The sequence below is a fragment of the Streptomyces sp. NEAU-174 genome (assembly GCF_052665095.1).
Genome location: NZ_JBQTCE010000019.1, coordinates 111509 through 166992 on the forward strand (window position 1 = coordinate 111509; position 55484 = coordinate 166992).

A 55484-nucleotide genomic window follows, 5' to 3' on the forward strand; every position below is an offset into this window, starting at 1 on the left:
TTCAACAACGGGGCCATCGGCACGCGTCGGATCGGCCCCATGGACCAGGTGCGGGAACCGGACTTCGACGAGCAGTACAGCGTCAACCTCAAGGGCGTCTGGCTGGCCCTGGCCGCTCAGGTCGCCGCGATCAGGACGACCGCCGGCACGGGCGCCATCGTCAACACCTCGTCCGTCGGCGGCTGGAGGGGCAACCCGGTACTGCCCGCGTACAGCGCGATGAAGCGAGGTGTCCACAGCCTCACCGAGTCGGCCGCCGTCGCCTACGGCCCGGAAGGCATCCGCGTCAACGCCATCGCCCCCGGTACCACGCTGACCGAGATGATGCGCGGCTGGGAAACGGAATCACCAGGCGTCATCGACCAACTCAACGCCCGCACCCCACTGCGCCGCGCCGCCGAGCCCGAGGAAGTCGCCGAGACTGCCGCCTGGCTGCTGAGCGACCGCGCCTCCTACGTCACCGGAGTGGTCCTCCCCGTCGACGGCGGCATGCAGGCCTCGTGAGCCGAGGCAGCGGTCTGGCTTCCGCTCCCAGCGGGCGGCGACGCAGGCGTCGGCAGGACCTCTAGGGTGTGCGTCCCGAAGGTCCATCGATCGGCCCCGGAGGTGCCATGCCCCCGCAGATGAAGTTGCGTGCGATAACGCTCGATTGCCCTGACCCGCTGGCTTTGGCGGCGTTCTACCAGCAGGCCACGGGCCTCGAACCGCACCCGAAATCCGATGCCGACTTCGCCGGTCTCACCTGTGAGGACGGCCTCTTCATCGGCTTCCAACGGGTCGACGACTATCGCGCTCCCCGCTGGCCCGAACAGAGCGTTCCCCAGCAGTTCCACCTCGACTTCGCCGTTGACGACCTGGATGAGGCCGAGGCGCGACTGCTGGAGCTGGGCGCGAGCAAGCCGGATCACCAGCCAAATGACAGGTGGCGGGTCCTCACGGACCCGGCTGGGCACCCCTTCTGCCTGGTCAGGGGCTGATTGCGGCGTGCTCGATGACGGCGGCCTGGCTCTTTACCGCTGCGTCGCGCCAGCGCTTCCAATGAGTAGCGATCAGGTTGTGGCAAGGAACTCCATGGCCCGCTCATCCAGATCGGCCGCACAGCGCACACCGCGGGCGCGGAACCGAGCGAGCCCACTGCGCATCCGACTCACAGCCTTGCGGGTGCGGACGGACCGCACACCGTCCATGTGGTCCATCGCCCGGTTCCAGGTGGCACACGCCTGCTCGATGCTGCCGTTCTTGAGCTGCATCTCCGCGCTCGCCACCAGGTCGAGGGCGACGATTCGCGCATAGCCCGCCGGGCGGGATGCGGCGGCCCGCGCGTACTGCTCCGCTGCGTTCCGTCGATCGCCCAGCGTCTCGTAGACCTTCGCGTTGCGCGAGTAGACCGACGCGGCAGGCGGGCCCCAGGCGAGAGCCCAGAACGGCACCTCATCTCCACAGTCGGCGGCAAGGAGAGTACGCGCCCGCTCGGCCTCAACCACGGCCGCCTGCCTCTGCCGGGACTTGGCCAGGGTGTGGGCGTGCACGACCCGGAAGAGAGATTCGGTCTGCACGTCTACCTTGCCCTTGGCGCGGTTCAGCCCGGTCTCAGCAAGGGCCTGGCAGTGCTCGGGCCGGTGCAGCTTGAGCCCTTGCATGGCCATCGTGCGCATCACGAACCCATCGTGCCCGGGAACACCGGACTCGACGGCGAGCGCGTAGGACTGGAGGTAATAGCGCTGGGCGAGGCCCTGCTGTCCTGCGTCGTAGGACTTCCAGCCGAGCAGGTGCACACCGCGACTGGCGGCGGAGAGCATCTGCTGGCGGATCTCGTCGGTTCGAAAGCGGCTTCTGCACAGGTGGGCGACGTCATCGCGCAGGTACTGCACCAGGGCGCTGCGACCGTGCTGTCCGCCGTGGCGTTCGTCCATCTCGGAGAAGAGCCGGACCATGTCGCGGACCGCAGCAACTTCGACCATGCCGATGGTCTGACCGGCGCGGGCGGCGGCAGTGCGGTCGGCGATCTCTTGGACGTACGACAGGGGCAGGCCGGCGGCGGCGACCGAGTAAGCGGAGGTGCTGAGGAAACGGCGCCGGTTCAATTCGTGGCTCCACATCGGTAGCAGGGCGTCCAGCGGATCCTCGCCGAGGGATAGTCCGAGGCTTTCATCCCCCTCTTCATGTGGCACGAGCCCCAGATCGTGAAGGGTCAGCAGACGGCCGAGCCGGCGGGAGAGTGCCACAGCGAGATAGCGGCCGGTATCGCCCGCGGGGACGACACCGCTGATCCAATGCTCGATGGTGGACTTGTTGGTCCGTAACGCCGCCCCACACTCGGCGGCTACGGCGCGCACCTGCTTGGCCAGGGCCTCGTACGTCAGCCCGGACTCGGCGACCAGGTCCCTCAGCTGGTGATTCGGCGTGCGCTTGGTCATGAGTACCTGCCCCGTATACCCGATATACCGCTTTGCCTGCTGGACACCGTACCGCCGACGCCCCGGCCTGAGTTGACTGGTTGTCAGGGTCGGGAGGTCGGGAAGTTACGGCTCCCCGGCCCCGGCCGCGTGGCCAGGTACGACGTCCACAGCGCGCCCATTCCCGGGTGCGAGGGACGGAACACATGAAGGTAGGAATCATGAACACGCAGACCACCGCCCCCGTGTACACCGCTCCGGTCGTCCTGGACGCCGGTGACGTCGTCAAGGTGACGCTGGGCACGAACAACTTCGACACCGCCGACGACACCCAGTACAAGAACGCCTGATCCATCGGCTGCCTGGGGTCGGGCGAAGGTGCGCCGCAGCCCGGCCCCAGGCGGACTTGAACGGGTGTCGGGGCTTCGGTAGGACCGTGTTGGGGCACGGCCGCCAGCAGCCCGGCGCCCGTTCCGTTTCGACGTTTCGACCACCAAGAGCGATAGCGACGAGAGCGGGCTGCTGATGCGGTGGAGCACAGGATGGTACGGAGCGAGCCGACACGATTGGCTGCCGAGGAACAGAAAGCCCGTACCGGGCCTGGACGCGGCATGGACCGTGGGCTGGGCCACCGGCCAAGTACGGTCGGCAGGCTCCGGCCCGCTGGCACTGGCAGTCATCGGTGACTGCGGCGCCGACGACCAGCAGTTGCACCAGGCACTGACAACCGTGCGGGCAAGAAACTGGGCGGCGCTGACCCGCTGGCCCGGCTCGTATCTGACGATCGCACGCAGCGGCGAATCCCTGGCGGTATTCGGTGACCTGGCCTGCCAACACTCGGTGTATTGGCGGAGTGAAGGCACAGGAACGTGGTGGTCGACGTCAGCCGGGGCGCTGGCCGCCCTGGACGGGGCGCCGTTCGATCCGACCGCTCTCGCCGCTCACCTGGCTCTGGCACAGCCGGATGTCTTGGGGCGTCGGAGCCTGTTCCGCGCAGTGAGCCACGTGCCGACCGGACACCTGTTGCTGATCACTCCCGACGGGGCGAACACCATTCGCTATGAGCCGGTCGACTACCAGCCGATCAGCCTTCCAGACGCCGCGCCACGGGTACGGGCAGCCCTGAGCGAAGCGGTCGATACGCGCCTGGATGGCATGCGAGCGGTGAGCGCGGACCTGGCCGGGCTGGACTCCACAACGCTGGCATGCCTCGCTGCCCGGCGCGGGCCCGTCACCGCAGTGACCTTCGCCGATGCCCGGCTGAGAGATGACGATCTCTCTTACGCGGTGCGCACCGCTGCCGCGGTACCAGAGCTCACCCACCACGCAGTGCCCGGCCGCGACGAGACCGTGTATTACAGCGGTCTGGACGACCTGTCCGCGCTGCCCCTGACTGACACGCCCAACGCGTATGCGGTCACGGCCAGCATCAAGCGGGCCGTGCTGGAGGCGGTGGTCGAACGCCAGTCGACGACGGTGCACTTCACCGGAGCGGCCGGAGACGCCGTGCTGTCCGCGCCCTCCTCCTACCTGTCCGATCTGCTTCGAGACCGACAGCACCGACGGGCTCTCGTGCACGCGCACGCCCACGCCCGACTGCGGCACGTCTCCCCACTGACCGTGCTGCGGCGCGCCCGCCCGGCCGCGCACGTCGGCCTGGCCGGCGCCTGGCTGCAGACTGCCACCGAACTGCGCAACAATCCCCGTGAATGGATACCGCAGGCAGAACGCCCCGTCGCCTGGACACCTCTGCTGGCCACCGCTGACTGGATGAGCCGCGAGGTGCGCCACCAGCTCGCCGAGGCCCTCGACATCGCCGCCGGTGAGCTGCTGGAGGAACCCCGGCATCTGGCGGCGTGGACGGACCGGCAAGACCTGGCACGGCTAGGAGCAGATACGGTCGGTTTGCGTGAACTCGCCCGCGCTGACCTCGGTGCGGAGATCGCCGCCCCCTTTCTGGACAACGAAGTCATCCGGGCCTGCCTTGCTGTTCCCGCCGATCAGCGTGGCGCACCTGGCCGGTACAAGCCGCTGCTGGGCGAGGCATTCGCCCGCACCGGTCTGCTACCGGACTTCGTCCTGTTCCGTGCGACCAAGGGTGGCTTCAACGCGCTCGCCTATGCAGGACTCACCCAACACGCGTCGGTCCTCTCCCACCTGCTCGGGCCCTCCTCCCGCCTCTCTGCCGCCGGACTGATCAGCCAGCCTCCCGTGGAACGCGTGCTGCGGCGCGCCGCAGCCGGGCAGCCGACCGCCCAGGGCGCCCTGCACCTGGCCGTCAGCGCCGAGGTCTGGCTGCGGCAGATGGAGACCACGACCGCCGCCTCATGGTGGGAGGTGGTCGACCATGTGGCAGCTGCGTGAAGGAGCCCATGCGGTACTCGCCGACGAAGGCGGCGCAATCCTCGACGAGCGCACCGGCCGATGGACCCTTCTGACCGCCACAGCATCCGCCGCAGTCATGGTCTTGCTGGCCTCCACCACCGAGGACCAGGCCGCCGGGCAGTACGCCACCCGCTACGGCATCGACGCCGCTCGGGCAACCACCGACGTCCACGCCGTCGCTCACGCCCTCACCGCGCGGGGACTCGCCATCACCGAGCACGCACACCATCGCCGCTGGTGGGGGTGGCTGCGATGACGAGCATGGAGGCGTACTCCACCACCCGGGCCGGAACCTTCCCCGAAAGATGCGCCGCGGCCGCGGGCCTCGCGCTTGCTCTGGTGCTGCTGCGGCTGCCCTTCTGCTTCACCGTCCGCGCGGTCCGCTTGGCACGTCGGGTCGGCTGCCGACGGCTGACGGCCGCACAGGCCGACGCCCTGATCACGGCGGTCAGGCACGCCGGCCGCTTGTGGCCGGGGCGGGCGGCATGCATGGAGACATCGCTCGGCGCGGTCCTGGCCGCCGCGCTACTTGGCCGCCGACTCAACTGGTGCCTGGGCGTGCGGTTCTCCCCGCCACCGGTCGAGTACCACGCCTGGGCCGAGCTGCCCGGCCATGGGCCGGTCGGCGAGTACACCGAGGCGGGCTGGCACCACCACACCGCCCTGACGATCTGATCCCGGCACCGGCCGCTGGGCGTGTCCTACACCCGCCCGGACCGGTTCTCGCAAACGAGTCCCCCATCTCCTCGAAGGAGTGAACAGTGGCCACCATCGCCGACATCGCTGAAACCGTTCCCGAACGCCACTACACCCACCACGAAGGGCGCGGCGCCACCCCGCACCGCTCCAACCCGGTCGTCATCCACCGCGAGCTGACCACACTTGATGTCCACCCCGGCATGAACGTCGCCGAGTTCGGCACCGGCTCCGGCTACTCCGGCGCCCTACTCGCCCAGCTCGTCGGGCCCACCGGTCAGGTGACCAGCCTCGACATCGATCACTACCTGACCCGTTGGGCCAACCTCATCCACCACGAGCGGGGCCTGCGCAACGTCCGCTGCTACACCGCCGACGGTACGGCCGGCTTCCCGGCCCGAGCTCCCTACGACCGAATGGTGGCCTGGTGCACGCCGCCGCTGCTGCCCGAGACATGGGTGAACCAGATGGTCGACTGCGGGTTGATGGTGGCCCCGCTACCGATCGCAACGGTGCCGAACATGACGGTCGTCGCCAAGGTCCGTATCCGTAACGGCCGGCCGGACGTTGAGGCCATCTTCACGGGCGGATACATCGAGGCGACCGCCTCTCCAAAGGGGGATCTCGACCTGCCGGGACGGTGGGTGGACTGGGAGAACCGCGTACCCGCACCGTCCTGGATCTCCATCGCCTGGCGAGAGAAGGACAACTGGCGGAACAACGGTGCCCGCACCACCCTGCATCGGCTGCTGAAGGACGCGCACACCGAGCCGTACGACGGACCTGAAGTGGACTGGCCGTCCTGGCGCACCTTCGTCGCGGCCAAGGGCAACCCGTACGTGACCATGGCTGGCTTGAGCCCGGACCTGTGGGCACTGGGACACTCGACGCCGGCCACGGCAGCTGTCATTCAGCAGAACGGCGTGATCTTTGCTGACTGCCGTGACTCCCCATCTCTGACAGTGCTGCGCGACTGGCTCTCCGAATGGGAATCAGCAGGGCGCCCAGCCCCCGAGGCCCACACCCCGATCCTGGTCAGACGTGACGACGGGCAAGGTCCGACTGGCTGGGACCTACGGCTCATCGGCGCCTCCGGAATGCGCGCCGGTAACTCGGCTACTGCCTCTCTGGGACCGTCCGGACTCCATGTGGACTCCGGGCATGAGCCTGCCCCCCGATTCGACTGAATCAGGGGGCGGCGATACCGCCTCTCACCTGCGGTCAATCACGGTGGGCGCAGACGGGTTCGAACCGCCGACATCTGCCTTGTAAGTTCGGCTCGCGGTCCATCCGGCGCCTGTTTGGCGGCTACTGCCTGCGGTCGCCATGGCTGTGCTGAGTCGTCGTTGTCCGCTGACATCCGTGCTTGTTGATGTCAGGTGTGGATGTCAGCCTTCCCGCACTCCCCACCTCAACCCACCACCCTCCCCAGCTCCCATCCCGTCGCCGTCGTCCCACACACCGTGGAGCGGGCGTGGTTCAGGGGCGTCAAGGTGGAGCGCGCCACTGTACGAACGACCTTGACGCCCCTGGGCCACGTCTGCTCGGCTCTGCCTGGGACGACGGTGACGGGATGGGAGCTCCCGCGTACGCCACGATGGACCTGCGGGCGCAGACGGAGCCCCCGCCATCCCGGACCCCGAGCGCCCCCGCCGGAGGCATCGTCTCTGGCCTGAGGCTGGCCGATCAGGTCTCAACACTCGGCCCCCGGCCTCCCCGCCCGTGGGCGCGCGTCGGCGGACGGTGCGCGGCGCGGGCCGGAGGCAGGAGCAGAGCGCGACCGGGAGCCGGGAGCGCGCCCGGCGAAGCGGAGCGCAGCCGGGGGCCTTGATGAGGTAGAGAAACCTGTAACAGCTCGCCCTGGTGATGCGGTCTTGTCGATCTAGCCTTCGGCTGCTGGCATATCTGTGGGACAGCGCGCATAGGGGGCGGAGCGATCAATGAGCGATCTCACGGTGAATCCGTGGAAGCGACACGGCAAAGATCGGCTCTACGTCAACCTCCCGGACGGCACAGCAGTCGCATGGGCAGACCGAGCGACGAAGGTTGTGACGATCAAGGTACAGAAGTATCGGGATGAGGCGTTAGCCCTGCTCCGGCGACACCTTGGTGACGGGATCACGGTTGACTCCATACCTTCCAGTGCCCCAATAGCGAGTCCTGCGCTACCCGTTCGACAACCCGATCATTCGGCTCCGAGACGCCGCGTGGAACGGCCAGTCTCCCTGCCGCCCCTCTCCCCAGGTGAGGATCTGGCGAGGAACCGTCCCGGCGCCAGCCTCCTTGGGATGATTGCTGAGCGGGGCCCATCCACAGCCCAGCGGCTATGGGCGAAGGTCCTGCGGCAGTCCTCGGAGTGGGACAGCTGGTACACCGGGCTTGAGGGAGAGCGTCGGGTCGGTCGAGAGTTGGCACGCCTGTCCCCGCTCGGCTGGCGAGTTCTTCACGGCATCGAAAAGAGCAACGGCGGCGACATCGATCACTTACTGATCGGCCCCGGAGGTGTGTTCAACATCAACACCAAGGCTCACCGGGGCGCCTCGGTCTGGGTTGGCGACACCATGGCCAGAGTCAATGGTGGACAGCCACAGCCCTATGCCGCTGCAAGCAAGGCGGAAGCCCAGTACGTACGAGGGGTGCTGGGGCGGTATTGCGACTTCGCCGTGGCTGTGGAGCCGGTTCTAGTCTTCGTCGGTGTCGAGTCCTTGCGCCGTGCCGCCACGCAGTTCACCGTGCGGATCTATCAAGAGCGAGAGGTGTCGGCCCTTGGTCCTCTCACCGGCAAGCTCACCCCCGAACAGGTGGAACAGGTGTACGCCGTGGCCCGTCACCGCCGTGTCTGGCTCAAAGCCTGACCTTGGTCATCGAGCAGAAGGCGACTCGTGAATCCATGTCGGCACAGCCGCTCGTACGCCTCGATCACATCGTCTGGCACCTGCTGGCTGATCATGAGGCCCTGCCCTGGATAGATCAGCAGTCGCTGTAGCGCCCCCACCAACATGTCGATCACCAAACGGGCGTCACCGATGGAGTCAACGTACTCGTCCAGCGTCATCGGACTGGACGCACTGACGATCTCGACTTCGGGCCAGAGTTTGCGCGCTGTGGCGTACGACCGTCGTTCCTCATACGGCTTGCTGATCAGCAGTATGGAAGAGACGTCGGCGCTGGATTCTTCAAGCAGCGCCTTCGAGAACCGGATGTTCTCACCGGTGTTCCTTGCGTGAGGCTCCAGAAGCACGGCCGAGCTGGGGACCCCAAGCGCAAGCGCTCGCTCTCGGTAGTGGACTGCCTCCCCTCGCGGCATGCGCTCCCGAGTGGTCGGACTGGTGGCCCCCGTGAACACGAGGAGCGGAGCCATGCCGCGCTCGTACAGGCTCACGGCGGTATCGGCTACGCCAAGGTCATGGCTACCTAGGCCGATCGCGACCGAACAGGGCTTCGGAGCGTGATGCATCTGGTGGTAGTCCCAGACGAGCCGCGTGTCTTTCCATGCCTGGGCCGAGATCACTCGTCGTTTCCTTCACTTGGCACCGGGGGCTCCTTCATCGGTCTTCTGGGCTGTGGAGTCAGGCACCTTGAAGTCGTACTCCCAGGCGAACCGCGACGCGGAATGCACGCCAATGGCGAATTCGACCACGGTACCGTCAGCCGTATAGGTCGTTCGATGCAGCTCGACAACGGGTTCCCCCGGTGGCAACTGGAGCAGCTTCACCTCATCCGACGTGGGGACGCGGGCAAAGATCTCTTCCTTCATGTGGTCGATCTCGTACCCCGCGTCATACAGCACCCGGAAGCCGCCGCCCCGTCCGGCCGGGCCTGGACTCGGGTCCACCAATCGGGTGCCCTCGACGTGCTCCGGCCGGTAATAGCTGGTCAGCGTGTGCGTCGGCTGCTCGCCTTCCTTCACGAGCCGCGCCCGCGCGTACACTGGCGCCCCGATGGGCAAGCCGTGCGCGGCCGCCACTGCTGGTGATGCCTCAACGCGGCTGACGGTCTGGGTCTGCTCGCCACGGCGGTAGGCGCGCCCAGTGGCCACGCGGTCCGCGATAAATGCCACCTCGTCGCCATCGCGCCACTTGGCCTTGTCGTATCGAGCGATGCCGAGTCGCTTGAGCGGGGTTTGCTGGCGTACGACGGTGCCGTGACCTCGCGATGAAGTAACCAAGCCTTCGGCCTCAAGGGCTTTGTAGGCCGCGTGGACCGTGGACTTCGATCCTTCACCTGCCTCAACGAGCTCCCTGATGTGCGGGAGCTGCTGGCCCGGTGCGTACTCGCCGCTCCTGATTCGCTCGGCCAGCCTGTCTGCCAGCTCTCGCCATTTGGGTGCCATTTAGAACTCCTCTCGACAGACCCAGTCAAACATAGTCCCAGGACTGTTGACAGTCCTAGGACTGCGTGCCATCGTCTTACTTGTTCGGCCGCAGTCCTAGGACAGCGGCTGAGTGAGGGCCCTTCTTTGGGCTGTTCCGATGCTGCAAGACAGGGAGTATGAATGCCGTCCTTCAAGATCGACACTTCGACCGCTGTGGTGTTCGTCGCGACCGCGCCGACGCACAAGATGAAGAACAAGAAGACCGGTGAGATCGCCGTGGACAACCAGACGGGCGCGAAGATGATGACCGTGGGTCTGCTCATCTCCGACGAGGGTGAGGGGAACCTCTACCAGGTGTCCGTGCCCGAGACGGGCATCCCGGAGGGGTTGACCCCGGGTACGCCGGTGTCGGTGACCGACCTGCGGGCGCGGGACTGGGAGAACACCTTCAACGGTGAGACCCGTCACGGCATCGCGTTCCGCGCGGTCGCGATCACCCCGGGGGCCTGAGTCGTGTCGGACCTGGTGACGCTGCTGGAGATCGGCACCCCGCTGGCCGGGGCTGCTGGGGGTCTGGGGTACGCCCGTGCCAAGGCGCCGGCGGTCTACTGGTCGCTGGTGGGGATGCCGATCGTCCGCACGCGGTTCGCGTTCACCTACCGCACCACGATGGACGTGTGCGGCCTGACGGTCGCCCCGTCCCGGCTCCGCGCCTTCCTCTCCCGCACGGTCACTTGTAGCCGTGAGGCTCAGCCGGTGCCGCCGAAGGTCCGCCGGGTCCGCTCGACCTCGACCGGGTTGCGGGTGACGCTGCGACTGCCCGCCGGCATGGAACCGGCCGACATCGCCGCCGCCTCCAACCGGCTGCGCCACGCCTGGGGTGTCCACGCCGTGCACGTGGTGGAGGGCAAGCCCGGCACGGTGGAGCTGCGCATGACCGGCTACGACGTACTGCGTCGGGTGAAGATGCCGCGCCGGGTACCGCGTCGTCCGATGGTGATCCCGGTGGCGCGTCGGGAGGATGGGGCGGTGTTCTTCCGGGACTACCGGGCGATACCGAACGGGCTCATCCTCGGAGCGAACCAGTCGGGCAAGTCCATGCACCAGCGCAACCTGATCAAGGGACTCGCCGAACGCCCGGTCGCGCTGGTGGGGATCGACTGCAAACGCGGTGTCGAGCAAGCCCCGTACGCCCCGCGTCTGTCGGCGCTGGCCACGAACCCGGAGGAAGCATCGGGCCTGGTTGATGCCCTCGTGGGCGAGATGGAAGACCGCTTCGACCTGCTCAAGGAACACCAGGGCATCACCGCTGGCACCCCGGACGCGGAGATCACCTCCGACATCTGGGGACTCCCCGCGGACAAGCGCCCGGTCCCGATCGTGGTCCTGATTGATGAGGTGGCCGAGCTGTTCATGGTCGCCACGAGGAAGGACGAAGAGCGCCGGGATCGTATGGTCACTCAGTTGATTCGCATCGCTCAGCTCTGCCGGGCGGTCGGCATCTACCTGGAGATCTGCGGGCAGCGCTTCGGTTCCGAGCTGGGCAGGGGCGCCACCATGCTCCGCGCGCAGCTCACCGGCCGTGTGGTCCACCGTGTCAACGACAAGCAGACAGCAGAGATGGGCCTGGGCGACATCGCACCGGAAGCGGTGTCGGTCGCGACCACGATTCCGCCGGACCGCCCCGGCGTGGCCGTGGCCGGCGACACCTCCGGCGGCTGGTCCCGCATCCGCACCCCCGAGATCAGCATCAGTGAAGTCGCTGCCGTCTGCCGCCAGTTCGCGCACCTGACCCCGGATATCCCCGCGATCGCCGCCTGGCGCCCGGTAGCACCGGCCATCTCCGGCTCGACGGATACTCCGTCGCTGGTCAAGCCCAAGCCGGTCACCGAGTAATACCCCCTCGCACCACGGTCGGCGCGACCGCATCGCGTCAGGTCCCTACCACCGCCATGCCTGAAACACGGGAGTGATCGTCATGGCCGCACGGAAGACCACCACCGCCCGCCGCACCACCAAGAAGACCACGGCCCCGGCCAAGTGCTCCACCTGTAAGGGGTCCGGCGAGGTCGCCACTGAGGTCCGCGTCGGCCGTGGTCGCCGGAAGACCGGCCAGTACCAGACCGGGCTCTGCCCCGACTGCTTCGGCTCCGGCCTCGCCTCTTCGTCCTGAACACCGCGCCGGCGCCGGGCGGCTGCCCACCGCATTCCGCCCGGCCCTCGGCCCGACACCCGAAAGGAGGTGACCACCATGTTCCGCTCGCTCCGACTCGACCCGGTACTGATTCAAGCCCTCATCGCGGGCGCGCTGTCCTTCGCTCACCTGCATGACTTGGCCGAAGCGGCCGGACAGCACGGCTGGAAAGCCTGGGCCTACCCCGTCTCGGTTGACCTGCTGCTCGTCGCGGCATGGCGCCGGATGCGCGCCCTGCGGGCTGCTGGTGCCGACTCTGCCCGTGCTGCCTGGTGCTGGTTCATCATCGCGCTCGCCGCGTCGCTGGGGGCGAACATCGCCACCGCCGGACTGCTGGACATGAACCACATCCCGGCCGTGCTGCGCATCATCGTCGCCGGCTGGCCCGCGCTGGCCTTCCTCGGGGGCACCCTCCTGGCCCACACCCCCGCACCCGCCGGCACCCCGGCTCCCGATCCCGTCCCGGCGGTGTCGTCCGATCCGGAACCGGCCCCTGACATCACCGTGGATCGCACTCCGGAGCCCGCCCCCGAACTGCCCGCACCGGCCCCCAAGGCGCCCGCCGTGCAGGTGCCCCCGGCCCTGATCGAGCTCGCACGCAAGATCGCCGACACCCACCGCGCCACCACTGGCGCCCCGATCGACACCGACACCTTGCGCACCCGACTGAACGTCCCGGCCCAGATGGCCGAGGTCATCGCCGCCCAACTCACCTGAAAGGAAAACCCATCCGTGCGTCCGCACCGCTTCCGCGACGTGATCCGCGTCGGTCCTGTCCAGGTCGGCACCCACAACACCTACCGGGGCCAGGTCAAGCACACCGCCGCCTGCACCGCTCCCGGCTGCGGCTTCTCGGCCGACTACCCCGACCGCACCGCCGCCGAACTCGCCGCCCGCACCCACCGCTGCACCTGACCACAGAAAGGAGGTGACCCCCGATGCGGCACCCCGACGCACAGCTCAGGGCCGGGCACCGCCCCGCGCACCTGATCCCGCCCGGTGTCGACCCGCGCAACGTGGTTGTCGTCCAGGCCCCCGCCCGCTCCTACGCCGGGCCGATCCTGCTCACCATCACGATCACCAGCGGCATCGTCGTCGTCATCATCGTCGCCGCCATCACCTTCCAGATGGCCATGGCCGCCGCCGCTGCCGCCGTCCCCACCGTGGGCGGCGCCGGCGTCACGATCCGCCTCGCCAAGAAGGGCCGATAAGCCATGGGACTCCGCGATCTGCTCTCCAGCAAGAAGGAAGAGGCCCCGGCCAACCCCGCCATGGCCGAGCTGGGCCGGGAGTACGCCAACGCCAAACGGCACGGCGACCGCAAGACCGTGCGCCGGATCGCCCGGCAGTTCGCCGAGCAGTCCAACGGCGACACCGACGCCGCGTCCTTCGAGCACGGCAAGACCACGTATGAGGCCATCCCGCCGGGCTACTCCAAGCCCCGGCGCGGCCGCCGCCGCTAACCGGCCCCCGGGACGGCTCCGTCGCCAAACAGTCCCGTCCCGGGCGCCTCGCCACCTTCCAGATCCACCGGACCCGAAAGGGAATCACCATCATGCAGCACACCCATGCCCACACGCGCCCCTGCCCGGCCTGTGGCGGCTTCCCCGTCGTCGCCGTCACCGCCGGTGGTCGGCACCTCGACGGCTCCCGCGTCACCATCCGCGTCACCTGCCCCGGCTGCAAGGGCACCGGCACCGCCACCCCCGCCCGCACCACCCTCACCCGGGCCGGGAAGTGATCGCCGTGACTGACCTGACCCCCACCCCGAGCACCCCGGGCCTGCACGTCAGCAAGCCCTCACCGTCCGCCCCCGCCCAAGGGTCAGCCGTCTGCCATTGCGGCGCCACCGCCACCGCCACCGGCGATGCCCAGGTGCTCCGTCTGGTCCAGGGCTGGGAGGCCAACCACGGCCCCGCCCACAACAAGGGGGGCAACCAGTGAACGTCACTGCCCCCGCCGGCTCGCGGGTCCTGGATCTGTTCTCCTGCTCCGGCGGCACCGCCTTCCTGACCGCTCGGCAGGAGGTGTTCGTGTGACCGATGCCGCCACCATGGCGGGTCTGGACCCGGCCACCCTCAACGATCTGCTGAGGCTGGCCGGGTCCCCGGACCTCGACCGCATCCAAGACCAGATCCGTCGTACCGGGGGTTGCTCCGACCCGATCCACCTCGCCGGCTCCACCAAGACCCTCGACTCCACCACCGGCACGGTCCTACACCACTACAGCACCGACACCGAACCGGGGGGACGACTGCGCATCGCTTGCGGCAACCGCCGCGCATCCCGCTGCCCGGCCTGCGCCTGGACCTACGCCGGCGACACCTACCACCTCATCCGCGCCGGACTCGTCGGCGACCCCACCAAAGGCACCCCCGACACCATCCGCGACCACCCGCGGGTCTTCGCCACCCTCACCGCACCCAGCTTCGGCCCCGTCCACAACCGCCCCGGCAACCGGCCCTGCCGATGCGGCACCCACCACCCCGAAGACGCCCCCGAACTCGGCACCGCCATCGACCCCGGCACCTACGACTACACAGGCGCCGTGCTGTGGAACAACCACGCCTCCGACCTGTGGCGCTACTTCACCATCTACCTGCGCCGCGAGATCGCCAAGCGAGCCGGGCTCACCCAGAAAGCCGCCCGTGAGCAATCCCGGCTCTCCTTCGGCAAGGTTGCCGAATACCAAAAACGCGGCGCCGTCCACTTCCACGCCGTGATCCGATTCGACGGACCGGACGGGCCCGACACTCCGCCCCCGCACTGGGCCGGCATCGGCCTGCTCACCGACGCCATCCACGCAGCCGCCGCCCGCGTCGTCGTCGAGGTGCCCCCGGCCGGCGAGCATCCCGCCCGCATCCTGCGCTGGGGAACCCAACTCGACGTCCAGCCCATCGGCGCCTTCGGCAACGGTGAAGAGATCACCGAACAGGCCGTGGCCTCGTACGTGGCCAAGTACGCCACAAAAGCAGCCGAGACCACCGGAACCGTGGACCGCCGCGTCGGCAACAAGGAAGCCCTCATCCTGCTCGAGGTGCCCGACCACCCCCGCCGGCTGATCGAGGCATGCATGGACCTGCACAAGGTCTACCCGGACCGCAAGCTCCTCGACTGGGCCCACATGCTCGGCTTCCGGGGCCACTTCTCCACCAAATCCCGCCGCTACTCCACCACCCTCGGCGCACTCCGACAGGCCCGCGCCGACTACCGCGCTGCCCAAGAGCGCCGCGAACGCGGCTTGCCCGACCTCGACGACCACCCCGAGGCAACCACCCTCGTCGTCGCCCACTGGACCTACGCCGGCCACGGCCACACCCCCGGCGAAACCTGGCTCGCCGCCAACATCCGCCGCGACATCGCCGACGCCCGCGAAACCGCCCGCCAAGCCCTGTCAGACCTACAAGCCCAGGAGGGGGACACCGCATGACCGCCGACACCGAAGACCTGCTCACCGTGCCCGAAGTGATGATCCGCCTCCGGCTCGGCCGCTCCAAGGTCTACGACCTGATCCGCTCCCGCCGACTCCCCTCGATCACCATCGACCGGGCCCGGCGCATCCCCGCCAGCGCCGTACGCGGCTTCATCGCCAACAGGCTCGAGGAGGCTGCCTGATGGCCGCTCAGCGCAAGCGCAACCCCAACGGGGCCGGAACCATCACCAAGCGCAAAGACGGCCGCTACCAGGCCGCTGTGTACGTGCTCCAACCGGACGGCACCCGGGCACGCAAGTTCGCGTACGGCAAGACCTGGGCCGAATGCGACGCCAAGCGCCGTGTGTTGCTGGCCAAGGTAGACGGCGGCATCGCCGTGCCGACACGGTCAGCCAAGCTGAGTGAGTGGTTGCCGTACTGGCTGGAGCACATCATCAAGCCTCGCCGCTCTCGGACCACTTGGGCGAAGTATGAGACCCACGTGCGGCGCTACTTGGTGCCCCAGCTCGGGAAGAAGAGCCTGGAGCGGCTGAGCGTGCGGGACGTACGGACAGCCCTGAAGACGATCGCTGCCGCGTCCTCGTCGGCCACCGCCAAGGAGTCGCACAAGGTGCTGCGGTCGGCGTTGTCGGCAGCGTGTCGCGAAGAGCTGATCACGCGCAACGTGGTGACGCTAGTTGAGGCGCCGAAGGTGGACCCCTACGAGGGTCAGTTGTGGACGCTGGAAGAGACGCTTGCGTTCATCCTCACCGCACGCCGTGACCCGCTCTACGCGGCCTTCATGCTGGCCATCGGACTCGGGCTACGGCGCGGGGAACTCGTCGGCCTGCGGTGGCAGGACATCGACTTCGACGGCCGGACACTCACCGTGCGCAAGCAGCGTCAGCGGGTCCGGGGCGAGAACTACGAGGCCGACACCAAGAACCGCCGCAAGAGGACGCTCCCCCTGCCCGTGCTGTGCATCGCGCCGCTTCGGTGGCAGCGCATGCGGCAGCACGCCATGCGGGTCAAGGCAGGGGCCGACTGGCACGGGACGGACCTCGTGTTCACCACCCGGACGGGACGCTCCATCGAGGGCAGCAACGTTCTTCGGTCGTTCCACCGGCTGAGTGCCAAGGCGGGTGTGCCCCGCATCCGGGTGCACGACGCTCGCCACGGTGCCGCTACCCTGCTCGCGACGGGCAACGTGCATCCCCGCGTCGCCATGGAGATCCTGGGCCACAGCAAGATCAGTGTCACGATGGATGTCTACACCCACGTGCCGGACGCGCTGAAGCGGGAAGCGATCGCCCACATGGATCGGATGCTCGGCCGCCGCCGACGTTGATGTCATCTGCGGATGTCAAAGACCCCCAACCGGGATCGGCTGGGGGTCTTTTCGCTGGTGGGCGCAGACGGGTTCGAACCGCCGACATCTGCCTTGTAAGGGCAGCGCTCTACCGCTGAGCTATGCGCCCCAGGGGAGCTGTCAGCCTACAGGGTTTCCGGGGTGGTGCCGCAATTGTGGGGAAGGGGCCGCGGAGGGGGTGGGCTCGGGTGGAGAAGTCCGCAGATCGCGAACCGAACCGAGCGCTGTGCTCGTCAGTGTCGGGTGGGAGAATGACATTCGGACCGGGCGATCCATCGGGAGCGGGCAGTGGCGGCGTCATCAGCAGAGTCTGCGCGTCCAGCGCGCCGTCCGCGTCGTCCGGCCGACCGTGTTGCCCCGGTCGTCGCTTTTGCCCGGCTCGTCAGTGTGCGTCGGTCGCGGCCGTCGCGGCCGTCGCGTGGTCCCTCCGTGCTCGGGCTGGTGTTGCTGCCCGTGCCGTTGCTGGTCGCGGTGGGGTCGTTGTCGTTCGCCGGTGGGGGTGGGGGGCGGCGGTGGTTCGGGGGGCGGGGGGAGAGTCAGCGGGCGGAGGCGCAGGCGGCGAAGGATGCCGCGGCGGCGGCGTTCTATGAGCTGGACACCGCGCAGCGGGATCTGCGGATCTCCATCGAGACGATCACCGCCGTGGACGATTCGCCCGCCGCGCGCCGGACGGCGGCCGACTTCTCGGCGCTGGCGGGGCGGATCGACCAGGTCAGCCAGGACTACATCACGGCGGTGGACGCCCATGATCTGGACCGGGACGATCTGGACGCGGCGGCGGCCTCCCGGGCCCGCGCCGAGCTGACCAGGGCGAAGGACGCGCTGGAGCGCACGAAGGCGGATCTGGACCGGTTCGGGCAGGGGCTGGGGGCGCTGCTCGAGCAGGCCGAGACCCGGCTGGCGCGGCTCGCGCCGGCGGTGGAGCGGGCGCGGCAGGCGCTGCTCGCGGCGAGTAACGCGCTGGACGCGGTGCGTGCGTCGGGGCTGCGGGCGGACGATCTGGCGGCCCGGCTGGCGGCGCTGTCGCCCGAGCTGACCAAGCTCAACCAGGGGGCCGGACAGCACGGTGTGCAGGAGACCCTGCGGCGCGCCGACGATGTGCTGCGCAGGGCCGAGGCGGTGCGCGGGGAGGCCGAGCGGCTGCCGGAGCGGGCCGCGGAGATCGACAAGCGGCTGGTGTCGCTGCGCACCCGCGCCCAGGCGATCACCACCCGGGCCGCCGGGGTCGAGCCCGTCCTCAGCGAACTGCGCCGCCGCTACACCGCGGCCTGCTGGCAGGATCTCCAGCCCGTCCCCGCGCAGGCGGCGCGGGATGTGGCGCAGGCCGAGGAGAAGCTCAAGGAGGCGCAGTCGGCGCGCGAGGAGCAGCGCTGGCCGGATGCCACCGCGCTGCTGGCCACCGTACGGGCGCTGCTGAACAGTACGGACGAGGCCGTCTCGGCGGCCGGGGACCGGCTGCGGCGGCTGGACGAGGTGTCGTACGACCAGCAGAAGGAGATCGAGCGCACCCGGTTCGCGATCCGCGACGCGCAGCGGCTGGCCATGGCCGGGCGCAGCACCCCCGATCCGCGCCACGCGCGCCCGCTGGACGACGCCGTGGAGCGCCTCGACCGGGCCATCGCGGGTCTCGAGGGGCGGCATCCGGACTGGTGGCACTTCCTCTCCGAGACCGAGGCCGTACGGCAGACCGTCGGCCGGGTCGTCCAGGAGATCCGGGACGAGCGGGGCGGGGGGCATTGAGCCCGCCCAGGGTTCAGGGGTTCCGGGGTTCCGGGGTTCCGGGGTTCAGGAGTACTGGGGTACTGGGGTTCCGGGTTCGTTCGCAGGGTTCCGGGGTTCCGGGGTTCGTTCGCAGGGTTCAGGGGTTCCGGGTTCGTTCGGGGGGCTGACCTGCGGTTCGGTGGTTATGCTCCTGCCATGCCTCGCTATGAGTACCGCTGCCGCGCCTGCGGCACCACCTTCGAGCTGAACCGGCCCATGGCCGAGTCCTCCGCTCCCGCGGCCTGCCCGGACGGGCACGGCGACACGGTGAAGCTGCTGTCCACCGTGGCCGTCACCGGTGCCGCGTCCTCGTCGTCCTCCGCTTCCCCGGCCCGGCCCCCGTCCGGCGGTGGCGGTGGCGGCTGCTGCGGGGGCGGCTGCTGCGGTTGAGCCCTGGGGGGCCGGGGCGGATCCTGGAGATGCGTACCCGTGCCGCGCCTCCGGTTGTGCGCATGCACGTCGTGCACGCCGCCGCGCGCCGGTGACGTGGCGGTCCACGGGTACGGCCCCGACCGCCAAGAGCGCGCGGCCGAGGTCCGGCGCCAGCAGCAAGGAGGCCGGAGATGGCTACGGGCCGCCCCTCCCCCATCGGTCCTCATCCCGCCGGAGTCGCACGGCACTTCCCGGAGCGGATCGGCGCGCACACCACGCTCGATGAGGCTCTGCCCGTCGATCACCGGCTCAGCAAGGTCTATCGCGTCGGCGCCGGGCTCATGGGGCTGGTGCTCGTGGCCTTCGGCATCCTGGGCCTGATCCACCGGGTCGGCTTCTTCGACACCGGCAGCAACACGGTCGCCGGGCTCAACACCAACGGCACGCTGAGCGTGCTCTCCATCGTCATCGGGCTGCTGCTGTTCTTCGGCATGCTCATCGGCGGCAACTTCGCCTCGTCGCTCAACATGGTGCTCGGGCTGCTCTTCCTGCTGAGCGGGTTCGTCAATCTGGCGCTGCTGGAGACCCCGTACAACTTCCTGGCGTTCCGGATGCAGAACGTGCTGTTCAGCTTTGTGGTGGGGCTGCTGCTGATGTGGTTCGGGATGTACGGACGGGTCAGCGGCGGGCTGCCGCACGACAATCCGTACTGGGTGACCCGCCATCCCGAGCAGGCCGAGCGCGAGGCCGCCCACGCGCGGGAGCTGGTCGCGGCGCGGGAGCGCGCCGCCGAACGGGGCGGTACGGCCGTCCCGCCCGGCGCCCCGCTCACGCCCGAGGTCCCGGCGGCCCCGGGCACCCCGGGTGGGCCGGGAGCCCCCGGTGGGCCGGGTGGGGCCGGCGGTGGGCCGGGTGGGGCCGGCGGTGGGCCGGGTGGGGCCGGCGGTGGGCCGGGTGGGGCCGGCGGTGGGCCGCTTGAACGGTCCGGTCAGCCGCCCGGCAAGTGGGGCAAGCTGGATCAGCCCGGGGGCGGGGAGCAAGCCCGGCCCGCCGAGCGGGCCACGCCCGCCGGTCGCCCCAAGCCCACTGGGCGCTGGGCCCGGGTCCGGCGGCGGATCCGCGACCGGCGCGACCGGCGGCTCAGCTGACCCGGCGCGCGAGCGTCAGACCGTCGGCGACGGTGAGCATGACCGCCTCCATCCGGGCGTCCGCCGCCACATGGTCGTTGAACGCCTGGATCGCGGCGCCCCCGGGCGACGGCGCCGCCTCCATGACCTGCGCGTGGTAGAAGACGTTGTCCGCGACGATCAGACCGCCCGGGTTCATCCGCGGGACCAGCTCCTCCCAGTACGGGATGTAGTTCTGCTTGTCCGCGTCGAGGTAGGCGAGATCGATATGGGGCTCGGCGGGCATCGCGCGCAGCGTGTCCAGCGCGGGCGCGATCCGCAGGTCGATACGGTCCTCGACGCCCGCCTTGGCCCACGCCTTCCGCCCGTACGCCGTCCACTCCTCCGACACATCGCAGGCGATCAGCCGGCCGTCGGCGGGCAGCGCCTGGGCCATGGCCAGCGCGGAGAAGCCGGTGAAGGTGCCGACCTCCACGATGTGGCGGGCGCCGATCAGCCGGACCAGGAAGGCCAGCAGCGGGGCCTGCTCCTCGGCGGACTGCATCCCGGCGTGGCCGGGGAGGTTGCGGTGGGTGACCTCGACGAGCTCGCGCAGGACCGGGTCGAGCGGCGGGTTGTGCCGCAGGACGTAGTCGTACAGCTCGGCCGTGATCGGTGTGCTCTTGCTCTCGGCCATCGCGGCCTCCCTTTCGGCTCCTCGGCTCTTCGGCTCTTCAGCTCTTCGGCTCCCCGACCGGTTCCGGTCCGGTCCGGTCTGGTCCGTCGCATTCCGTTCGGCTTCAGCTTTCCAGACGGCGTACGACCGTCGCGATCGCGGAGTGGCTGCCGCTGGTCGGGGCCCGCCGATATCGGCCGGACCGAGCGCTGGTCCGGGCGTCACGGCACCGAGGCGGTCTGCTTCGGCCGCCCGGCGCCGATCTTCCGCGGCATGATCTCGGTTCCGGCCGGTATCGGGCCGACTGGTCAGTCCCGGCCAGCTGATCAGTCCCGGCCGACCGATCAGTCCCGGCCGCGGGAGACAGCGCGGATGATCTGGCTGCGGGCACGCGCCCAGGTAACGGAGGAGCGCTCGCCCAGGGCGCGGACGATGGCCTCGCCCGCCGCGACGCCCTTCTCCTCGACCACGGTCAGCTGGGGTGCCGACCAGCCGATGTCGGCCAGTTCGCCATGGCCGGGACGCCAGGCACGGTCGGCCGCGAGCAGCAGATCGGTGTCGAGCAGCGAATCGCCCGCGGCGAGCACCTCGTCGGCTCCGGTGCGGCTCTTGATCTCGGCCACGGCCGCGCTCTTGGTGAGCGGCTTGGGCACGGCGTAGATCTTGCGGCCCTGGAGGGAGACCGTCCAGCCGCGCGGGTCGGCCCACTGGGTGAGCTCCTTGACGTACCCCTCGGGCAGCAGTTCCCGCCTCACCACGAGATAGGCGAACAGCTCCTCGGCCACCCGCTCCTTGAGCAGCCAGGCGGGGTCGGCGGTGGCGCTGAGGTGGGCGCGCACCTCTTCAAGGGGGGCGCATCCGTCGTCGAGAGCGCCGCGCACCCGCTGGTGCCAGTCGGCGTCGGGCTCGCCGTTGACCAGCAGCTGGCCGCCGTTGGCGCAGATCGCGAAGCGGGAGGCGGGGCCGGGGAGGCGGATGCGGCGGTACTGCTCGACGGTACGGGTGGTCGTGGGGACGAAGACGGAGGTGCGGACCAGCTCGGCGAGCAGCCCGGCGGCGGTCTCGGTCAGGTACGACAGCGGCTTGCCCTCGTACGTCTCTACGCACAGCAGCCGCGGGGCCTCGGCGTCCGGCATCTCGAGGCCGAGCGCGGCCGCGGAGTAGATCAGGGTGCGGTCGAGGTCGCTTGCCACCAGAACGCTCATCGTGCCGCCACCGTTCTCTCGTGTCTGCCGGCGGCCTTGCCCGCCGTGTTCGCCGTGTTCGCGGTGTTCGCCTTGTCGGCCGTCTCGTCGGCCGTCGTGCCGGCAGCCGTGCCGACCGTCCTTCCGTCGGCCCCGGTGGCGCCCCGGGTGTAGCGCGGGTGGATCAGCCCGACGCAGGTGTACGGGAGGTCGTCGGCCTCCTCGACCGGCACTCCGCGCTGCTCGGCGAGCAGCCGCACATGGTCCAGGTCAGCGCCCGCGCCGCGCTGGGCGAGGATCTTCCACGGGACGCGACGCAGCAGCACCCGGGTGGTCTCGCCGACGCCCGGCTTGACCAGGTTGACGTCGTGGATGCCGTACTCCTGGCTGATCCGCTCGACCGCGGCCCAGCCCTCCCAGGTGGGGGTGCGGTCGGTGGCCGCGAGCCGCCCGGCGTCGGCCAGGGCGTCCTCGGCGACCTCGGCGAAGCGGGCCGAGACGGTGTCCAGGAAGTGCTCGGAGACGTCCGCGCCGGCGAGTTCGCGGTAGTACTTCGCGCCGTGGAAGTCGTTCGGGCCGACGAGGTCGGCGCGGAGCACGGTGCGCGATATCAGCCCGGAGACGGTCGAGTTGAGGCACGCGGAGGGGACGAGGAAGTCGTCCCGGGTGCCGTAGGTGTCCACACAGCGGCCGGGGTCGGCGAGGACCGCGATCCGCGGGTCGAAGTCCGGGTACGGGGCGAGGGCGTCCGACAGCTCGCGGGTGATGGCGCCCTTACCGGTCCAGCCGTCGACGAAGACGACGTCGGAGGGGTCGTGGTGGTCCGCCAGCCAGCGCAGCGCGGCGGTGTCGATGCCGCGGCCGCGCACGATGGAGATCGCGTAGTGCGGGAGGTCCAGCCCGTGGGTGTGGCGCGCCCAGCGGCGCATCAGCACGCCGACGGGGGTGCCGGCACGGGCGAGCGAGACGAGGACGGGGCGCGGGGAGCGCTCGGCCAGCACGGTCTCGGTGACCGCGCCGACCGCGCGGGCGATCCGGGCGGCGGAGGTGTCGAGGGCGGCCCGGAACAGCTCCTGGTAGCGCTCGTTCGGCTGGTACTCCACGGGCAGCGACTCGGCGTAGTGCGCGCCCCCGCTCTGGATCGCCTCCTCCCGCTCCTCGGTGGGCGCCTCAAGGGTGACGTGGGAGAAGTCCTGGAGCAGCCAGCCCACCTCTTCGGGGGCGTAGGACGAGAAGTCCGGCCCGCGCAGGGGCTCGTAGGACGGTTGGTGCATGGGCGGTGCCTGTCGTTCGGGGACGGTGCGGGTGGTGCGGGGGGTGGGTGGGGTCTGGGGGCGGTAGGACGGCACCACGGCCAGCACCAGCCGGTCCGTGTGCGCGCTCAAACCGGCGAGCAGCCCGTCGGGGGCATGCAGCGCGGGCGTGTCGGCGGCCGAGTCGACGACGGCGAGGATGGCGTCGAAGCGGCGGGCGGGGTCGGCGCCGGGCGCCACGTTGTACGCGTAGCGGGGGCCGGGGCCGTCGGCGGGGTCGTCGTGCGCGGGGAAGGTCAGCCGGGTCCTGATGGCGTACCCGGGGTCGTCGACGGCCAGCACGGGCGAGCGGGTGGTCGTCGAATACCGCACCTCGACGCCGTCGAGGGCCTCGTCCAGCGCCTCCGCGATCCGCAGCGGCGCGTACATCAGCTCCTCGAACCCGAGGACGAGGACGCGACGGAGGGGGCGGGGTGGGGTGGGGGCGCCACCGACGCGGGGACCGCCTGGGGCGCGGCCGGGCCCGGCCGCGTCGCCCCCCTACCCCCCCCGGGCAGAAGCGGCCCGGCATTGGGCTGCCGCCAGGTCGTCAGCAGGCGCGGCCGGTACGTCCGGCGAGGCCGGTGCGTCTGGCCCGCCCAGGGCGCCGCCCGGCCCGTCCGGGGCGTCGCCTGGCGCCCCCGGGGCACCGCCCGGCCCGCCCGGGGTGGGCGCGGCCCGGCGCGGGGTCGCCGCCGGGTCGTCGGCAGGCGCGGCCGGGGCGTCCGGCGAGGCCGGTACGTCTGGCGCGGCTGGTGCAGCTGCTGCGGCCAGGTGGTCCGGGTCCGGCGCGGTGTGTCCCGCGGGCGCCGCCGTCGCGGCATCGTCCGGTGCGGTACCGGTCGGCGCGGTACCGGCGGATGCGGTACCGGCGGGTGCGGTACCAGCCGACGCGGCATCGGCCAGCACGGTATCGGTCGGTGCCGCAGAGGTGTCCGGTGTTTCCCTCAGCGCCGCCGCGAGGCGGGTTGCCATGGCGGGGAGGGCCGCTTCCAGGCAGGCGCGGTGGGTGGGGGTGAAGCCGTGGCGGCCGCCGTCCGGGAGCCCTTCGGGCCAGCCGAGGTCCACGCGGGTGGGCGCCGGGCCCGCCGGGGGCCCCGCAGGGGCGGTCGCGCCCTCACGGGTCCCGGCGGCCGCCTCGTGCGCGGCCACCAGCGCCGCGCCGCGCTCCAGGACGTCGTCGGGCAGGTGCACCGCTCCGGCCGCGGCGGCGACCAGGTCGACGCGGGCGCCGAGGTCCGCCGCGAAGGCGTCCAGGCGGGCGCGGTCCTCCGGCGAGCGCATGTCCACCAGGGCCACCACCACATAGTGGTCGCGGGGGAAGCGGCGGTGGAGGGCGGCGATGGTGTTGAGGACCGTACGGCCGGTGGAGAACTCGTCGTCCACGAGGACCAGCGGGCCCGTCGAAGCCAGGAACCCGGGGTCCTCGGGGAGCAGCAGATGGGAGGTGGCGTGGCTGTGCTCCTCCTCGAAGCCGCCCACCGTGGCGACGCCCGGGACCGGGCGGCGGGTGGAGTGGAGGTAGGGGGCGAGGGCGAGCCCGTCGGCCACGCTGTGGCCAAGGCCGGTGGCGGTCTCCGCGTACCCGAGCACCACCGCGCGCGCCGCCGCCTCGTCGCCCAGCAGCTCGCGTACCCGGCGGCCGAGCCGTACGCCCGCGCCGTGGACGGTGGCGGGGCGCTGCGGAACGTGCTTGCCGAGCACGTTGGAGACCAGCAGATGCGCCCGCTTGGGGTTGCGCCGCAGGGCCAGCCCCAGCAGCTCACGCAGCTCCGCGCCACCGTGAGCGTTCCCACCGCCGTCGCCGTTCGGTCCGCCGTCGCCGCTCCGACCGCCATCGCCGCTCCGACCGCCGTCGCCGTCCCCGCCGCCGTGGGCATTCCGGCCGCCGTCGCCGTTCGGTCCGCCGCCGCTCCGGCCGCTGTCGTCGTCCCGCCCACCATCGGCGTACGGTCCGCCGCCGCCGTCCCGACCGCCGTCGCCGTCCCGACCGCCGTGGGCATTCCCGCCGCCGTCGCCGTACAGGCCACTGTCACCGTTCCGGCCACCGTCCGCGCCCTGGCGGCCCCGGCCGCCCACGGCGCCAAGGCCATCGCCGTCCCCGCCCCCGGTCCCGGCTGCCCCGGCCCCGTCCCCGGCCCCACCCCCGGCCAGCCGTACTCCCAGCCGGTCCGCGACCCACTGTCCCGACCACACGTTGTCCACGCTCACGCCGCCCTGCGCCTCGTTTCCATCGTCCCTCGTCCCTCGTCCCCGGCCCGGGCTGACCCGGGCCGACCCGACCCGGCCCGGCCCGCGCCGGCCCTCGTCGGCCCTCGCCGGCCCGGTTCGCTCTACGGCCGTAGGCTCGCCGCCAGCAGCTCCACGAAGCTCACATCCTCCCGGGCCACCCCGAAGACCTCCGCGCGTCGCAGGGTCCGCTCGGCCCAGGCCCGGTGCGGCTTCACCTCGTTCATTTTGTTGGTGTACGAGGAGCGCAGCACACCGCCCCCGCAGCGCTGCGGCTCGAGGATGTCCACCGCGTCGCTGAACTCCTCGTGGCTGACCACGGAGAGCGCGTGCACCGGGGCCACATGGCTGGGGTGGATGCAGGTCTTGCCCTGGAGGCCGTTGGCCCGGTCCAGCTCGATCTCGCGCAGCAGCCCGTCCATGTGGTGCTCGATCAGCGCGGTGCGCAGCGACTCGGCGCGGCCGCTGCTGAAGGGGCTGATCCGCAGCTGCGGCTTGAACATCCGCTCATGCGGTTTGAAGTACTCCCACACCGGCCCGGTGATCGTGAAGCCCGTGCCATCCGCCCGGCCCAGCATGTTCACCACGTCCGCGATCACGGACGCGACCAGTTGGACGTCGTAGGCGGTCATGTCCGGCGCCCTGCGCAGCCCGTACGCCGAGCACAGATCGGTGACCCCGAGGCGCAGCGCCAGCACCCGCTCCCGGTACTTGTCGACAATCCGGCTGATGCCGCTGAGGCTGTCGGTGCGCGTTTCGCGGTGCATCAGCTCGGGCGATTCGAGGACCGGCATCGCGAACAGCCGCCGTCCGCCCAACTCCTCGGCCACCTGGGCGGTTTCGGCCGACATCAGCGCCTCGAGGAAGGCCCGGCCACGCTCCTCGGTGAATTTCGGCAGTACGAATCCGGACAGCAGCCGCACGCCCGCACCGAGCCGGGAGACGAGATCGACGATCTGCTCGGGGGTGCGGACCCGGATGAAGAGCAGCGGCAGCGAGATTCCCGGGCCGCGCCCGGACAGCTCCGCGAGCTGCCGTACGAGGTTCTCCTCCGCGCCCGCCACCTCGGCGTCGTCGATGGAGTCCTCCAGGCACAGCACCATGGAGACCACGCCACGACCTGCCTGTTTGACGATGTCGTCGGCCAGCCGGGGCCGGGTCGCCGGGCAGTACAGGGTGGCGCCGAGGGCGACGGCCAGCGTCCGGGCGGGCGAGTCCACGCTGAATTCACCGGGCTCCCGGTGGAAGAGGCTGGCGCGCACCTCGACGGGCAGATGTTCGAAATGCCGCATACAACTCCCCGCACTGCCGGTACGCCGCCTCGGTCACGCTGACCCACGGTTGGCCGATAATCGTACGTGCGGCCATGGGTCAAAAGTTCCCCAAGGGCGTGAAAATCACGTAACCCATGTGCGTCCGCGTGGTGTCCGGCATGCCCGCCCTGCCGCCCCGTACCACCCCCGTACCGCCGCCCGCCGCGTACCCTGCGTTGTCCCCGCACCCACCGGGAGGGCAGGATTGCCGCCATGACGCAGGCGATGCTGAAGGGATCGAACATCCCGCTGGAGGCCACGGCCATACGCGCGGTGCTGCGCTGGACCCCCGGCACGGACGTACCCGACGTGGACGCCTCGGCGCTGCTGCTGGGGCCGGACGACCGGGTGCGCACGGACGAGGACTTCGTCTTCTACAACCAGCCGCAGCACCCCTCGGGTCTGGTCCGGCATCTGCCCAAGACGCCGAACCAGGACGCGCTGACGGACACCATCGAGGCCGAGCTGATCGGGCTGGAGCCGGAGGTCCGCCGGGTGGTGATCGCCGCGTCCGCCGACGGCGGCACCTTCGGGCAGGTGAGGGATCTGAGCCTGCTGCTGTACGACGCCTCGCCCGGTGCGCCGGACCCGGCGGACGCCGAGCCGGTCGCGATCTTCGCGGTGCTGCCGGACACCGGCAAGGAGACCGCGCTGATCTGCGGTGAGGTCTACCGGCGCGGCGACGGCTGGAAGTTCCGGGCCCTGGGGCAGGGCTATGAGTCGGGGCTGGTCGGGCTGGCCACGCAGTACGGGATCTCGGTGGAGGACGGCGAGGGCGGCGAGGGCGGCCCGGAGGACGACGGCACCACGGCCGAGCCGGAGGCCACCGCCGCTCCCGAGCCCGCCGCCGCTCCCGAACCCCCGGCCCCCGCCCCTGAGCCCTCGGCCGCCGCGCCCCCCGCGCCCGCTTCGGCCCCCGGCACTGCGCCCCCGCCGCCGCCGTCCGACGCGACGACCCAGGCCCACCCCCCGGCGTACGGCTATCCGCACCCGGTGTCGCCCGACCCCTGGGATCCGCAGCGCACCCAGCCCATGCACCCCGCCGCCGCGCAGGGCGACAGCGGCTACGCCTATGTGCCGTCGCAGGTGCCGCCCCCGCCCCCGCAGGCCCCGGCCCCGGGCACGGGGTATCCGCAGCCGCCCCAGGCCCCGGCACAGCCCGGCTACGGCTATCCGCAAGCGCAGCCACAGCCGGGATACGGCTATCCGCAGCCCGCCACGTACGGCTATCCGCAGCAGGTGCAGCCGACGGGGCCGGTGGGCCCGCCCCCGCCGCCGATCCCCGCCCAGGTGCCGGACCCCCATTTCGTCCTGCCGCCGCAGGGCCCGCAGTTCCAGAACAGGTAGGGACAGAACAGGTAGGGACAGCCGGGGTCGGGGGCCGGAGGGCGAGCCGGGGTCACACCTTGGACTTGTAGCCCCGGCCCCACTGGAGGCCCCAGCCGTACAGCCGGTCCAGCTCCGCCTGGAAGCCGTAGACGTACTTCACCTCGCGGCGGACCACCATCTCGCCCTTGACGTTCTCGATCAGCACGACGGCGCAGGAGCGGGCCTGCGGGGCGCGCTCGTCGAGTGCGATCTCCACCCGCGGGCCATTGCTCGGATAGAGCGTGACCAGGCCGTGGGTGCGGTCGAAGGCGGGGGTGCCGTCGTAGATGTAGACGAAGACGAGCAGTCGCTTGATGTCGTCCTTGTGGTCCATGTTGACGTAGACCGTCTCACCGGACCCGGAGCCGAACCGGTCGTCGCCGCTGAGCTTGATGTACGGCGGCTCGTTGAGATTGCCGAAGAACTCGCCCAGCGGCTGCACCACGCCCTTGGAGCCGGTCTTCAGCTCGTACATCACCGCGAGGTCGAGGTCGACATTGACCAACGCGGGCCCCTGGGCCTGCACCGGCTCGGGCTTGAACATCTGAAGCGGATGGCGCAGCGAGCCGCGCCGCGCCCTGCTGTTGAAGTCCGAGGTGCGCATCTGCCAGGAGAGGTTGATGCGCAGATTGCCGGTGGCGGCCCCCTGCTTGGTCAGCGAGATCGACGCGTTCCGCCTGGTCAGCTCGACCACGCCGGACGCGTCACCGCTGTCGAACTGACGCCATGCGGACCGTCCCCAGTTGTTCCAGAACGCCATGGTGCGCACCCCCACCCTTCGTCGCTCGCTGCCTCGCCGCTGGCAGAAGGCTGCCCGGGAAACAGCCCCACAAGCCGCCCGTCCGGCCGCTCAACCGCCACGGGGCGGCCGGGAGGTCGGAAGACCTCGGCCGCCCCGCTCAGAGCGTTCCTCAAACGCCGCCGTGTCACACTCCCGGCGGTCAGACTCCGGAGGTGACTTCCGTCTTGGCCTCCGCGTCCTCCCCGGCGGCCGCCTCCTTACGGTTGCGCCGGACCGAGGACCAGTACGAGGCGGCGATCAGCACCACGCCCACCAGGCCGGTGATGACCTCGTTGATCTCGTACTTGATCGTGACCAGCAGGATCACGGCCAGCGCGCCGATCGCGTAGTGCGCGCCGTGCTCCAGGTAGACGTAGTCGTCCAGGGTGCCCCTGCGGACCAGGAAGACGGTCAGCGACCGGATGTACATGGCGCCGATGCCCAGACCCAGCGCCATCTCGAAGATGTCGTTGGTGATGGCGAAGGCACCGATGACCCCGTCGAAGGAGAAGGACGCGTCGATGACCTCGAGGTAGAGGAAGAGGAAGAACGCGGCCTTGCCGGCCAGGCCGACCACGGAGGCGCCGCTGGAGCCACGGCCGCCGCTGCCGTTGAGCTGGGCGTTCGTGGCCGCCTTCGCGCCCTCGTCGCCCTCGTCCCCGGCCGCACCGGCCTCGTCGTCCTCGTCTTCGTCCTCCTCCTCTTCGAGCTTGTCCTCGAAGTAGCCGGAGATACCGCCGACGATCAGATAGGTGAGCAGCCCGGCGACGCCGGACAGCAGGACGGTGGCGCTCTTGTCACCACCGCCGTGGGCCACGTCGGTGGCCACGGTGGTGGCGGCGATCAGCAGCCCGACCAGGGCGACCACGATCGAGAACGTGTCCAGCTTGCCCAGCTTGGCGAGCGGCTTCTCCAGCCACCCCAGCCACCTGATGTCCCGCTCCTCGAAGATGAAGTCGAGGAAGATCATCAGCAGGAAGATCCCGCCGAAGGCCGCGATCGCCGGGTGCGCCGCCGTGACCAGGTGTTCGTACTGGTTCTTGTCGTTGATCGCCAGATCGACGGCCTCGATGGGGCTCATCTTGGCCGTGACGGCGACGATGATCACCGGGAAGACCAGCCGCATGCCGAAGACGGCGATCAGGATGCCGACGGTCAGGAAGATCTTCTGCCAGAAGGCGTTCATCTTGCGCAGAATGCCCGCGTTGATGACCGCGTTGTCGAATGAGAGCGAGATCTCCAGGATCGAGAGGATCCCGACGATGGCGAGCCCCTGCCACCCCCAGAGGACGCCGGCCAGGGCCAGACCGATCGCCGTGATGGCGAACGACCAACCAAAGGTTTTGAGGAGCACTGCCTACCCAATCCTTCGTCGTAAGGTCTCCCCCGCGCGCTTTACGCGGCTTTACGAAACGTTGACTCCGAAGTCTAGAGCGATGCCGCGCAGACCCGACGCGTACCCCTGCCCCACGGCCCTGAACTTCCATTCGCCGCCGTAGCGATAGACCTCGCCGAAGATCATCGCGGTCTCGCCCGAGGCGTCCTCGGAGAGGTCGTAGCGGGCCAGTTCCTGGCCGTCCGCCTGGTTCACCACCCGGATGAACGCGTTGCTGACCTGCCCGAACGTCTGGCGCCTGGCCTCGGCCTCATGGATGGAGACCGGGAAGACGATCTTGTCGACCTCGGCCGGGACCTTGCCCAGGTCGATCAGCAGGGACTCGTCGTCACCCTCGCCCTCGCCGGTGAGGTTGTCGCCGGTGTGCTCGACGGAGCCCTCGGGGCTCTTGAGGTTGTTGTAGAAGATGAAGTACTCATCGCCGAGCACCCGCCCCGACTGGCACAGCAGGGCGCTGGCGTCGAGGTCGAACGGCGCTCCGGTGGTGGAGCGCGCGTCCCAGCCCAGGCCGATGAGCACCTGTGTGAGGTTCGGAGCGGCTTTGGAGAGGGAGACATTGCCCCCCTTGGCGAGTGTGACGCCCATGATGCTGTTTCCTCCCCGGGTGTTGCATGGGTGATACGCGTCCGGCGCCGCACCCCTGCCTCTGGGGCGCGGGGGGTGCGGCGCCGGAATGACTGCCCTGTCGACGGCCTCGGCGGCCTTCGACGGCGCTCGGACGTCGCTCAGACGTTGACGCCGAAGTCCTGCGCGATACCGCGCAGGCCCGAGGCGTACCCCTGGCCGATGGCGCGGAACTTCCACTCCGCGCCGTTCCGGTACAGCTCGCCGAAGACCATGGCGGTCTCGGTCGAGGCGTCCTCGGAGAGGTCGTAGCGGGCGAGCTCATTGCCGTCGGCCTGGTTCACCACGCGGATGAACGCGTTGCGCACCTGGCCGAAGCTCTGCTGACGGGTCTCGGCGTCGTAGATCGACACCGGGAAGACGATCTTGGCGACATCGGCGGGGACACCCGCCAGGTTCACCTTGATCTGCTCGTCGTCGCCCTCGCCCTCACCGGTGAGGTTGTCACCGGTGTGCTCCACGGAGCCGTCGGGGCTCTTGAGGTTGTTGAAGAAGACGAAGTTCTGGTCGTTGCCGACCTTGCCCTCGGCGTTGGTCAGCAGGGCGCTGGCGTCGAGGTCGAAGTCCGTGCCCGTGGTGGTACGGGCGTCCCAGCCGAGACCCACGACGACCGCGGTCAGGTTCGGGGCTTCCTTGGTCAGCGAGACGTTGCCGCCCTTGCTGAGGCTGACTCCCACGAGTCCTCCCAAAAAGGTTCGTCAGGAGCACTGCGTGCCCCTTCATCAAAGGTTTCCCATCAGGATCAACGCGTCGATCCTAGTGAGCGGTTCCCGGCCGCTACAGGGTTTCGCCAGCCCTGGCTACAGCGTTTCGCCGAGCCAGGGCCACAGCGTTTCGCCGGGCCTTGGCTAGAGGGCTTCCAGGGCCTTGACGTAGTCGTTGAGGTCCCGGGCGTCGGGCAGGCCGTTGACGACCGTCCAGCGCACCACGCCCTCCTTGTCGATCACGAAGGTGCCGCGCACCGCGCAGCCCTTGTCCTCGTCGAAGACGCCGTAGGCGCGGCTGGTCTCGCCGTGCGGCCAGAAGTCCGACAGCAGGGGGTACTCCAGACCCTCCTGCTCGGCGAAGACGCGCAGGCTGAAGGGCGAGTCATTGGAGACCGCCAGCAGCTGGACGTCGTCGTTGACGAACTTCGGCAGCTCGTCGCGGAGCGCGCACAGCTCGCCGGTGCACACGCCGGTGAAGGCGAACGGGTAGAAGAGGAGCACGACGCTCTTCTCGCCCCGGAAGTCGGAGAGCCTGACCGACTCGCCGTGCTGGTTCTTCAGCTGGAAGTCAGGGGCCTTCGCGCCGACCTCTATCGCCATGGGAGCCATCCCTTCGTTCACATTCGGAAGATCATGTTCGACATGATCAGACGTTGAATTGATCAAGGTTTGAATTGATCATGTACCGCGCGGCCCAGCCTACGCTCAGAGCCCCCCTCCGTAGGGATACGGAGGGGGGCTCTGGGGTGTGGATTCGCCGGCCTCAGCGCTTGCCGCTGCGTGCGGCTTTGGGCGTGACCAGGCGGCTGCCCGTCCAGTCCTTGCCCGCGTTGAAGCTCTTGGTCTGGGACAGGCCGGCGGTGGTCGCCGCCTCATTGATGTCGCTCGGCTCGACATAGCCGTCACGGCCGGTCTTGGGCGTCAGCAGCCAGACCGGTGCGCCGTCGTCGATCATCTGGATGGCGTCCACCAGCGCGTCCGTCAGATCGCCGTCGTCCTCCCGGAACCACAGCACAACGGCGTCGGCCACATCGTCGTACTCCTCGTCGACGAGCTCCTGGCCGGTGATCTCCTCGATGGCCTCGCGGAGCTCCTGGTCGACATCGTCGTCGTAGCCGATCTCCTGGACCACCTGTTCGGGCTGAAAACCCAGCCTCGCGGCAGGGTTGGTCCGCTCCTCCGCGTGGTCCGCGGTCGCGCTCACGGATTGCCTCCTGTCATCTTTCATTCACTCTTCGAGTCTGTGCGTCCCGCGCGCGTACGCGAGGGCTTGGGCGTAGTCCACACGGGCCGGGCGGATCGCGCAAGTACCCGGCCAGCGATCCCGCCCAAACGTTGACGTGTCGCCGCAACTCCCATCATGGAGGAACGACACGCAACGGCGCGCGGTCGACCGGATTGCCCGAGGATGTCCGGCTTACGTGTGTGTCTAGCCACCCTACGCCGCTCCCGTGCCGAACGGTCGTACGCAGACGACCCCGGTCGTGGGCGTAAGGTTGCGATTCGGCCGTCGCAGGTGAGACGGCCGCCGGAGCGCCCCGGCTCGCCTGGTGATGGTTACCACTCGGTAGAGGTGACGTATCCCGTACCCGAGGTACACGATGGAGAGCGGCGCGACAGCAGCAGAGCACGTATCCATGTCCGTGCACCGCACGACCGAAAAGCGAAGGAATAGCGTGGCTTCCGGATCCGATCGCAACCCGATCATCATTGGCGGCCTTCCCAGCCAGGTCCCGGACTTCGATCCCGAAGAGACCCAGGAATGGCTCGACTCGCTCGACGCAGCCGTCGATGAGCGAGGCCGGGAACGTGCCCGCTACCTGATGCTTCGCCTGATCGAGCGCGCCCGCGCGAAGCGCGTCGCCGTGCCCGAGATGCGCAGCACGGACTACGTCAACACCATCGCCACCAAGGACGAGCCGTTCTTCCCCGGCAACGAGGAGATCGAGCGCAAGGTCCTCAACGCGACCCGCTGGAACGCGGCGGTGATGGTCTCCCGGGCGCAGCGCCCGGGCATCGGGGTCGGTGGCCACATCGCCACCTTCGCCTCGTCCGCCTCGCTGTACGACGTGGGCTTCAACCACTTCTTCCGTGGCAAGGACCACGACAGCGGCGACCAGATCTTCTTCCAGGGCCATGCCTCGCCCGGCATCTACGCCCGCGCCTTCCTGCTCGACCGGCTCAGCGAGGACCACCTGGACGGATTCCGTCAGGAGAAGTCCAAGCTCGGTCACGCGCTGTCCAGCTACCCGCACCCGCGGTCGATGCCGGACTTCTGGGAGTTCCCGACGGTCTCCATGGGCCTGGGCCCGCTCGGCGCGATCTTCCAGGCGCGGATGAACCGCTATATGGAGGCACGCGGCATCGCCGACACCTCCAACTCCCACGTCTGGGCGTTCCTGGGCGACGGCGAGATGGACGAGCCGGAGTCGCTCGGCCAGCTCTCCCTGGCCGCCCGCGAGGGCCTGGACAACCTGACCTTCGTGGTCAACTGCAACCTCCAGCGGCTCGACGGCCCGGTGCGCGGCAACGGCAAGATCATCCAGGAGCTGGAGTCGCAGTTCCGCGGCGCCGGCTGGAACGTGATCAAGCTGGTCTGGGACCGCACCTGGGACCCGCTGCTGGCGCAGGACCGCGACGGCATCCTGGTCAACCGGCTGAACACGACGCCGGACGGTCAGTTCCAGACGTACGCGACCGAGACCGGCGCCTATATCCGCGACCACTTCTTCGGTGATGACCAGCGGCTGCGCAAGATGGTCGAGGGCATGACCGACGACCAGATCCTGCACCTGGGCCGCGGCGGTCACGACCACAAGAAGATCTACGCGGCGTACTCGGCGGCCAAGGCGCACAAGGGCCAGCCGACGGTGATCCTCGCGCAGACCGTCAAGGGCTGGACGCTCGGCCCGAACTTCGAGGGCCGCAACGCGACCCACCAGATGAAGAAGCTGACGGTCGACGACCTCAAGCGCTTCCGCGACCGGCTGCACCTGCCGATCCCGGACAAGGAGCTGGAGTCCGGCCTCCCGCCGTACTACCACCCGGGCCGGGACTCGGAGGAGATCCAGTACATGCACGACCGCCGCAAGGCGCTGGGTGGCTACGCGCCGACCCGTGTCGTGCGCGCGAAGCCGCTTCAGCTGCCGGGCGACAAGACCTACGCCACGCTGAAGAAGGGGACCGGTCAGCAGCAGATCGCCACCACCATGGCGTTCGTGCGGCTGCTGAAGGACCTGATGCGGGACAAGGAGATCGGCAAGCGGTTCGTGCCGATCGCGCCCGACGAGTACCGCACCTTCGGTATGGACTCGCTCTTCCCCTCGGCGAAGATCTACTCGCCGCTGGGCCAGATGTATGAGTCGGTCGACCGTGAGCTGCTGCTGGCCTACAAGGAGTCGCCGACCGGGCAGATGCTGCACGACGGTATCTCCGAGGCGGGCTGTACGGCCTCGCTGATCGCGGCGGGCTCCGCGTACGCCACGCACGGCGAGCCGCTGATCCCGGTCTACGTCTTCTACTCGATGTTCGGGTTCCAGCGCACCGGTGACCAGTTCTGGCAGATGGCCGACCAGCTGGCGCGCGGCTTCGTGCTGGGCGCGACCGCCGGTCGTACGACCCTGACCGGTGAGGGCCTCCAGCACGCGGACGGCCACTCCCAGCTGCTGGCCTCGACCAACCCGGCGGTCGTCGCGTACGACCCGGCGTTCGGCTTCGAGATCGCGCATATCGTCCAGGACGGTCTGCGCCGGATGTACGGCGAGAACAGTGAGGACGTCTTCTACTACCTCACCGTCTACAACGAGCCGATCCAGCACCCGGCCGAGCCGGAGAACGTCGACCGCGAGGGCATCCTCAAGGGCCTCTACCGCTACCGGCAGGGCGAGAAGGGCTCCGTACCGGCGCAGATCCTCGCCTCCGGTGTGGCGGTGCCGTGGGCCGTGGAGGCCCAGCGCATCCTGGCCGAGGACTGGAACGTCAAGGCGGACGTCTGGTCGGCCACGTCCTGGAACGAGCTGCGCCGGGACGCCATCGAGGTGGAGGAGCACAACCTGCTCCACCCGGAGGAGGAGCAGCGCGTCCCGTACGTCACCCGCAAGCTCGCCGACGTGGAGGGCCCGAAGGTGGCCGTCTCCGACTGGATGCGCGCGGTTCCCGACCAGATCGCGCGCTGGGTCCCCGGCACGTACCAGTCGCTGGGCGCGGACGGCTTCGGCTTCGCCGACACCCGCGGCGCGGCGCGGCGCTTCTTCCACATCGACGCCGAGTCGATCGTGCTCGGCGTCCTGACGGAGCTCGCCCGCGACGGCAAGATCGACCGCTCCGCCCTCAAGCAGGCGATCGACCGCTACCAGCTCCTGGACGTCTCCGCCGCCGACCCGGGCCCGGCAGGCGGCGACGCGTAGCCGTCTGCGACGGCGGTCAGCCGTAACGCGGGGCGGGCTGGAGGTGTCCAGCCCGCCCCGCGTCGTCGTGTGCCCCGATGCCAGAGGTTGATCGAGGGCGGGGGCGCGGCGCCCCCGCCCTCCCCCACCAGGCCCAGGGGCTCCGCCCCGGCCCCCGGAACCCGGCGCCACACGGACGGCGGCGGGACCACCGCCGCCATCCGGCGGGACGCTTGAGGACAGGCCCGGAGGGCGTCCGGGTCCAGGGGCGGGGCCCCTGGTTCGGGAAGGGGCGGGTCGGGGAACATCCCGGCGCCACACCCAAGCGGCGGGGTCCGACGCGGGGCCCGGGCCGCCGGTCAGCGTTCCCAGAGCGGTCAGCGTTCCCAGATTTTGAAGGCGCGGACCTGGTACGGGGTTTCGGGGGACCAGGTGCCGGTGGGGTAGGTGTGGTACTCCGCCGTCTCGGCGCATTCGCGGCTCTGATAGGCCGTCACCGGGCGGCCCGTGCGGTTCGCCAGGGACGCGGCGGTGGTGCCGGGCGGCAGGGGGACGCAGCTTTCGATGTCCACGTCGGCCAGTTCATGGGTCTGGCGCGCCCCCGTGAAGCCGCCGCTCCGCCACAGGCACAGCTGTCCGGCGGCGCAGTTCCCCAGCCGTGGCGGGGCGGCGGGGCGGGCCGCCGCCGCGGCCGGGGCGAGGGTGGCGGTGAGGGCCAGCGCCGAGACGGCGGCCGTAAGGATCTTGCGCATAACGCTTTCGCTCCCCGTGTGGAAAGAACAGAACGGGAGCCAGCCTGTCCGCCGGCTCCCGTTCGCCACCATGGGGTCGATCAAGGTCCACCCTGATAGGGGGTTGACCGCGAGGGGTCAGATGTGGACGGCGCCCCCGGACGCGTCCGCGTTCTCACCGCGCTTGGTGAAGGCCGCGACCAGCGCCGCGACCACCGAGACCACGGCGGCCACCGTGAAGGCGAGCCCCATCCCTGACACGAAGGTGTCATGCGCGACGGCCGTGATCCTGCCCGCGACCTCCGGCGGAGTGCCCTTGGGAACGGGGGCGATGCCGACCTCGACGGCGTCGGACGCCTTGGACTCCGCGCCCTCGGGCATCGGCGGCAGCCCGGCGTCCGCCCACTTCTCCGGCAGCGCGCTGTCCACCCGGCCCGCCATGACCGCGCCCAGGACGGCCGTACCGAGGCTGCCGCCGACCTGCATCGCGGCCTGCTGGAGGCCGCCGGCGACACCGGCGTGCTCGATCGGGGCGTTGCCGACGATGACCTCGGTGGCGCCGACCATGACCGGGCCGAGGCCGAGGCCCAGCAGGGCGAACCACACGGCCATCTCGAGGCCGCCGCTGTCCGCGTCCAGCCGGGAGAGGCCGAACATCGAGACGGCGGTGATCGTCATGGCGCCGACCAGCGGCGTCCGCGGCCCGAACTTGGTGATCAGCGCACCGGCCAGCGGCGAGGCGACGATCATCATCGCGGTGAGCGGCAGCAGCCGCAGCCCGCTGTCGACGGGGCTCATCCCGTGCACGTTCTGGAGATAGAAGGTGACGAAGAACAGCCCGCCCATGAAGCCGAAGGCCATCAGCACCATCAGCACGGTGCCCGCACTCAGCGGCACCGAGCGGAACATGCTCAGCGGCAGCAGCGGCTCCGCGGTCCGGTTCTCCCAGAAGACGAAGACGGCGAAGCAGACCGCCGACAGGCCCAGGAAGAGCAGCGTGCGCTGGTCGCCCCAGTGCCAGTCGGCGGCGTTGATCAGCGCCCAGATGAGGCAGAACATCGCGCCGGACAGCAGCACGATGCCGGGGAGGTCGAAGGACCGCGGGGCCTTCTCGGCGCGGTGGTCCACCAGGAGCAGCAGTCCGAGGACCACGGCCAGCACGCCGACGGGCGCGTTGATGAAGAAGACCGACTGCCAGTTGACGTGCTCGACGAGCAGCCCGCCGACGATGGGCCCGGCGGCGGTGGAGGCGCCGATCACCGCGCCCCAGATGCCGATGGCCATGTTGAGCTTCTCGGCGGGGAAGGTGGCGCGCAGCAGCCCGAGCGCCGCGGGCATCAACAGCGCGCCGCACAGGCCCTGGAGCACCCGGAACGCCACGACGAGCGACACCTCGCCGGAGAAGCCGATGGCCGCCGAGGAGAGGGCGAAGCCGATGACGCCGATGAGGAAGGTCTGCCGGTGGCCGAAGCGGTCGCCCAGCTTGCCCGCCGTGATCAGCGCGACGGCGAGGGCCAGCAGATAGCCATTGGTGATCCACTGCACATCGGCGAGCGAGGCACCGAGGTCCTTCTGGATGGCCGGGTTGGCGATGGCGACGATGGTGCCGTCGAGGGCGACCATCGTCACGCCGAGGGCGACGGTGAGAAGCGTCAGCCATGGATGACCCCGAAGCCCCTTCGGGGGAACGGCTATGGGAGGTTCCGGCGCCGGTTCGGCGACGGTGGTCGAAGAGGTCATGACCGGAGGCTAATGTCAGCGTCTGACAATTGACAAACCGATTCATCCGCCGGTAACTGACGTTTTTGTCACAGGTATCCTGAGCAGCCGCGACGCGGCCCCACACCGGTAGAAAGCGAGCCGATAGGTGACGACGGACGAGGCAGTGGCGGGCACGACGACGCCGCCACCCGCCGGGCTGCGCGAGCGCAAGAAGCGGCGGACGCGAAGCGCCCTGGTGCGCTCCGCGCTGGAGTTGTTCACCCGTCAGGGATACGAGCGGACGACGGTCGACGAGATCGCCGAGGCGGTCGAGGTCTCCCAGCGCACCTTCTTCCGGTACTTCGCCAACAAGGAGGAGGTCGCCTTCGCGAGCCAGGAGTCGGCCGAGTGCCACTTCTTCGCCGCCCTATGCGGACGCCCCGCGGGCGAGGCGCCGCTGGCCGCGCTGCGCGGCGCGATCCTCGACGCCTGGGGGAACATCGGCGAGGCCATCGAGCAGCTGGTGCCGCCCGAGCTCCATATGCGGATGTACCGGGTGATCGAGTCCACGCCGAGCCTGCTCGCGGTCCATCTGCGCCGCACCGCGGAGATGGAGGAGCGGCTGGCGCGCGAGATCGCCCGCCGCGAGGGGCTGGACATCGACGCCGATCCGCGGCCGCGGCTGGTGGTCGCGATGTTCGGCGGGGTGATCCGGGTGGCCGGGAAGCTGTGGACCGAGGGCGAGGAGGACAGCGTCGTCACATTGCGAGACCTCACCGCGTTCCATCTTGATTACGTGGGTCCCACCCTCGCCGAGAAATGGGATAAATAGCATCAATTCCGGCATAGCTCCCAAGCATTCCCGCTTTCAAACGTGAGATGAATCACGGGGTTTGGCATGCGGCGCCGCGCTTCTCCTAGGGTGTCCCGCGGTGACTTCCTTTTCGGAGCTCGGCTCCCCCTCCCCCGGTTCCACCGCCTGGCGCGCCCTGCTCGCGCTGGCGGTGGTCTTCGTCCTCCTCGCCACCACCGGGTGGACGGCCGTACGGAGCCACAGAGGAGCCCCGGACGCGCTCTCCGCGTCCATGGACGCCTGGCGCCACGGAACGCTCGGCGGCCGCGCGCTGCCCGATCCGTACGGCTCGCCGCGCACCCTCGGCCGCTGGTTCGACTCGCTCACCAAGGTCCAGACGGACCGGGTGGTGCGGCGCTATCCGCTGGCCGTGGGCAATCTCAACGGCGCGCCGGTGGCCCTGCGCTACCGCGCCAACCGCCTCGCCCTGTTCAAGGCGCGCGCCGAGGAGCGCAAGCGGATCCACGACCCACGGCTCACCCCGATGGGCCGCTCGGACGCGACCCGCCGGATGCACCGCTACGAGGACCTGCTGGGCGCCGGGCGGCAGATCCTCTCCTTCGACCCCTCGGGCGCCGGGCGGGCCGCCGAGGTCTTCGGCGACCTCGCCCACGCCAACCGGGTCTCCATCGTGGTGCCGGGCGTGGACACCGACATCCTGACGTTCCAGAAGACCGAGCGCCCGTACACCGCCACGGTCGGAATGGCCCGTGCGCTCTACGACAACGAGCGGGCCGACGCCCCGGACACCAAGACCGCCGTCATCGCCTGGGCCGACTACACCACCCCGGCCGGGATCGGCATGGACGCGGCCACCGGCAAGCTCGCCGCCCAGGGCGCGGTGCGGCTGCGCGCGCTGGTCAACGCGCTGCCCGCGCTCTCCCGGGTCTCGCTGATGTGCCACAGCTACGGCTCGGTGGTGTGCGGGGTCGCCGCCCGCGATCTGCCGCCCAAGGTCACCGATATCGCGGTGGCCGGCAGCCCGGGGATGCGCGCCGGTCATGTCTCCGACCTGGGCACCGGCGCCCGGGTGTGGGCGATGCGCGACTCGGGCGACTGGATCGAGGACATTCCGCATCTGGAGTTCGGCGGGCTCGGCCACGGCGCGGACCCGGTCTCCTCCGGCTTCGGCGCCCGGGTGCTGGCCGCGGACGGGGCGGATGGACACGCCGGATACTTCGAACCGGGCACGACCAGCCTGGACAACTTCGCGCGGGTGGGAATCGGTGCTGTCCAGTCCGTGAGCTGCGGCGACGGCGACGACTGCACCGCGGGGCTACGCTGACGCCCGGCATAAACACCGGAAACTCTAGTGACGCGCGTAGCCTCAAAGGGGGACGGGCGGGCCACCGCCGCATACGATGAGCCGCATGGGTGATGTGCTGGCCGGTTTTCAGACCGTCTGGGAGTTCGACGCCGACTCCATGCTCATCCGCTTCGAACGGGGGATCCGCACGCCGAAGCTGCTCCAGGCGCTCGGCGAACGCCGCATCCCCTTCGAGGCGCTGTCCGGGGTGGAGCTCGCTGTGGGCAAACGGGGCACGGTGGTGCTGCGCGCCGTGCCAAGACCCGGCGCCGACCCATTGATGGACGCCGCCGACGGCCAGCTCAAGGAGGCGTACGACCCGTACCGCCTGGTGCTGCCGGCCGAGCGGGAGACCCTCGCCGACTACTACGCCGAGCGGATACGCGAATCCCTCGGCCCCCACGCGGACACCGCGGCCGAGACGCATCTGGTGACCGTGCCCCCGGCGCCGCTGTCCTTCAAGGCGTACGACGGCAAGGCGTCCTTCGACGGGAAGGCCATCTCCTTCCGCTGGTTCTGGACCGGCGCCTCTTCGGAGAAGTGGAAGGTCGGGGACCAGCGCTTCCGGATCGACGAACTCACCGGTGTGGAGTGGCGTTCGCCGGAGAGCCGCGGCTCGGCGGGCACCGCCCCCAAGGAGGACTCCGCCAAGGCCGGTGCCGCCAAAGCGGGTTCCGCCAAGGACGGCACGGCCAGGAACGGCACCGGCAAGGTCACCCCCAAGGGCGGTGGCCACGGCTATCTGCGGCTGCTGCGGCGCGCCACCGAGGACCAGCCCGCCGACCGCCCCGACCGGGACCCGGCGGCCGTCGTCTTCGGGATGGGCTACGGCCTCGTCCACCAGTCGCTGCCGTTCGCCGCTGCCGTCCTGGAGGCCATACGGGCCTCCTCCCCCGTGCCGTGCGCCGAGGGCGCCCCGGCCCCGAACCGGGCCACCGCCCCGCGCCGCGACCCCGCCGACATCGCCGAGCGCATCCGTCATCTGGGCGAGCTGCACACGGCGGGGCTGCTGACCGACGACGAGTTCAGCGCGAAGAAGGCCGAGCTGCTGGCGGAGCTGTAAGTGTCCGGTCCCTCCTCCGCAGCGGCCGGCGAGGCCGCCGACGCCTCATCGACCACCGCGTCCTCCACTACGTCTTCCACCGCCTCCTCCACCGCGCACGAGAGCCTGCCCAAGGCCGCCCGGCGGCAGGCGGGCGGCCTGGCCCGGGCCCTGGTGACCCCCAGCTATCCGGCGACGCCGCTGTTCGCCCAGTCGCCCAGGAGCTGGCTGCGCAGGGTGCCGTACGGCGTGGCGATGATCCTCACCACGATCCTGGTCCCCACCACCGCCCAGCTGCTCTCCAACGACTACGGGGTGGGCGGCGGCGTCGCCACGCTGCTCGGGATCGTCCAGGGCACCCCGCTGCTGCTGTCCGTCACCCGCCCCCTCCAGGCGTGGTGGATCGTCTTCCTCGCCGACCTGGTCTGCGCCCTGGTGGTGCTCGGCACCGCGGACCACCTGGAGAACCGGGTGTGGCCCTGGCTGCCGGGCGCCATCATCGGCTATCTCTTCCTGCTGCTCGCCCTCGCGCTGCGCGAACCGCGCCGCACCCTGGTGGCGGTGTGGCTGGTCACCGGCACCGCCGGACTGGCGCTCGGCATGGCCTTCCCGGACAAGAGCAACGGCAGCAATGTGGTGCTGTTCGTGCTCAGCGGCGTGGTGCTGCTCGTCGCCGGGGCGCTGCGCGAGCGCGGGGACGCCCAGCGGCGGCTGGCCGAGCAGGAGACGATCAGCGAGGCCGAGCGGGCCCATCGCACCCTGCTGGAGGAGCGCACCCGGATCGCCCGTGAGCTGCACGACGTGGTGGCCCACCACATGTCGGTGATCACCGTCCAGGCGGACAGCGCCCCGTACCGGATCGGCGGGCTGCCGTCCGAGGCGGAGCGGGAGTTCTCCACCATCGCCGCCACCGCCCGCGAGTCGCTCGCCGAAATGCGCCGGCTGCTGGGCGTGTTGCGCAGCGAGGAGACCCGCGGGGAGCGGGCGCCGCAGCCGGGGCTGCGACAGGTGCCCCAGCTGGTCGAGGCGACCGTACGGGCCGGCATACCGACCACGCTGACCATCGCGGACGACGTGGCCGAGCTCGAACCGCTGCCGCAGGCGGTGGGGCTGTCCGCGTACCGCATCGTGCAGGAGGCGCTGGCCAATGTGGTGCGCCACGCGCCGGGCGCCGCCACCCGGGTGGCCATCTCGGCGGAGGGCGGCTCGGCGCTGACCCTGCTGGTGGTCAACGGCCCTGCCGACAGCGCGCCCACCAAGCCCCTGGAGACCAGCGGCACCGGCCACGGCCTCGTCGGCATGGTCGAGCGGGTACGGCTCGTCGGCGGCATGCTCGACACCGGCCCGCTGCCCGACGGCGGCTTCCGCGTCGCGGCCCGCCTCCCCCTGGTAGACCTCGAAGAGACGGACGCGTCATGACCATCAAGGTGATCATCGTCGACGACCAGGCGATGGTGCGGGCGGGGTTCGCCGCCCTGCTGGCCGCGCAGAGCGATATCGACGTCGTCGGCGAGGCGCCGGACGGGCGGGAGGGCGTGGCGGTCAGCCGCCGCAGCCACCCCGATGTGGTGCTGATGGACGTGCGGATGCCCGAGATGGACGGGCTCGAGGCGGCCCGGCAGCTGCTGGACCCGCCGCGCGGGGTCACCCACCGGCCCAAGGTCCTGATGCTCACCACCTTCGACGTGGACGATTACGTCTACGAGGCGCTGCGCGCCGGGGCCAGCGGCTTTCTGCTGAAGGACGCCCCACCGGCCGATCTGATCTCCGCGGTCCGGGTGGTGGCGGCGGGCGAGGCGCTGCTCGCCCCCTCCGTCACCCGCCGGCTGATCGCCGACTTCGCCCGCCAGCGCCCCGCCCCGCGCCGCGACGGCCCGGCCCTGCGGCGCAGCGGGCTGACGCCGCGGGAGACCGAGGTGCTCGAGCTGATCGCCCGCGGCCTGTCCAACCAGGAGATCGCCGAGTCGCTGGTGCTCGCGGAACAGACGGTGAAGACGCACATCGGCCGGGTGCTGGCCAAGCTGGGTCTTCGCGACCGCGCCCAGGCGGTGATCTTCGCCTATGAGTCGGGCCTGGTGACACCCGGTCAGTGACCTGGGCCGGGCGGCCACCCCCTACTGGGGTATGACATCCCACTTGGCACCGGGGGGTGACGTACCGCCACCCGACACCTCTCTACCTTTCCCTCCGCCACCGACGGATCCGCCGACGGGCAGGTCCACCGACGGAAAAGGGAAAGCCGCCGCCATGTCCCAGACGCTACGCACCAGGCACTACGCACGACGCCTGATCACCGCGGCGCTCACCATCACCGTCATGGCGGGGACGGCCGGCTGGACCGTGGCCCACGAGGAGCAGGCCATCACCGGGCCGCCGCCGGGGACCGCCGCGTGGCTGGCGGACCACTCGCTGGGCGGGGCCGGGCGCGAGCTGCCCGATCCGGCCACCGTCTCGCCCGCCGGGATCGCCCGGTTCTTCGACCGGCTCACCGAGGTCCAGCGGAAGGCGCTGGTCATCCGGCACCCCGAGGTGGTGGGCAATCTGGACGGGGCGCCGCTGAGCCTGCGGTACGAGGCCAACGCCCGGGCGATCCGGGCCGCCTGGCACAAGGAGCGGAAGGCCGACCCGGAGAGCCCGCTCGCCGAGCGGTACGCGGCGCTGCTGAGGCCCGGCCGCCAGATCCTCGCCTTCGATCCGCGCGGGCGCGGCCAGGTGGCCGAGGTGTACGGGGACTTGGCGGCGGCCCGGCGCACGGCCGTGATCGTGCCCGGCTCGGACATCGACCTGGAAGACTTCGACCGCACGGGCGACCCGTACGGCGCCCCGGCCGGGATGGCCCGGTCGCTGCGGGCCCAGATGGCCGAGGACGCGCCCGCGACCCCGACCGCCGTCATCGCCTGGGTCGGCTACACCACCCCGGTCGGGCTGGGCCCGGACGCCGCCACCAGCCGGTTGGCCGAGGCGGGCGCGCCCCGTCTGGACCGGTTCCTGGCCGGGCTCGCCGTGACCACCGCGGCCACCGCCGACGCCCCGCCCGCCGTCTTCTGCCACAGCTACGGCTCGGTGGTCTGCGGTCTCGCCGCCTCCGCGATGGACCGCGCCCGCGTCTCCGACCTGGTGGTGCTGGGCAGCCCGGGGATGCGCGCGGACAGCGCCGATGCTTTGCGCACCGGGGCCCGGGTCTGGGCGGCGCGCGACCGCACCGACTGGATCCGCCGGGTGACCGGCTATGACTTCCTGGGCCTGGGCCATGGCGACGACCCAACCGATCCGTCCTTCGGCGCCCGGGTGGTCTCCTCCGAGAGCGCCCACGGGCACACCGGCTACTTCGCGCCGGGGACGGACTCACTGCGCAACTTCTCGCGGATCGCGCTGGGGGACTTCGACGGGGTGCGGTGCGCGGAGGAGGACGGCGGCGGTCCGGACACGGGGCCGGACTGCCGCCAGGGCCTCGGCTGACGACCGCCCCCGGCCGCGCGGGCGGCCCCGCACAGCGTCCCGGTGCCGCTCGTTACTCCCGGCCCGCGCTGGTCGCGCTCATATCGGCGTAGCGGGCGCCCGCCACCTGGCCCGCGATCGGCTCCAGCGCGGCCAGCTCGTCCGCGGTCAGCTCGATCCGGGTCGCGCCGGTGTTCTGCTCGATCCGGGCGCGGGTGCGGGTGCCGGGGATCGGCACCACGGCGAGCCCGTGCACCTGGGCCCGCTGCTGCACCCAGGCCAGCGCGATCTGGGCGAGAGTGGCCCCGCGCGCCTCGGCGATCTTCCGGAGCGGCTCCAGCAGCGCGGCGTTGGCGGCCGCGTTGTCGCCGGTGAAGCGGGGCTGACGGCGGCGGAAGTCGTCCTCGCCCAGCTCCTGCTCGGCCTGGACGAAGGAGCCGGTGAGGAAGCCGCGGCCGAGCGGCGAGTACGGGACGAGGCCGACGCCGAGCTCGCGGGCGGCCCCCACCACGCTCTCCTCGATGTCGCGGCTGAACAGCGACCACTCCGACTGCACCGCCGCGATGGGGTGCACCGCGTGCGCCGCGCGCAGCTCGTTCGCCGTGACCTCGCTCAGCCCGAGGTGCTTGACCTTGCCCTCGGCCACCAGCTCGGCCATGGCGCCAATGCTCTCCTCCAGCGGCACCTCGGGGTTGCGCCGGTGCATGTAGTACAGGTCGATGTGGTCCACCCCGAGGCGGCGCAGGCTGCCCTCGACGGCCTGGCGGATGTACGGGCGGTCGTTGCGTATCCGCTGGCGGCCGTACGGGTCGCTCTCGTCGCGCTCGATGGCGAACTTGGTGGCCAGGGTGATCCGGTCCCGGTTGGCCCGGACGAAGGGGGAGATGAACTCCTCGTTCCGCCCGAAGCCGTAGACATCGGCGGTGTCGAAGAGCGTGACGCCCAGCTCCAGGGCCCGCTCCAGCGTGGCGCGGGCCTCCGCCTCGTCGTGGGTCGGTCCGTAGGCCCAGCTCATGCCCATGCAGCCCAGGCCCTGGACGCCGACCTCGGGTCCGCCGGTCCCCAGGCCGACGGTCGCGATGGTCTCGTTGGTGCTGTCGCTCATACGGGGTCGAACCTCTCCGACGCCCTCCGGGCGTCAGCGTAGACATCGATCTTGAAGTCGAGGACTTCGAGCGTGCTCTGGAGCTCGGCGATCCGCTCCCGCACGTTCTCGCGGTGCGCGGTCAGCAGCTCCTCGCGCTCGGCGAAGGTGTGCTCGCCCTCTCGCACCAGCTCGGCGTAGCGGACCATGTCCGCGACCGGCATCCCGGTCAGCCGCAGCTTGCCGACGAGGTCGAGCCAGTCCAGGTCGCGGTTGGTGAAGCGGCGCTGGCCGGTGTGCGTACGGTCCACATGCGGCATCAGCCCGATCCGCTCGTACCAGCGCAGGGTGTGCGCCGTCAGCCCGGTGTGGGCGACGACCTCACTGATCGAGTACCGGTCCTGCCCGGTGGGCCGGGGGTGGCCGACTCTCCCCGCGCAGTTCTTCCGCGCCTTTACGGGGGCGCTCTCCATCACGGTCATGCCGGTTCACCTCTCGCAGGTCGCGGATCCGCACACCTCGTCGACGTCTTCAACGCTATTGGCTTCGAGTGCACTCCAAGCAAGCGGAGATTTGGGAGAACCTTGGCGCCTGCGGCGGGCTGTTCCCCTCCCCGCCCCTTCCCGAAACCGGGGCTCCGCCCCAGACCCCGGCCGGGCGGCAGCCCGGATACGCCCGGACGCCCGCCCGGTCATCGCCCGCACCCGCATGCCGTTCCCCCTCCCCGCCCCTCCCCGCGGCATCGATATGCGCCTCCGCCGCGCGGCGGGGCCCCGCCCCGGCCTCCGGCCGGACGACCCGGATGCGCACGGGCGCCCCCGGTCATCAGGCTGCGCCGACGTGCCGCGGGAAGGGCGGGCTGTTCCCCTCCCCGCCCCTTCCCGAAACCGGGGCTCCGCCCCAGACCCCGGCCGGGCGGCAGCCCGGATGCGCCCGGACGCCCGCCCGGTCATCGGCCGCACCCGCATGCCGTTCCCCCTCCCCGCCCCTCCCCGCGGCATCGATATGCGCCTCCGCCGCGTGGCAGGGGCTCCGCCCCAGCCCCCGCCGGACGCCCCGGCCACGCCCGGCCACCCGCCGCGCCGACGCACCAACCGCGCTCGGTCCGCCGCCGCAGGCGTTCCCGGCGCGACGGTCGCCCCGTCGCCCAGGGCTCCAGCCCCCGCCCGGACAACCCGGATGCGCGGGGCCTCCGCCCGACCATCCGCCCCGCGCGCGCCCCTGGGCCCCTGCCCGCCGGCCACCGCGTCGCAGGCCGCGCGATCGGCGCCCCGGCCGGTGAGCTGATCACGGCCCCGGGGTCCAGGGGCGGAGCCCCTGCCACGCGGCGGAGCCGCATATCGATGCCGCGGGAAGGGGCGGGGAGGGGAAAGAGCCCCCGCCGGGCACCCCGTAGGCTCTTGGGCATGGAGAGCCTGCGGATGATCGAGAACTGGCCGGTTCCGACGGCGGCGGCCGCCGTTGTGCGGGAGGACGGGACCCTGGCGGGATCGTACGGCCCGACCGGGCATCGGTTCCCGCTCGCCTCGGTCACCAAGCCGCTCGCCGCCTACGCCGCGCTGGTCGCCGTCGAGGAGGGCGCGGTGGAGCTGGACGAGCCGGCGGGGCCCGAGGGCTCCACGGTGCGCCATCTGCTGGCGCACACCTCCGGGCTCGCCTTCGACGAGCACCGCGCGGTCGCCGCGCCCGGCAACCGCCGGCTCTACTCCAACGCCGGGTTCGAGGTGCTGGGCGACCACATCGCCAAGGCCACGGACATCCCGTTCCCGGAGTATCTGCGCCAGGCGGTGCTCCAGCCGCTCGGCATGGTCACCACCGACCTGCCCGGCTCGCCCGCCAAGGACGGCGTCTCGACCGTGGACGACCTGGTCCGTTTCGCGGCGGAGTTGCAGGCCCCGCGGCTGCTGGCGGCCGAGACGCTGGCCGTGGCCACCTCCGTGGTGCACCCGGGGCTCACGGGTGTGCTGCCCGGCTACGGACATCAGCGGCCCAACGACTGGGGGCTCGGCTTCGAGATACGCGACGGCAAGTCGCCGCACTGGACCGGTGCCTCCTCCTCGCCCCGCACTTTCGGACACTTCGGCCAGTCGGGGACGTTCCTCTGGGTGGACCCGGACGCGGGCGCCGCCTGTGTGGCCCTGACCGACCGGGCCTTCGGCCCGTGGGCGATCGAGGCCTGGCCCACGTTCACCGACGCGGTCCTGGCGGAGCTGTAGCCCTCGGGAACCCCCGGGAACACTCGGGAGCCCCCCGGAAAGCCCCCGGGGGCCCTCGAGGCCCCTCAGCCGTAGCCCGGCTCCGCGTGCATCTCCCAGATCAGCAGCTCGGCGGACCCCTCCGCGCGCACCTCCAGGCCCTCCGCTGCGGAGATCCGGGCCGCGTCGCCCGGCGTGAGGGTCTCGCCGCCGATCCGCACCGCGCCGCGCACCGCGTGCGCGTACACCCAGGGCGCGTCCGGCAGCGCGGTGCGCTCGCCGTCCACCAGCCGCCGCACATGCAGCACCGCCTCGGTCCGCTCCAGTGCGTACGGGGTGCCGTCGGCGATGCCGCGCACCACCTCGTACGCCGGGTCCGTGGCGGCACCGGGGCCCGGCATCAGCCACATCTGGACGAAGGTGAGGGGTTCGGCACCCGCGTTGCGCTCGGTGTGACGCACTCCGCTTCCGGCGCTGAGCCGCTGGACGTCACCGGGGCGCACGACGGTCCGCGCGCCGGTCCCCGCGCCGGTGGAGTCCTCGTGGGTGAGCTCGCCCTCGACGACCCAGGTGACGATCTCCATATCGCGGTGGGGATGTTCGGCGAAGCCCGCGCCGGGCGCGAGCCGCTCCTCGTTGCAGGCCACGAGCGAGCCGAACCGCACATTGCCGGGGTCGTAGTACCCAGAGAAGGAAAAGGCGTGGCGCGTCTCGATGCCCACGCCCTCCCCACCCGGATACCGTGCACCGGACCGCTGTATCCACATCACCCGGTCCACGGTAGTGCGCCCCTGACCGTCCCCTGACCGTCCCCTGACCGCCCGCCCCCGCCCCGTCCCTACCCCCGCGTATACCCCCGCGTAGCCTCCCGCCCCCAGCGCTCACCACCCGATAAGGCAGTCTTGTCCTCGTGCCTGAACCAGCCTCGAACACCCCGCATCCGCACAGTGCCACCCTGCGCCGCCTGGAGAAGTCCTCCGGGAAGCTCGCCGCCAACGCCATCGCGCGCATGGACGAGCAGCTGCCGTGGTACCGGGCGATGCCGCCCGAGAACCGCTCCTGGATCGGGCTGGTGGCGCAGGCGGGCATCGCGGCCTTCACCGAATGGTTTCGCCACCCCGAGGCACCCCAGGCGATCAGCACCGATGTGTTCGGCACCGCCCCGCGCGAGCTGACCCGGGCGATCACCCTGCGGCAGACCGTGGAGATGGTCCGCACGACCATCGAGGTCATGGAGTCGGCGATCGACGACGTGGCGGCCCCGGGCGATGAGTCGGTGCTGCGCGAGGCACTGCTGGTGTACGCGCGGGAGATCGCCTTCGCCACCGCCCAGGTGTACGCGCAGGCCGCCGAGGCGCGCGGCGCCTGGGACGCCCGGCTGGAGTCGCTGGTGGTCAACGCGGTGCTGTCCGGCGAGGCGGACGAGGGCGCGCTGTCCCGCGCCGCCGCCCTGGGCTGGAACTCACCCGAACATGTGTGCGTGGTGCTGGGCACCGCCCCGGACGGGGACAGCGAGCTGACCGTCGAGGCGATCCGGCGGGCCGCCCGGCACGCCAAGCTTCAGGTGCTCACCGGGGTGCTGGGCGACCGTCTTGTGGTGGTCGCGGGCGGCTCGGACAATCCGCTCCAGGCGGCGAAGGCGCTGATCGGGCCGTATGCCCCGGGTCCGGTGGTGGCCGGCCCCGTGGTCTCCGACCTGCTGGCAGCGACCCGCTCGGCGGGGGCCGCGGCGGCCGGGCTGAAGGCGTGCACCGCATGGCCGGACGCGCCCCGCCCGGTGCTCGCCGACGACCTGCTGCCCGAGCGCGCGATGGCCGGGGATCCGGCCGCCCGTGAGCAGTTGGTGGAGGAGATCTACAGACCGCTGGAGGAAGCCGGTTCCGCGCTGCTCGAGACACTGAGTGTGTACCTCGAACAGGCGAGCAGCCTGGAGGGTGCGGCCCGAATGCTCTTCGTTCACCCGAACACCGTCCGCTACCGGCTACGACGTGTGACGGACGTCACCGGATGGTCACCTTCCGACGTCAGGTCGGCGTTTACTCTGCGCATAGCCCTGATCCTGGGACGTCTCGCCGACGCGAACATATTGCCCTGACCATTTGTCGGACCCCCACAATTCCCCTGTCGGTTCTTCGTCCTTGTCCTCACGGGCGAGCCGGACCGTCCACAAGAGAGAGTGTGAGAGTGCTCGTACTCGTCGCTCCCGGCCAGGGTGCTCAAAAGCCCGGCTTCCTGACCCCCTGGCTCGACCTCCCCGGCGTCACCGAACGTCTGGCCTGGTGGTCGGCCGTCTCCGGCCTGGACCTCATCCACTACGGCACCAAGGCCGATGAGGAGGAGATCCGCGACACCGCGGTGGCCCAGCCGCTGCTGGTGGCCGCCGGTCTGGTCGCCGCCCACGCGCTGTTCGGCGAGGGCGGCGAAGGCGTCGAGGGCGCGACCGGTCTCGCGGAGCTGCCGAACCGTATCGGCGCGGTCGCGGGCCACAGCGTCGGCGAGATCACCGCGGCCGCGGCCTCCGGTGTGCTCACCGACGAAGCGGCCATGGTGCTGGTCCGCCGCCGCGGACTCGCCATGGCGGAGGCCGCGAGCCGCACCGAAACCGGAATGGCCGCCATACTGGGTGGTGAGCAGGACGATGTCGTCGCCCACCTCGACAAGCACGGACTGACCCCGGCGAACGTCAACGGCGCCGGGCAGATCGTGGCCGCGGGCACCGCCGAGCAGCTGGCGGCGCTGGCCGAGGACAAGCCGGAGGGGGTGCGCCGGGTCGTACCGCTCAAGGTGGCCGGCGCGTTCCACACCGACCACATGGCCCCGGCGGTCGCCGCCCTCGAGGCCCTGGTCGCGGGCGTCCCGGTGGCCGATCCGCGCACCCGATACGTCTCCAACCGGGACGGCGGGGTCGTGACGACCGGGGCCGGGGTGATCGAGCGGCTGGTCGCCCAGGTGTCCAACCCGGTGCGCTGGGATCTGTGCATGGAGACCTTCCAGGAGCTGGGCGTCACCGGGCTGATCGAGGTGGCCCCGGGCGGCACGCTCACCGGCATCGCCAAGCGCGCGCTGCCGGGCGTCACCAATGTGGCGCTGAAGACTCCGGACGATCTCGACACGGCCCGTGCGCTGATCGCGGAGCACGCCGTTCCCGTCGACACCCCGGCCGAAGAGGAGCTCCGAGAAGGATGACCGCGAAGATCAAGCCCAGCAAGGGCGCCCCGTACGCGCGCATTCTCGGCGTCGGTGGCTACCGTCCCACCCGGGTGGTGCCGAACGAGGAGATCCTCAAGCACATCGACTCCTCCGACGAGTGGATCCGCTCCCGTTCGGGCATCGCCACCCGGCACTGGGCCGGTCCGGACGAGACGGTCGCCGCCATGTCCGTGGAGGCCGGAGGCAAAGCGATCGCCGACGCCGGTCTGACGCCGGAGCAGATCGGCGCCGTGATCGTCTCCACGGTCTCGCACCTGAAGCAGACCCCGGCGGTCGCCACCGAGATCGCGCATCTGCTGGGCGCCGGCAAGCCTGCCGCGTTCGACATCTCGGCGGGCTGCGCGGGCTTCGGCTACGGGCTGACCCTCGCCAAGGGCATGATCACCGACGGCACCGCGGAGCATGTGCTGGTCATCGGGGTCGAGCGGCTTTCGGACCTGACCGATCTGGAGGACCGGGCGACGGCCTTCCTGTTCGGCGACGGCGCCGGCGCCGTGGTCGTCGGCCCCTCCAAGGAGCCCGCGATCGGCCCGACCGTGTGGGGCTCGGAGGGCGACAAGTCCGACACCATCACCCAGACGCTGCCCTGGGACGTCTACCGCGAGCAGAACGCCGCCGACGTCCGCTACCCGGCGCTGCGCCAGGAGGGCCAGGCGGTCTTCCGCTGGGCCGTCTACGAGATGGCGAAGGTCGCCCAGCAGGCCCTGGACGAGGCCGGGGTCGGCGCGGACGAGCTCGACGCGTTCATCCCCCACCAGGCCAACATGCGGATCATCGACTCGATGATCAAAACCCTCAAGCTGCCGGAGCACGTCACGGTCGCCCGTGATGTGGAGACCACCGGCAACACCTCGGCCGCCTCCATTCCGCTCGCCATGGAGCGGCTGTTGGCGACGGGGCAGGCGAAGAGCGGCGACACCGCGCTCGTCATCGGATTCGGAGCGGGTCTCGTCTACGCAGCGACGGTCGTTACCCTCCCTTAGGCTCCATAGTCCATATCCACGCAGCTCCACAGAAGTCGGACGCTGCGCCACCACCGCAACACACCGAAGAAGGAGCGCCGCAATGGCCGCCACTCAGGAAGAGATCCTCGAGGGTCTCGCCGAGATCGTCAACGAGATCGCCGGTATCCCGACCGAGGACGTCCTGCTGGACAAGTCCTTCACCGACGACCTGGACGTCGACTCGCTGTCCATGGTCGAGGTGGTCGTCGCCGCCGAGGAGCGCTTCGACGTGAAGATCCCGGACGACGACGTCAAGAACCTCAAGACCGTCGGCGACGCCGTCGACTACATCCTCAAGCACCAGGGCTGAGCCCGTATCAAGACCGGTCGTCGCCGCCCGTGCGGTGGCAGGTCCAGCACCTTCTACACGTGGAGTAGGAATTCCTGTGAACTCGACCAATCGCACCGTGGTCGTCACCGGTGTTGGTGCCACGACGCCGCTGGGTGGCGACGCCCCGTCGACCTGGGAGGCCATGCTGGCCGGCCGGTCCGGCGTCCGCCTCCTGGAGGAGGAATGGGCGGCCGAGTTGCCGGTCCGCATCGCCGCGAAGATCGCGGTGGAGCCGGGCACGATCATTCCGCGTCCGCAGGCCCGCAAGCTCGACCGGTCCGCGCAGTTCGCGCTGCTCGCGGCTCGTGAGGCATGGGCGGACGCGGGCTTCACCGCCAAGGCGGGCGAGGACTCCTCGATCGACCCCGACCGGCTGGGCGCGGTCGTGGCCTCCGGTATCGGCGGGGTCACCACCCTGCTCGACCAGTACGACGTGCTGCGCGAGAAGGGCGTCCGCAAGGTCTCCCCGCACACCGTGCCGATGCTGATGCCCAACAGCCCGGCGGCGAATGTCAGCATCGACCTCAACGCCCGTGCGGGCGCGCACACCCCGGTGAGCGCGTGCGCCTCCGGCGCCGAGGCCATCGGCTACGCCATCGAGATGATCCGCACCGGCCGCGCCGATGTGGTCGTCGCGGGCGGTACCGAGGCGTCCATCCACCCGCTGCCCATGGTCGCCTTCGGCAACATGATGGCGATGTCCAAGAACAACGACGACCCGCAGGGCGCCTCGCGCCCGTTCGACGTCGACCGCAACGGCTTCGTGATGGGCGAGGGCTCGGGCGCCATCGTCCTGGAGTCGGCGGAGCACGCCGCGGCGCGTGGCGCCCGGGTGTACGCGCAGGCCATCGGCCAGGGCATCTCGGCCGACGCCCACCACATCACCCAGCCGGAGCCGTCCGGCAACGGCATCGGGAACGCGCTGCAAAACCTGGTGGAGAACACCGGCATCAGCGGTGCCGAGATCGCGCACGTCAACGCGCACGCGACCTCGACCCCGCAGGGCGACCTGGCGGAGATCAAGGCGCTGCGCAAGGTGTTCGGCAACGACGTGGACCACATGGCGGTCTCCGGCACCAAGTCCATGACGGGCCATCTGCTCGGCGGCGCGGGCGGTGTGGAGACGGTGGCCAGCGTGCTCGCGCTGTACCACCGGCTGGCCCCGCCGACGATCAACATCGGCTCGCTGGACCCGGAGGCGGACGCGGACGTCGTGACCGGCGAGGCGCGGGCGCTCCCGGCCGAGGGCCCGATCGTGGCGCTGAACGACTCGTTCGGCTTCGGCGGCCACAATGTGGTGCTCGCCTTCCGTACGGTCTGACCACCTCGGTGGTCTGACGCTCTGATACGCGGGCGCGGCCCGCCTCCGGCTCCGGCCGGGGGCGGGCCACCGGTGTGTCAGGGCCGCTTCCGCTTCAGGGGCTTCGCCGTCGCTTCAGGGGGCTTCGCTGTCGAAGCTGGCGAAGTACGAGGCCACCATGTCCTCGTCGCCGTGGCCCGCCTCGATCGCGCGGCGGAACCGCTCCGCGCCGGCGGCCGCCAGGTCCAACCGCACTCCGGCGCGCTCCCCGGCTTGCACGATCAGCCGGGCGTCCTTCTCCGCGGTCTTGGTGGCGAAGCTGGGCTCGAGGTCGCCCCGGAGCAGCTGGGCCGACTTGGCCCGCATATAGCCGTTGTCCAGCGGGCCGCCCTCGACCGCGTCCAGGAAGCCCTGCCACTCCACGCCCAGCCCCTTGGCGAGGGCGGCAGCCTCCGCGGTGGCGTGGGTGACGTTGAGGACCCAGCTGTTGAGCACCAGCTTGAGCCGGGTGGCGGCGGCGCTCTCCGCGGTGTCGCCGACCCACACCGTACGGCTGCCGATGGCGTCGAAAACCGGCCAGACCACCGGGCGGACGGGGTTGGGTCCGGCGGCCAGCACCAGCAGTTGTCCGCTCTCCGCGGGCTGCTTGGTGCCGAGCACGGGCGAGTCGATGAGGACGAGGTCCTTTTCGCGGGCGAACGCGGCGAGCGATTCCAGCGCCTCGAGACCCGCCGTGGTGGCCTGGACCCACGCGGTTCCGGGGCGCAGCGCGGGGGCGGCCTGCCGCATCGTCTCGAGCGCCGCGGCGCCGTCGTAGAGGATGGTCAGGACGACATCGGCGCCGTCCACGGCCTCGGCCGGGGTGTCGGTGACGCGTACGCCGTCTTCGCCGAGCGGCTCGGCCTTGGATCGGGTGCGGTTCCACGCACGGACCTCGAGCCCGGAGCGGGCGAGGTTACGGGCCATTCCGGAGCCCATGATGCCGGTGCCGAGGACCGCGACGGACGTTGCCGGGTGTTGTTCGGTCATGCCGCCACGCTAAAACCCGAAGCGGGCTCCCGGCCAAAGGGATGGCGGCGCGTCAGGCGCTCAGACGACCTGGTGCAGCCAGCGGACCGGGGCGCCCTCACCCGCGTAGCGGAACGGCTCCAGCTCGTCGTCCCAGGGCTTGCCGAGCAGCTTGGCGATCTCCGCCTCGAGGTCGCTCTCGCCGCGGGCGGAGCGGGCGAGGGCGGCGCGCAGCCGGTCCTCGGGGATCAGGATGTCGCCGTGCATTCCGGTGACGGCGTGGAAGATGCCGAGCTCGGGGGTGGAGCTGTAGCGCTCGC

Annotated in this window: 56 protein-coding genes, 1 tRNA gene and 1 pseudogene (2 of these 58 running past the window's edge); 37 read left to right on the forward strand and 21 right to left on the reverse strand. The window is 70.8% G+C overall.

Features of this window, described 5'->3' with window-relative positions; all coding sequences use genetic code 11:
* On the forward strand, positions 1-504 hold the 3' portion of the coding sequence (locus ACT2CW_RS40585) for an SDR family NAD(P)-dependent oxidoreductase (protein ID WP_445520221.1). 303 nt of this gene lie to the left of the window's left edge; the window shows 504 of its 807 coding nt (coding positions 304-807); the start codon falls outside the window, past its left edge; its stop codon occupies positions 502-504.
* A gap of 107 nt (positions 505-611) precedes the next feature.
* Positions 612-977, forward strand: a complete 366-nt coding sequence (locus ACT2CW_RS40590) for a VOC family protein (RefSeq protein ID WP_445520222.1) — start codon at positions 612-614, stop codon at positions 975-977.
* A 72-nt stretch (positions 978-1049) separates the two neighbouring features.
* Here ACT2CW_RS40590 and ACT2CW_RS40595 read toward each other — a convergent pair whose 3' ends face one another.
* Positions 1050-2417, reverse strand: a complete 1368-nt coding sequence (locus ACT2CW_RS40595) for a hypothetical protein (RefSeq protein WP_445520223.1) — start codon at positions 2415-2417, stop codon at positions 1050-1052.
* Between the two features lie 200 nt (positions 2418-2617).
* Here ACT2CW_RS40595 and ACT2CW_RS40600 point away from each other — a divergent pair, with 200 nt between their 5' ends.
* The 6 genes from ACT2CW_RS40600 to ACT2CW_RS40625 all read left to right on the forward strand — a co-directional run bounded on the left by ACT2CW_RS40600 (position 2618) and on the right by ACT2CW_RS40625 (position 8332).
* Positions 2618-2746 (forward strand): lasso RiPP family leader peptide-containing protein, encoded by a 129-nt coding sequence (locus ACT2CW_RS40600; RefSeq protein WP_182470555.1) that lies wholly within the window; start codon positions 2618-2620, stop codon positions 2744-2746.
* 175 nt (positions 2747-2921) lie between these two features.
* Positions 2922-4760 carry an albusnodin/ikarugamycin family macrolactam cyclase gene (locus ACT2CW_RS40605; protein ID WP_445520224.1) on the forward strand — a complete coding sequence of 613 codons (1839 nt, stop codon included), beginning with the start codon at positions 2922-2924 and terminating at the stop codon, positions 4758-4760.
* Positions 4744-5037, forward strand: coding sequence for a PqqD family protein (locus tag ACT2CW_RS40610; protein ID WP_182470553.1), 294 nt, complete (start codon positions 4744-4746; stop codon positions 5035-5037). The genes ACT2CW_RS40605 and ACT2CW_RS40610 overlap by 17 nt, the downstream gene beginning before the upstream one ends.
* Positions 5034-5456 carry a lasso peptide biosynthesis B2 protein gene (locus tag ACT2CW_RS40615; RefSeq protein ID WP_445520225.1) on the forward strand — a complete coding sequence of 141 codons (423 nt, stop codon included), beginning with the start codon at positions 5034-5036 and terminating at the stop codon, positions 5454-5456. Before ACT2CW_RS40610 ends, ACT2CW_RS40615 begins: the two co-directional genes overlap by 4 nt.
* An 86-nt stretch (positions 5457-5542) precedes the next feature.
* The gene (locus tag ACT2CW_RS40620) at positions 5543-6664 is read left to right on the forward strand and encodes a protein-L-isoaspartate O-methyltransferase family protein (protein WP_445520226.1); all 1122 of its coding nucleotides are present in this window, start codon (positions 5543-5545) and stop codon (positions 6662-6664) included.
* A 1101-nt stretch (positions 6665-7765) separates the two neighbouring features.
* Positions 7766-8332, forward strand: a complete 567-nt coding sequence (locus ACT2CW_RS40625) for a nuclease-related domain-containing protein (protein WP_445520227.1) — start codon at positions 7766-7768, stop codon at positions 8330-8332.
* Here ACT2CW_RS40625 and ACT2CW_RS40630 read toward each other — a convergent pair.
* A complete protein-coding gene (locus ACT2CW_RS40630; RefSeq protein ID WP_445520228.1) occupies positions 8305-8988 on the reverse strand; it encodes a YdcF family protein in 684 nt (227 codons plus the stop codon). The two genes, ACT2CW_RS40625 and ACT2CW_RS40630, sit on opposite strands and share 28 nt — an antisense overlap.
* A gap of 12 nt (positions 8989-9000) precedes the next feature.
* Positions 9001-9810 carry a GntR family transcriptional regulator gene (locus tag ACT2CW_RS40635; RefSeq protein WP_445520229.1) on the reverse strand — a complete coding sequence of 270 codons (810 nt, stop codon included), beginning with the start codon at positions 9808-9810 and terminating at the stop codon, positions 9001-9003.
* 162 nt (positions 9811-9972) lie between these two features.
* Between ACT2CW_RS40635 and ACT2CW_RS40640 the strand changes: the two genes are divergently transcribed.
* From ACT2CW_RS40640 to ACT2CW_RS40695, 12 genes are all read left to right on the forward strand, one after another.
* Positions 9973-10302, forward strand: a complete 330-nt coding sequence (locus ACT2CW_RS40640) for an SCO3933 family regulatory protein (protein ID WP_359534582.1) — start codon at positions 9973-9975, stop codon at positions 10300-10302.
* Between the two features lie 3 nt (positions 10303-10305).
* Complete coding sequence (locus tag ACT2CW_RS40645; protein WP_445520230.1) at positions 10306-11688, forward strand: FtsK/SpoIIIE domain-containing protein; 1383 nt, start codon at positions 10306-10308, stop codon at positions 11686-11688.
* An 82-nt stretch (positions 11689-11770) separates the two neighbouring features.
* A complete protein-coding gene (locus ACT2CW_RS40650) occupies positions 11771-11965 on the forward strand; it encodes a hypothetical protein (protein WP_445520231.1) in 195 nt (64 codons plus the stop codon).
* 78 nt (positions 11966-12043) lie between these two features.
* Positions 12044-12703, forward strand: a complete 660-nt coding sequence (locus tag ACT2CW_RS40655; RefSeq protein WP_445520232.1) for a DUF2637 domain-containing protein — start codon at positions 12044-12046, stop codon at positions 12701-12703.
* 15 nt (positions 12704-12718) lie between these two features.
* Positions 12719-12901 carry a mobile element transfer protein gene (locus ACT2CW_RS40660; protein WP_445520233.1) on the forward strand — a complete coding sequence of 61 codons (183 nt, stop codon included), beginning with the start codon at positions 12719-12721 and terminating at the stop codon, positions 12899-12901.
* Between the two features lie 23 nt (positions 12902-12924).
* Positions 12925-13197, forward strand: a complete 273-nt coding sequence (locus tag ACT2CW_RS40665) for a hypothetical protein (RefSeq protein WP_445520234.1) — start codon at positions 12925-12927, stop codon at positions 13195-13197.
* Positions 13198-13200: 3 nt separating this feature from the next.
* Positions 13201-13449, forward strand: a complete 249-nt coding sequence (locus tag ACT2CW_RS40670) for a hypothetical protein (RefSeq protein ID WP_445520235.1) — start codon at positions 13201-13203, stop codon at positions 13447-13449.
* 92 nt (positions 13450-13541) lie between these two features.
* Positions 13542-13727, forward strand: coding sequence for a hypothetical protein (locus ACT2CW_RS40675; RefSeq protein ID WP_445520236.1), 186 nt, complete (start codon positions 13542-13544; stop codon positions 13725-13727).
* 5 nt (positions 13728-13732) lie between these two features.
* Positions 13733-13930 (forward strand): hypothetical protein, encoded by a 198-nt coding sequence (locus tag ACT2CW_RS40680; protein ID WP_445520237.1) that lies wholly within the window; start codon positions 13733-13735, stop codon positions 13928-13930.
* A gap of 91 nt (positions 13931-14021) precedes the next feature.
* Positions 14022-15416 carry a replication initiator protein RepSA gene (gene repSA / locus ACT2CW_RS40685; RefSeq protein WP_445520238.1) on the forward strand — a complete coding sequence of 465 codons (1395 nt, stop codon included), beginning with the start codon at positions 14022-14024 and terminating at the stop codon, positions 15414-15416.
* Entirely contained in the window at positions 15413-15601 is a 189-nt protein-coding gene (locus ACT2CW_RS40690) for a helix-turn-helix domain-containing protein (protein ID WP_232639523.1), read from the forward strand. The genes repSA and ACT2CW_RS40690 overlap by 4 nt, the downstream gene beginning before the upstream one ends.
* Entirely contained in the window at positions 15601-16746 is a 1146-nt protein-coding gene (locus tag ACT2CW_RS40695) for a site-specific integrase (protein WP_445520239.1), read from the forward strand. The genes ACT2CW_RS40690 and ACT2CW_RS40695 overlap by 1 nt, the downstream gene beginning before the upstream one ends.
* A 55-nt stretch (positions 16747-16801) precedes the next feature.
* On the opposite strand, the gene ACT2CW_RS40700 is transcribed toward ACT2CW_RS40695, so the two are convergent.
* Positions 16802-16876 (reverse strand) — tRNA-Val (locus tag ACT2CW_RS40700).
* 278 nt (positions 16877-17154) lie between these two features.
* Between ACT2CW_RS40700 and ACT2CW_RS40705 the strand changes: the two genes are divergently transcribed.
* The 3 genes from ACT2CW_RS40705 (at position 17155) to ACT2CW_RS40715 (ending at position 20048) form a co-directional block, all read left to right on the forward strand.
* Positions 17155-18507 carry a hypothetical protein gene (locus ACT2CW_RS40705; protein WP_445520240.1) on the forward strand — a complete coding sequence of 451 codons (1353 nt, stop codon included), beginning with the start codon at positions 17155-17157 and terminating at the stop codon, positions 18505-18507.
* Positions 18508-18684: 177 nt separating this feature from the next.
* Positions 18685-18918 carry an FmdB family zinc ribbon protein gene (locus ACT2CW_RS40710; protein ID WP_445520241.1) on the forward strand — a complete coding sequence of 78 codons (234 nt, stop codon included), beginning with the start codon at positions 18685-18687 and terminating at the stop codon, positions 18916-18918.
* Positions 18919-19091: 173 nt separating this feature from the next.
* A complete protein-coding gene (locus ACT2CW_RS40715; RefSeq protein ID WP_445520242.1) occupies positions 19092-20048 on the forward strand; it encodes a DUF4383 domain-containing protein in 957 nt (318 codons plus the stop codon).
* Here ACT2CW_RS40715 and ACT2CW_RS40720 read toward each other — a convergent pair.
* The 4 genes and pseudogenes from ACT2CW_RS40720 to ACT2CW_RS40735 all read right to left on the reverse strand — a co-directional run bounded on the left by ACT2CW_RS40720 (position 20041) and on the right by ACT2CW_RS40735 (position 26679).
* Positions 20041-20703, reverse strand: coding sequence for an O-methyltransferase (locus tag ACT2CW_RS40720; protein WP_138915870.1), 663 nt, complete (start codon positions 20701-20703; stop codon positions 20041-20043). The genes ACT2CW_RS40715 and ACT2CW_RS40720 overlap by 8 nt on opposite strands.
* Before the next feature lie 323 nt (positions 20704-21026).
* Positions 21027-21887 (reverse strand): HAD family hydrolase, encoded by an 861-nt coding sequence (locus ACT2CW_RS40725; RefSeq protein WP_138915869.1) that lies wholly within the window; start codon positions 21885-21887, stop codon positions 21027-21029.
* Positions 21888-22000: 113 nt separating this feature from the next.
* Positions 22001-24928: pseudogene (locus ACT2CW_RS40730) on the reverse strand (phosphoribosyltransferase); the annotation flags it as partial.
* 563 nt (positions 24929-25491) lie between these two features.
* A complete protein-coding gene (locus ACT2CW_RS40735; RefSeq protein ID WP_445520243.1) occupies positions 25492-26679 on the reverse strand; it encodes an HpcH/HpaI aldolase/citrate lyase family protein in 1188 nt (395 codons plus the stop codon).
* 234 nt (positions 26680-26913) lie between these two features.
* Here ACT2CW_RS40735 and ACT2CW_RS40740 point away from each other — a divergent pair, with 234 nt between their 5' ends.
* A complete protein-coding gene (locus ACT2CW_RS40740; protein ID WP_445520244.1) occupies positions 26914-28047 on the forward strand; it encodes a TerD family protein in 1134 nt (377 codons plus the stop codon).
* Positions 28048-28099: 52 nt separating this feature from the next.
* Here the strand turns inward: ACT2CW_RS40740 and ACT2CW_RS40745 are convergent, their stop codons facing one another.
* The 6 genes from ACT2CW_RS40745 to ACT2CW_RS40770 all read right to left on the reverse strand — a co-directional run bounded on the left by ACT2CW_RS40745 (position 28100) and on the right by ACT2CW_RS40770 (position 32780).
* Positions 28100-28828 (reverse strand): TerD family protein, encoded by a 729-nt coding sequence (locus ACT2CW_RS40745; protein ID WP_445520245.1) that lies wholly within the window; start codon positions 28826-28828, stop codon positions 28100-28102.
* A gap of 181 nt (positions 28829-29009) precedes the next feature.
* Complete coding sequence (locus ACT2CW_RS40750; RefSeq protein WP_414083520.1) at positions 29010-30203, reverse strand: DUF475 domain-containing protein; 1194 nt, start codon at positions 30201-30203, stop codon at positions 29010-29012.
* A 51-nt stretch (positions 30204-30254) separates the two neighbouring features.
* Positions 30255-30830 (reverse strand): TerD family protein, encoded by a 576-nt coding sequence (locus ACT2CW_RS40755; RefSeq protein ID WP_037962224.1) that lies wholly within the window; start codon positions 30828-30830, stop codon positions 30255-30257.
* 140 nt (positions 30831-30970) lie between these two features.
* Entirely contained in the window at positions 30971-31546 is a 576-nt protein-coding gene (locus tag ACT2CW_RS40760; protein ID WP_037962225.1) for a TerD family protein, read from the reverse strand.
* 171 nt (positions 31547-31717) lie between these two features.
* Positions 31718-32176 carry a peroxiredoxin gene (locus ACT2CW_RS40765; protein WP_037962226.1) on the reverse strand — a complete coding sequence of 153 codons (459 nt, stop codon included), beginning with the start codon at positions 32174-32176 and terminating at the stop codon, positions 31718-31720.
* A gap of 163 nt (positions 32177-32339) precedes the next feature.
* A complete protein-coding gene (locus ACT2CW_RS40770; RefSeq protein ID WP_009718270.1) occupies positions 32340-32780 on the reverse strand; it encodes a DUF3052 domain-containing protein in 441 nt (146 codons plus the stop codon).
* Between the two features lie 472 nt (positions 32781-33252).
* On the opposite strand from ACT2CW_RS40770, the gene aceE reads away from it, so the two are divergent.
* The gene (gene aceE, locus ACT2CW_RS40775; protein ID WP_182470534.1) at positions 33253-35982 is read left to right on the forward strand and encodes a pyruvate dehydrogenase (acetyl-transferring), homodimeric type; all 2730 of its coding nucleotides are present in this window, start codon (positions 33253-33255) and stop codon (positions 35980-35982) included.
* Between the two features lie 356 nt (positions 35983-36338).
* On the opposite strand, the gene ACT2CW_RS40780 is transcribed toward aceE, so the two are convergent.
* Entirely contained in the window at positions 36339-36713 is a 375-nt protein-coding gene (locus ACT2CW_RS40780) for a peptidase inhibitor family I36 protein (protein ID WP_445520246.1), read from the reverse strand.
* A gap of 117 nt (positions 36714-36830) precedes the next feature.
* Complete coding sequence (locus ACT2CW_RS40785; protein ID WP_445520247.1) at positions 36831-38432, reverse strand: MFS transporter; 1602 nt, start codon at positions 38430-38432, stop codon at positions 36831-36833.
* A 127-nt stretch (positions 38433-38559) separates the two neighbouring features.
* On the opposite strand from ACT2CW_RS40785, the gene ACT2CW_RS40790 reads away from it, so the two are divergent.
* The 6 genes from ACT2CW_RS40790 to ACT2CW_RS40815 all read left to right on the forward strand — a co-directional run bounded on the left by ACT2CW_RS40790 (position 38560) and on the right by ACT2CW_RS40815 (position 45053).
* Positions 38560-39225 (forward strand): TetR family transcriptional regulator, encoded by a 666-nt coding sequence (locus ACT2CW_RS40790; protein WP_138915861.1) that lies wholly within the window; start codon positions 38560-38562, stop codon positions 39223-39225.
* Between the two features lie 100 nt (positions 39226-39325).
* Positions 39326-40531 carry an alpha/beta hydrolase gene (locus tag ACT2CW_RS40795; RefSeq protein ID WP_164428928.1) on the forward strand — a complete coding sequence of 402 codons (1206 nt, stop codon included), beginning with the start codon at positions 39326-39328 and terminating at the stop codon, positions 40529-40531.
* Positions 40532-40616: 85 nt separating this feature from the next.
* Entirely contained in the window at positions 40617-41615 is a 999-nt protein-coding gene (locus tag ACT2CW_RS40800) for a DUF4429 domain-containing protein (RefSeq protein WP_445520248.1), read from the forward strand.
* Complete coding sequence (locus ACT2CW_RS40805) at positions 41616-43013, forward strand: sensor histidine kinase (protein ID WP_445520249.1); 1398 nt, start codon at positions 41616-41618, stop codon at positions 43011-43013. It begins immediately after the preceding gene.
* Positions 43010-43687, forward strand: a complete 678-nt coding sequence (locus ACT2CW_RS40810) for a response regulator (RefSeq protein ID WP_138915858.1) — start codon at positions 43010-43012, stop codon at positions 43685-43687. Before ACT2CW_RS40805 ends, ACT2CW_RS40810 begins: the two co-directional genes overlap by 4 nt.
* Positions 43688-43841: 154 nt before the next feature.
* Positions 43842-45053 carry an alpha/beta hydrolase gene (locus tag ACT2CW_RS40815; RefSeq protein ID WP_445520250.1) on the forward strand — a complete coding sequence of 404 codons (1212 nt, stop codon included), beginning with the start codon at positions 43842-43844 and terminating at the stop codon, positions 45051-45053.
* Between the two features lie 52 nt (positions 45054-45105).
* Here the strand turns inward: ACT2CW_RS40815 and ACT2CW_RS40820 are convergent, their stop codons facing one another.
* Together ACT2CW_RS40820 and ACT2CW_RS40825 are read right to left on the reverse strand one after the other, a co-directional pair.
* Positions 45106-46137: an aldo/keto reductase gene (locus tag ACT2CW_RS40820; RefSeq protein WP_164428943.1), complete on the reverse strand. Its 1032-nt coding sequence runs from the start codon at positions 46135-46137 to the stop codon at positions 45106-45108.
* Positions 46134-46598, reverse strand: coding sequence for a MerR family transcriptional regulator (locus ACT2CW_RS40825; protein ID WP_164428945.1), 465 nt, complete (start codon positions 46596-46598; stop codon positions 46134-46136). The genes ACT2CW_RS40820 and ACT2CW_RS40825 overlap by 4 nt, the downstream gene beginning before the upstream one ends.
* Positions 46599-47522: 924 nt before the next feature.
* On the opposite strand from ACT2CW_RS40825, the gene ACT2CW_RS40830 reads away from it, so the two are divergent.
* Positions 47523-48332: a serine hydrolase domain-containing protein gene (locus ACT2CW_RS40830; RefSeq protein WP_445520251.1), complete on the forward strand. Its 810-nt coding sequence runs from the start codon at positions 47523-47525 to the stop codon at positions 48330-48332.
* A 65-nt stretch (positions 48333-48397) separates the two neighbouring features.
* On the opposite strand, the gene ACT2CW_RS40835 is transcribed toward ACT2CW_RS40830, so the two are convergent.
* Positions 48398-49078, reverse strand: a complete 681-nt coding sequence (locus ACT2CW_RS40835) for a pirin family protein (protein WP_445520274.1) — start codon at positions 49076-49078, stop codon at positions 48398-48400.
* 143 nt (positions 49079-49221) lie between these two features.
* Here ACT2CW_RS40835 and ACT2CW_RS40840 point away from each other — a divergent pair, with 143 nt between their 5' ends.
* The 5 genes from ACT2CW_RS40840 (at position 49222) to ACT2CW_RS40860 (ending at position 54177) form a co-directional block, all read left to right on the forward strand.
* Positions 49222-50406, forward strand: coding sequence for a PucR family transcriptional regulator (locus ACT2CW_RS40840; protein WP_020871571.1), 1185 nt, complete (start codon positions 49222-49224; stop codon positions 50404-50406).
* An 89-nt stretch (positions 50407-50495) separates the two neighbouring features.
* Positions 50496-51497: an ACP S-malonyltransferase gene (locus ACT2CW_RS40845; RefSeq protein ID WP_445520252.1), complete on the forward strand. Its 1002-nt coding sequence runs from the start codon at positions 50496-50498 to the stop codon at positions 51495-51497.
* On the forward strand, positions 51494-52504 hold the full coding sequence (locus ACT2CW_RS40850; RefSeq protein ID WP_164428951.1) for a ketoacyl-ACP synthase III: 1011 nt from the start codon (positions 51494-51496) through the stop codon (positions 52502-52504). Before ACT2CW_RS40845 ends, ACT2CW_RS40850 begins: the two co-directional genes overlap by 4 nt.
* 82 nt (positions 52505-52586) lie before the next feature.
* The gene (locus tag ACT2CW_RS40855) at positions 52587-52835 is read left to right on the forward strand and encodes an acyl carrier protein (protein WP_020871568.1); all 249 of its coding nucleotides are present in this window, start codon (positions 52587-52589) and stop codon (positions 52833-52835) included.
* Between the two features lie 76 nt (positions 52836-52911).
* Entirely contained in the window at positions 52912-54177 is a 1266-nt protein-coding gene (locus ACT2CW_RS40860) for a beta-ketoacyl-[acyl-carrier-protein] synthase family protein (RefSeq protein WP_164428953.1), read from the forward strand.
* A 114-nt stretch (positions 54178-54291) separates the two neighbouring features.
* Here the strand turns inward: ACT2CW_RS40860 and ACT2CW_RS40865 are convergent, their stop codons facing one another.
* Both ACT2CW_RS40865 and ACT2CW_RS40870 read right to left on the reverse strand, forming a co-directional pair.
* A complete protein-coding gene (locus tag ACT2CW_RS40865; RefSeq protein ID WP_445520253.1) occupies positions 54292-55185 on the reverse strand; it encodes an NAD(P)-dependent oxidoreductase in 894 nt (297 codons plus the stop codon).
* Positions 55186-55245: 60 nt separating this feature from the next.
* On the reverse strand, positions 55246-55484 hold the end of the coding sequence (locus ACT2CW_RS40870) for a DUF3145 domain-containing protein (protein ID WP_044575947.1). Its footprint extends 256 nt past the window's final position; the window shows 239 of its 495 coding nt (coding positions 257-495); its start codon lies beyond the right edge, outside the window; the stop codon is at positions 55246-55248.

Bases quoted from the DNA above. Each gene is read 5' to 3' on its own strand.
- ACT2CW_RS40600 (WP_182470555.1), top strand. From the start codon at position 2,618: ATGAACACGCAGACCACCGCCCCCGTGTACACCGCTCCGGTCGTCCTG.
- ACT2CW_RS40825 (WP_164428945.1), bottom strand. From the start codon at position 46,598: ATGACCGTGATGGAGAGCGCCCCCGTAAAGGCGCGGAAGAACTGCGCG.
- ACT2CW_RS40810 (WP_138915858.1), top strand. From the start codon at position 43,010: ATGACCATCAAGGTGATCATCGTCGACGACCAGGCGATGGTGCGGGCG.
- ACT2CW_RS40765 (WP_037962226.1), bottom strand. From the start codon at position 32,176: ATGGCGATAGAGGTCGGCGCGAAGGCCCCTGACTTCCAGCTGAAGAAC.
- ACT2CW_RS40625 (WP_445520227.1), top strand. From the start codon at position 7,766: ATGATTGCTGAGCGGGGCCCATCCACAGCCCAGCGGCTATGGGCGAAG.
- ACT2CW_RS40865 (WP_445520253.1), bottom strand. From the start codon at position 55,185: ATGACCGAACAACACCCGGCAACGTCCGTCGCGGTCCTCGGCACCGGC.
- ACT2CW_RS40745 (WP_445520245.1), bottom strand. From the start codon at position 28,828: ATGGCGTTCTGGAACAACTGGGGACGGTCCGCATGGCGTCAGTTCGAC.
- ACT2CW_RS40735 (WP_445520243.1), bottom strand. From the start codon at position 26,679: ATGCGGCATTTCGAACATCTGCCCGTCGAGGTGCGCGCCAGCCTCTTC.
- ACT2CW_RS40780 (WP_445520246.1), bottom strand. From the start codon at position 36,713: ATGCGCAAGATCCTTACGGCCGCCGTCTCGGCGCTGGCCCTCACCGCC.
- ACT2CW_RS40665 (WP_445520234.1), top strand. From the start codon at position 12,925: ATGCGGCACCCCGACGCACAGCTCAGGGCCGGGCACCGCCCCGCGCAC.
- ACT2CW_RS40695 (WP_445520239.1), top strand. From the start codon at position 15,601: ATGGCCGCTCAGCGCAAGCGCAACCCCAACGGGGCCGGAACCATCACC.
- ACT2CW_RS40740 (WP_445520244.1), top strand. From the start codon at position 26,914: ATGACGCAGGCGATGCTGAAGGGATCGAACATCCCGCTGGAGGCCACG.
- ACT2CW_RS40670 (WP_445520235.1), top strand. From the start codon at position 13,201: ATGGGACTCCGCGATCTGCTCTCCAGCAAGAAGGAAGAGGCCCCGGCC.
- ACT2CW_RS40675 (WP_445520236.1), top strand. From the start codon at position 13,542: ATGCAGCACACCCATGCCCACACGCGCCCCTGCCCGGCCTGTGGCGGC.
- ACT2CW_RS40610 (WP_182470553.1), top strand. From the start codon at position 4,744: ATGTGGCAGCTGCGTGAAGGAGCCCATGCGGTACTCGCCGACGAAGGC.
- ACT2CW_RS40690 (WP_232639523.1), top strand. From the start codon at position 15,413: ATGACCGCCGACACCGAAGACCTGCTCACCGTGCCCGAAGTGATGATC.
- ACT2CW_RS40820 (WP_164428943.1), bottom strand. From the start codon at position 46,137: ATGAGCGACAGCACCAACGAGACCATCGCGACCGTCGGCCTGGGGACC.
- ACT2CW_RS40830 (WP_445520251.1), top strand. From the start codon at position 47,523: ATGGAGAGCCTGCGGATGATCGAGAACTGGCCGGTTCCGACGGCGGCG.
- ACT2CW_RS40710 (WP_445520241.1), top strand. From the start codon at position 18,685: ATGCCTCGCTATGAGTACCGCTGCCGCGCCTGCGGCACCACCTTCGAG.
- ACT2CW_RS40640 (WP_359534582.1), top strand. From the start codon at position 9,973: ATGCCGTCCTTCAAGATCGACACTTCGACCGCTGTGGTGTTCGTCGCG.
- ACT2CW_RS40605 (WP_445520224.1), top strand. From the start codon at position 2,922: ATGCGGTGGAGCACAGGATGGTACGGAGCGAGCCGACACGATTGGCTG.
- ACT2CW_RS40755 (WP_037962224.1), bottom strand. From the start codon at position 30,830: ATGGGCGTCACACTCGCCAAGGGGGGCAATGTCTCCCTCTCCAAAGCC.
- ACT2CW_RS40650 (WP_445520231.1), top strand. From the start codon at position 11,771: ATGGCCGCACGGAAGACCACCACCGCCCGCCGCACCACCAAGAAGACC.
- ACT2CW_RS40815 (WP_445520250.1), top strand. From the start codon at position 43,842: ATGTCCCAGACGCTACGCACCAGGCACTACGCACGACGCCTGATCACC.
- ACT2CW_RS40635 (WP_445520229.1), bottom strand. From the start codon at position 9,810: ATGGCACCCAAATGGCGAGAGCTGGCAGACAGGCTGGCCGAGCGAATC.
- ACT2CW_RS40850 (WP_164428951.1), top strand. From the start codon at position 51,494: ATGACCGCGAAGATCAAGCCCAGCAAGGGCGCCCCGTACGCGCGCATT.
- ACT2CW_RS40720 (WP_138915870.1), bottom strand. From the start codon at position 20,703: ATGGCCGAGAGCAAGAGCACACCGATCACGGCCGAGCTGTACGACTAC.
- ACT2CW_RS40655 (WP_445520232.1), top strand. From the start codon at position 12,044: ATGTTCCGCTCGCTCCGACTCGACCCGGTACTGATTCAAGCCCTCATC.
- ACT2CW_RS40715 (WP_445520242.1), top strand. From the start codon at position 19,092: ATGGCTACGGGCCGCCCCTCCCCCATCGGTCCTCATCCCGCCGGAGTC.
- ACT2CW_RS40800 (WP_445520248.1), top strand. From the start codon at position 40,617: ATGGGTGATGTGCTGGCCGGTTTTCAGACCGTCTGGGAGTTCGACGCC.
- ACT2CW_RS40595 (WP_445520223.1), bottom strand. From the start codon at position 2,417: ATGACCAAGCGCACGCCGAATCACCAGCTGAGGGACCTGGTCGCCGAG.
- ACT2CW_RS40855 (WP_020871568.1), top strand. From the start codon at position 52,587: ATGGCCGCCACTCAGGAAGAGATCCTCGAGGGTCTCGCCGAGATCGTC.
- ACT2CW_RS40785 (WP_445520247.1), bottom strand. From the start codon at position 38,432: ATGACCTCTTCGACCACCGTCGCCGAACCGGCGCCGGAACCTCCCATA.
- ACT2CW_RS40615 (WP_445520225.1), top strand. From the start codon at position 5,034: ATGACGAGCATGGAGGCGTACTCCACCACCCGGGCCGGAACCTTCCCC.
- ACT2CW_RS40590 (WP_445520222.1), top strand. From the start codon at position 612: ATGCCCCCGCAGATGAAGTTGCGTGCGATAACGCTCGATTGCCCTGAC.
- ACT2CW_RS40835 (WP_445520274.1), bottom strand. From the start codon at position 49,078: ATGTGGATACAGCGGTCCGGTGCACGGTATCCGGGTGGGGAGGGCGTG.
- ACT2CW_RS40725 (WP_138915869.1), bottom strand. From the start codon at position 21,887: ATGAGCGTTCTGGTGGCAAGCGACCTCGACCGCACCCTGATCTACTCC.